Source organism: Halopseudomonas xiamenensis, assembly GCF_014219065.1.
GTDB lineage: Bacteria > Pseudomonadota > Gammaproteobacteria > Pseudomonadales > Pseudomonadaceae > Halopseudomonas > Halopseudomonas xiamenensis.
The window spans coordinates 1-54475 of record NZ_JACLGO010000020.1; the positions used below are offsets into that span (position 1 = coordinate 1).

Genomic DNA, 54475 nt, shown 5'->3' on the forward strand with positions numbered 1-54475 from the left:
TCGCTAACTACCAATTCTGCCCAATGAGGCATCGGGAGGGGAGGAGTCCCTTTCATTGAGCGCAGCGCGGCAATCCAGGACGTGCCGATGACTCGGTGCACATGGATTGCTTCACCGCTTCGCGGCTCGCAATGACGGTCGGGGGGCGGCGATGCCGTGCCGGATGACGCTTCGGGCCGGGGCGGCCCTCCCACGGACTCAACAGGCGCTACGCAATGCTCAGTGCGATGTGCCCTCGACGAAACCGATCTTGTTACCGACGTTGTACTTGCCCGAGGGCTTGTTCATCGGGATGCGCTTGATCTCTTCCAGGGTCTCACTGTCGATCACCAGTAGCGCGCCATCGGTGTCCCAGACGCTCAGCAGCAGGTGCCGGCCGTCCCGGGTGAATTCCACGTGCGCGGCGTTCTTGCCGGGTACCGGACGCAGGGTATGGGCTACCTCCAGGGTCTGTTTGTCGATCAGGTGGATGGCATCGTTGTTCGGGCCGAAGAATACGTCGGTCCAGGCGTAGGGCGAATTCTCGTGGCTGCGCATGAAGAAGCCCGGGCCTTCGGTGGGGATCTCCTTGACCAGTTCCCAGGTGTCCATGTCCAGCACCGAGATCAGCCCCTGGCTGATGTTCGGTGTGGCGAACACCCAGCGGCCATCCTGCTGCCAGTAGATGCCCGAGCCCAGGTGCGGCATGCCCGGCAGCGGGATGTCGGTCAGTGCCTGGCCGCTGTCCAGGTCGATCACCTGGCCGCCCTTGGCCTGGCGCGAGGTGGCCAGCAGGTAGCGATAGTCGGGGGTGAAGGAGAAGTCGTCGAGATAGTCCGCCGCCATGATCCGTCTTGGGGTGAAGTCCGGCGAGCCGGCCCAGGACAGTTCCCAGACCTCTTTCACATCCTTGAGTGCCACCACGAAGCTGTCGCGCTGCGGTGCGGTATACACCGCGCTGACCCGTGACTGGGTGCCGTCGGTGCCGCGTGCCTCGATCGGCTTGACCAGCGACAGGTCCTCGGCGTCCAGCAGCACCAGGTTGCCCGGCAGGTAGTTGCCCACCAGCACCCAGCGGCCATCGCCGCTGACCGCCAGGTTGCGGGTGTTCAGCCCGGCGCGGACCTCGGCGATCATGCTCAGGTTGTGCAGGTCGTACTTGCTGACCCAGCCGTCGCGCGAGGCGAAGTAGACGAAGCGGCCATCGGGCGAGAACTTGGGCCCGCCATGCAGCGCGAAATGCGACTGGAACCGCGCCAGTTCCTCGAAGGTGTCGCCATCGAGAATGCGTACATGGTGGTTGCCGGCCTCGACCACGACGAACAGGTTGAGCGGGTCGGCGCCGTGTTGCGGGCTGTCCGGCAACTGCTGCTGGTCGGTGAGGATGCGGTGGCTGGCGCGGATATCGGCATCATTCCAGGTCGGGGCTACCTCCGCCGGGCGGTACAGATAGCTGACCAGGGCGTCTATCTCATCGCTGCCGAGCAGTTCGCCATAGGCCGCCATCTGGCTGGCGGGGCGACCGTCGTGGATGACGCTGCGTACCTCCTCGGGCTTGATCCGCCCGAGACTCTCCGGCAGCAGCGCCGGGCCGGTGCCGCCCAGACGCTCGGCGCCGTGGCAGCTCTGGCACTGGGTCTGGTACAGCGCGGCGGCATCCGGCGCGCTGGAGGCGTTGGCCTGCACAGAGACCAGCAGCGTGCCCTGCAGGCTCGCGGCCAGCAGCAGCAAGGTGATCAGACGCATGCCAGGGCCTCCTGTTGCAGGGCTGCGGGCTGGACGCTGAGCCGCGCCGGATGGCTCAGCTGGTGCTCGCGGAACAGACCGACCACCTGGCCGATCACCGTCAGCGTCGGTGCGCCCAGGCGATGTTCGCGGGCCAGCTGCTCCAGCTGGCGCAGGCTGCCATGCACCACCTGCTGTTCGGCGCGGGTGCCGTTGCCGATCAGTGCCGCCGGGGTATCGGCCGGCAGGCCGGCGGCGATCAGTTGCCGGGATATCTCGCCGAGGCTGGCCAGGCCCATGTAGAACACCAGGGTCTGGCCGCCGCTGGCCAGGCTCTGCCAGGGCAGACTGAGCGCCCCATCACGCTGCAGGTGGCCGGTGATGAACTGGCAGGACTGGGCATGGTCACGGTGCGTCAGCGGGATGCCGGCATAGGTGGTGCAGCCGGAGGCGGCGGTGATGCCTGGCACCACCTGGCAGTCGATGCCGTGCGCCAGCAGGTGCTCCAGCTCCTCGGCGCCGCGGCCGAAGATGAACGGATCACCGCCCTTGAGCCGCAGCACACGGCGCTGCTGCAGGGCCAGATCGACCAGCAACTGGTTGATCTGCTCCTGTGGCAGGCTGTGGAAGCCGCTGGTCTTGCCGACGAAGCGGCGCTCGCAGCCTTTGGGGATCAGCTCCAGCACCGCTGGGCTGACCAGACGGTCGTAGACCACCACATCGGCCTGTTGCAGCAGGCTCCAGGCGTGCAGGGTGAGCAGCCCGGGATCACCGGGGCCGGCACCGACCAGGGCGACTTCGCCGGGGGCCAGACTGGCGCGCAGGGCAGCGGGAAGTACGAATGTGTGGTGCTCATGCATGATCGTTCACCATGACGCAGGGGATGGATCGGGGTTGGTCCAGGCCGATTTCGCTGTCGCTCAGGTGGCAGCCGGGGTCTTCACCCCACAGGTCACCGCTGGCCCAGGCGCGGGTGCGGGTGTTGCCGTTGCAGATCGGCAGCCACTGGCACTGGCCGCAGCGCCCGCCCACCGCACGGGGATGCTGGCGCAGTTGCAGCAGCAGTGGGTCGGGCCGCTCCAGCCAGATATCCCTGAAGCTGCGCTGGCGGATATTGCCGACACTGTGCTGCCACCAGTAGGTGTCCGGGTGCACGTCGCCGGTATTGTCGATATTGGCGATGCCGCTGCCGGAGGCGTTGCCACCCCAGGCGCGCAGCATCTGTTCCAGGCGCGGCGCGTGCTCGGGAATGCGCCGCCGCGCCCAGTGCAGCAGGGCGATGGCGTCGGCATCGTTGTTGCCGGTGACGAAATCGGTGTCGCGACCCTGCTGTACATCGTTCCAGGCCTGTTCGAACAGCTGCTCGAGTACATCGCGGGTCATCAGGCGATGGGCGTCGGCCTTGCGGCTGCGCTTGCCGCGACCGCTGTAGTTCAGGTGCGACAGGTAGAACTTCTGCACGTCATGTTCGCGCATCAGTGCCAGCAGTGCCGGCATCTGCGGGTAGTTGTGCTGGGTCAGGGTGGTGCGCAGGCCGACGCGGATGCCGTGCTGGCGGCACAGGTCGATGGCGTGCATGGACGCGGCGAAGCTGCCCTTGAGCTGACGCCATTCGTCATGCACCGCCTGCAGCCCGTCGATGCTGATGCCGACGTAGTCGTAGCGCGCCGCCACTATCTGCTCGATGTTGGCCTCGGTGATCAGCGTGCCGTTGGTCGACAGGGCGACGAAGAAGCCCTTGTCCCGGGCGTAGTCCGACAGCTGGAAGATATCCCCACGCAACAGCGGCTCGCCGCCGGAGAGGATCAGTACCCGTACCCCGGCGTCGTGCAGGTCGTCGATGACCCGAAGTGCCTCGGCGGTATCCAGCTCGTCGCGGAACTCGCTGTCGGCGGAGGTGGCGTAACAGTGCTTGCAGGTCAGGTTGCAGCGCCGCAGCAGGTTCCATATCACCACCGGCGGGCGCGTGCCGGGTGTGCCGCGTGCACCGAGCACGCGGACCTTGGGATCGGCGAGGGCACGCAGATAATGGCTTATTCTGAGCATGGGGCTTTCTCCTGAGGTGATGCCGCTCCTGCCTCTGCACCTGCCTTGCCCACCACTCCCGTCATTCTCCGCGCAGGCGGAGAATCCAGGGGGGCTGGCTCGGTGGTGTGCCGGGACAGTGGATTTTCGGCTTTCTGCAGCCGTAATCCGGTCTTCTTCAATATGCGGCTGCTGACCAGCATGTCATCGGCGCGGCAGGCGTTGCCGAGCAACTGGCGGATGCGCTGGCGGTCGGCGTCGATCTCCTCTGCGCTGCGGCCATGCACCATGGCGAACAGGTTGTAGCGCCAGCCGTCGCGGCGCGGTCGGCGGTAGCAGTGGCTGACGAACGGCTGGGCGCCGATCAGCGGGCCGAGTTCGGCCATGCGCTCATCGTCCACATCCCATACGGTCATGCCGTTGTGCCGGTAGCCGAGACGGTAATGATTGGGCACGGCGGCGATGCGGCGAATGGCGCCGTCGGCCTGTAGCCGCTGCAGCAGCGCCAGGGCCTGCGCGCTGCTGATGCCGAGCTGCTCGGCAAGCCAGGCCCAGGGGTCGGCCACCAGCGGCAGGCCGGCCTGGGTCAGTTCGATCAGCCGCCGGGTCAGGGTGGCGTCAGACGGGCAGATGCAGGCCGACATGGTAGGTCTCCTCCTTGGGCAGGTTGAGTACCGGCAGGCCGGTCATGCTTTCGATGTGCCGGATAGTGCTGGCGATACCCCCGGGGGTTTCACAGGCCAGCACGAACCACATGTTCCACGCATGTTCGCGGCGATAGTTGTGGGCCACCTCGGTCAGCGCCTGCAGTTGCGCGGCGACCTGCTCAAAACGCGGCTCCGGCACCGATAGCGCGGCCAGGGTGAAGGCGCCGTCGAGACGTTCGATATCGAACATCGGGCCGAAACGGGTCAGGCTGCCGTCGTCAAGCAAGGCCTGCAGCCGTTGGCGCAGCAGCTCGGGCTGGCTGTCCAGCTCCTCGGCCAATGCTTCCCAGGGCCGCGGCACCAGCGGCAGGCCATGCTGCAGGCGGTTGATCAGGTGCCGGTCCAGTTCATCCATGGGCCACCTCCGTGGTCGCGGTGAAGCGGCCGCCGCGTTGCTTGAAGGCGCGGGTGCTGAACAGCAGGCGGTGGGGCACCTCGCTCAGATCATGTTGCGCCAGCAGCTCGGCAATATGCGCCTGGACCGCGGCGCGCTCACGGCCATGCACCATGCAGAACAGGTTGAACGGCCAGTACGGCAGCCGGCGCGGGCGCTGGTAGCAGAGGTTGATGCCGGGGGCGCGGCTCAGCTGCTCGCCGATGCGGTCGACCCGCTCGTCGGCGATATCCATGACCAGCATGGCGTTGGCGCGGAAACCCAGGGCGCGGTGATGCAGCACCAGGCCGACACGGCGGAACAGGCCGTCCTCACCCCAGTGCCTGACCTGCTCCAGTACCGCCTGCTCGCTGGCGCCGATCTGCTCGGCCAGGTGCTGGTAGGGTCGCGGTGTCAGGGGCAGCCCGCGTTCCAGCAGGCGGCGCAGTTCGATCTGCTGGCTGTTGTCGAGCTGGTTCATGGGGTGCCCTCCAGGGAAAAACCCAGGTCGATGCGATAGGCGCGGCGCATGGGCAGGTCCAGCGGCAGCAGGCCGGTGGCACCTTCGATGTCGCGCAGGCAGCGTTGCAGGGTCTGCCGGTCCGGGCCGGTGAGGACGAACCACAGGTTGTAGTCGTGCTCGCGCAGGTAGTTGTGATTGACCTCGGGGTAGCGGTTGACCAGCTCGGCGACCTGCTCCAGGCGCTCCGGCGGCACCGCCAGCGCCACCAGGGTGCTGGCCCCGGCACGGCTGTGCTCGAATACCGGACCGACGCGCGACAGCACGCCGGCGGCATCCAGGCGCTGCAGGCAGTCGAGCAGTTCGGCCTCGCTGCAGCCCAGCTCGTCGGCCATGGCCTGCCAAGGCTCGGCGCACAGCGGCAGATTGTGCTGGTAGCGCTCGATCAGGCGGCGACTCAGGTTATCCAGTTGCATGTCGGTATTCCTTCTGGTGCTACAGCCCCGTGGTATGCGCGCGGCTGCTGAAGAAGATGCCGCTGGGGCTCTCGGCCGGCAGGCTGGTGAGCTTCTCCAGGGTGTACGGGTCCCACACCTGGATCTCGCCACCGTCGCGTACCGACAACCAGAGCTGGTCTCCACGCGGAGTGAATTCCATGTGCAGCACTGCGGGTCCGGGCTCCAGGGTGGCGATGACCTCATGGGTCTCACTGTCGATCACCTGCACCTGGTGATTGTCCGGGTGGGCGAAGTTGACCCAGATCTGCCGCGCATCCGGCCTGGCCATGACGAAGATCGGCTGCCCGGCGACCTCGATGGCATCGGTCTGTTGCCAGCTGCTGCTGTCCATCACCAGCACCCGATGCTGGCCGACGGCGGGGACGAACGCCTGGTTGCCGGCCAGGGTCCAGCCTTCCAGGTGCGGCATCTTGTAGACCGGCAGCTTCTGCTGGCCGCGGCCGTAGCCGTCGAGGATGCGGGTCACGCCCCGCTCCGGGTGCCACAGGTCGATCAGCGCCATGCCGTCCTCGCCGAACAGCCCGGCGATGTAGTAGCGCCCGTCGGGTGTGAGCAGCGCGTCATAGGGCTGCTTGCCGATGTTCTCGAAGCGGGTGACCTGCGGCTGGTTGCCCTGGCTGAAGTCCAGCAGCCAGGTTTCCCCGGTGTCGAACAGGCTGTAGATGAAGCGCCGGCCGGGTACGTCGGTGACCCCGACCACCCGCGAATTGGTGCTGCCATCGGCCAGCGGCGTGGCCGGAATGTCGGCGATCTGCTGCAGGGTGGTAGCGTCGAACACCTTGACCCCGCCGGGCTCGTAGTTGCCCACGGCGATCAGCGAGCCATCGCTGCTGATGGCACCACCGATGCTGTTGCCGGCCTGGATCACCCGCTGCTCGATGCGCTGGCGCAGCAGGTCGACCTTGGTCAGCCCGCCGTCGCGGCCGAATACATAGGCGTAGCGCTGGTCCCGGGAGAATACCACCGAGGCATGCGACAGGTCGCCCAGCCCGTCAATGCGCGCCAGGCTGGTGCGGGTGCTGGCCTCGACCAGTTGCAGGGTGCCGCTGGCGCGCTCCACCACCACGCCAAGGTCGCCGGTGCCGCGCAGCGGCTGCGGCTGCGGTGAATGCACACAGCCGCCAAGCAGCAGCGCGGCGAGGGCCAGGGACAGTACGGGGGATTTCATGGGCGGGGGTATCCTTGCAGCAGTTGGTCGACCAGCCAGGCGATATCCTGCTCATCGAGCAGGGCATTCCAGCCGGGCATGGCGGTGCCGGGGCGGCCATGGGTGACGGTGGCGATGAGGCTGTCGCGGGGGATGTCGGCCAGGGCCTGGCGGGTCAGCGCCGGCCCCAGCCCGCCGGTCATGCGCAGGCCGTGGCAGGAACCGCAGTCCTGCAGCAGCAGGTTGTCCAGCTGGCGCTGGCGCAGGGCATCCGGCTCGGCCTGCAGGCCGGGGCTGAGCAGCATCAGGCAGCCCAGCAGCGCCAGTATGCTACGCCGGCCGCATGCTATGCCCGCGCCCCGTGTAGCCGGGGTGCCGGGGCGCAGTAAAGCCACTGGCGCAGCCATGATGTTCTCCAACCAGCCGTCGATTGATGGCTTGATTATGGGCAGAACCGGCAGGGCTGAATTTGACCTGGGTCATTTCCGCCTGCGACATAATGTCCAGCCAAAGGGTGTGGGATTGGCGCTCGAGCGCCGTTGGTCGTGATAAGGCGGTGCTTGATATCGGTCAAGGTTGCGCCAAGTGCGCGGGCTTAGGCTGGATCAACCACCCTTGATAGGAGCAGGATCATGAAACGCCTGATTATGCTGGCCCGCTATCTGCTGACCTCCGGTCATACCGTGCAGCCGGGCGACCGGGAATTGTGTGCCGCACGCAGCATGTGCCTGGGTTGCGATGGCAAGCTCAATTGCCATCTGGCCAAGGTGTTGCACCGGGACATGCCGCAGGCCTGAACCCGGTGCCGACCGGCCTGGTGTGAAAGGTCAGGCCGGCGGCGGCTGTGCGCTGGCCGCGCTGGGCAGCAGCACCTCCACGGTCAGCCCCCCACCACTGCGGTTGTACAGGGTCAGGCTGCCCTGGTGCCGCTCGACGATCAGGCGCACGATGGACAGCCCCAAGCCGCTGCCGAAGTCATCGCGCCGAGCCCGCCAGAACCGCTCGGTGACCCTGGCCAACTGGTGCTCGGGGATACCGGGGCCGCGATCGTGCACGCGGATACGCACATGCTGATCCTGCCGCGCCATGTCGATCTCGACCACTGCGGGGGCAGCGGAGTAGCGCAGGGCATTGTCCAGCAGATTGCGCAGGGTGGCGACCAGCAGCGAGGGCGGTACGGCCACCGTCAGCACTGAAGCGGCCGGTTGGGTCAGGTGGATGCGCCTATCGGCATCCAGGTCGAGGGCGGCCAGTTCTGCCTGCGCCTGCCTGGCCGCTGCCGCCACCTCGGCCAGCGGCGGCTCGGTTGGCTGCTGGCTGTCCAGGCGGGCGATCAGCAGCAGTTGGTCGAGGGTTTCCTGAAGATAGCCGGTGCCCTGTTCCGCCGAGGCCAGGGAGCTGTTCAGCAACGCCTGTCTGCCACCCTTGGCGAGTGCCAGCCGGGCCACCTGCAGATGCGTGCGCACCGCGGTCAGCGGGGTGCGCAGCTCATGGGCAGCATCGTCGGTGAACTGCCGTTCGCGCAGGATGGCGTCCGCCACCCGTTGCAACAGGTCGTGGATGGTGTCGATCAGCGGGCGCAGGTCCGGTGGCGCGCTGATCGCCGGCAGCGGTGACAGGTCGTCGGGGTCACGCCTGGCCAGCAGGCTGCGCAGGCGGTCGAAGGGCTGCAGGCCCTTGCCGATGGCCTGCCAGGACAGTATCAGGCTGCCCACCAGAGCGATGGCGAAGGGCAGTGCGAAGGACAGCGCCAGACCTTGCAACAGGCTGTCGCGTACGTTCTTGCGGTCCGCCACGGCGATGCGCAGGTCACCCCGCTCCAGCACATAGACACGCCACAGGTTGCCGTTGCGCCGATAGGTGCCGAAGCCGGGCTGGGTATCGCTCATGTCCGGCCCGCCCTGGGTGCGTACCAGGGGCCTGTGCGTGGATATTTGCCCACGCATGATGCTGACCTCGCAGGCCAGGCCGTCGAGGGTGGCGATGTCGATCTGCGGCTGGTCCGCGTCGATATGCAGCATATCCACCGGCATCTGCTCGATCAGGCCGGCGACCATGCGCGCCGAGGCCTGCAGGCGGTTGTCCAGCACCGACTGCAACTCCCGGCGCATATCCAGGAACAGCCAGCCGGCCACCAGGCTCCACAACAGGCTGAGGGAGATGCCGATGGCCAGCAGCAGTCGCAGTCGCAGCGTCATGCCGGGCGCTCCGCCGGACCCAGTCGGTAGCCCTGGCCGCGTACGGTTTCGATGATGGCCTGGCCCAGCTTGCGGCGCAGGTGATGGATATGCACGCTCAGGGCGTTGCTCTCGACGTTGGTGTCCAGCCCGTAGAGACTGTCCTCGAGCTGGGCATTGCTGAGAATCTGCCGGGGGTATTGGCAGAACACCTGCAGCAGGGCCAGTTCGCGGCGTGACAGCTGCACCGGCTGGCCCGCACACCAGACCTGGCCCTGCTCCGGCAGGATGCGCACGTCGCGCCAGACCATCTCCCGGACCGCGCGTCCACCGGCACGGCGCAACAGCGCCTGCAGCCGCGCGCACAGCTCGTCCAGGTCGAAGGGCTTGGTCAGGTAGTCGTCGGCACCGTCCTGCAGGCCCTGGATGCGGTGGGCCACGGCATCGCGGGCGGTGAGCACCAGGATCGGCAGGTCGCGCCCGGCGGCGCGCCAGCGGCGCAGCAGGGCCAGGCCATCCTCGTCGGGCAGGCCCAGGTCGAGGATCGCCAGGTCCACATGGCTGGAACGCAGCACGCCATCGGCGGAGCCGGCGCTATGCACCGTGGTTACCGAGTAGCCATGCAATTGCAGACCGGCGCAGATGCCGCTGGCCACCAGCGCGTTGTCCTCGATCAGCAGTACATGCATGGTCGTCACCTTGCTCCGTGGCTGGAAAGCGCCTGGCATTCTACCCTTGCCAGCCGCTGTGAGCCCGGATCGCCGTCAGTCGAACGAGCGCGAGCGCAGCGCCTCCGGCTTGAGAAAATCCTTCTCGCCGACATTGTCGTGGTCACCCAGCCGCCGTCCCTGCACCTCGAGACCGTACAGGCTGTGCTTGTGGAAGGTGTCGCCATAGCGTTCACGGGTTTGCTCGACATCGCCGGTGTACCTCGGGTCCTGCGGGCGTTCCTGGGCATCGACATAGTAGGCCACATCCCAGGCCTGCTGGTCGCTGAGGGTATTGGGCTGGCCGAGCGGCATGTTGTGCTTGACGAAGGAGGCCAGGGTGAACACACGGCTGATACCGGCGCCCCAGTTGTACGAGCCGTCGCCCCACAGCGGCGGGAACACCGTCTCGCCGCGGGTGGCCAGGCCCGCGCCATCGTTGCCGTGGCAGACCGCACACTGGTTCTGGTAGACCTGCTCGCCACGCTGATAGTCCGGCTGCTCGGCGGCATAGGCCAGCCGCGGGTAGCCGCGCCCGTACAGCTTGGCATCGGGGTACATGGGCACACCCCGGGCCAGCCACTGGATATAGTTGGACAGGGCCAGCATCTCGTCGCTGCCGTAGGCGGGCGGCTGGCCGTTCATCGAATAGGAGAAGCAGCCGGCGATGCGCTCCTCGAGGTTGTTGACGTGGTCGTTCTTCGGCCGGTAATCCGGCAGGGTGACCGCGGCCGGCCACACCGGCCCGGAGAACGGCACGCGGCCGGCACCCAGGTGGCAGCTGTCGCAGTTCAGCTCGTTGTACACGTACTTGCCGCGGTACTGCTGGGTGTTGGTAAAGATATCGTGACCGCGCCGGATGACCCTTTTCAGTTCCGGGTGCAGTGACGAAGCCTCCAGATCCTCCAGCGTTGGTGGAATGTGTACCAGTTCGCCGGCGATCGGTGCCGGAGCGCCGGGTGCCATGCTGGCGAGGATACGGGCCGATTCCTCGGACAGCTCGGCCTGGGCCAGTGATACCTGGCCGGCCAGCAGCGAGGCCAGTACCGCCAGCAGCGCATGCCGCAGGCGGGGTGCGGGTAGACGGAAATCAAGCATGCGGACCTCCTATTCCGGTTTCTGTTCGGTAGCGCCCGGCTGGGTCGACAGCCAGGCGGCAACGGCCTGGATATCGTCTGCACTCATGCGTGCAGCGACCGTGGCCATCAGCTGTTGCGGATCGTTCTGGCGGCTACCCTTCTGCCAGTTCAGCAACTGGTCGCGGATATAGGCCGGGTGCTGGCCGGCGATCGCCGGAAACACCGCGCCGGCGCCCAGGTTGTCCGGGCCATGGCAGCTGGAGCAGGGCACCAGGTAATTGTCCCAGTCGCCTTCGGTAGCGAGCTGTCGGCCACGCTCCAGCAACGCGGGTGCATGGGCTTCAGCCGATGGCAGGCTGGGTGCCGGGAGACTGGCGAACCAGGCAGCCACATGGGGGATCTGCTCATCGCTGAGCATCTGCGCGAATGCCTGCATGGTCGGGCTGCTGCGCTGGCCCGACTTGAAGTCGCGGATCTGCTTGGCCAGGTAGCTGGCATCCAGGCCGGCAAGGCGTGGCCAGGACTCGGCGCCGGGAATGTTCATGCCGCTGCCGTCGGCCTGGTGGCAGCTGGCGCATATCGCCGCTGCTGCCTGGCCCTGTGCGGGATCGCCGATCGGTTCGGCGGACAGGCCGATACTGCAGGCCAACAGGCAGGCGCCCAGCGCTGCCAGCCCGGTGTGTCGTTTACTCATGCAACAGACTCCTGAAGCGCTGCCGGGACCGCGGGCTTGGTCGGGGCCGCACTGAAGAGAAGAGGGGATGTAGAGCGATATGGCGGGATATCGCAATCCGCCATGATCTGTCCGGCAAGATTAAGGGAGCATTAAGAAAGGATGCGATAGATGATGCAGGTCGCATTACCGGGTTGTCGCGCACCCGCGCGACGACAGCGCTTGCACTGCACCCACACCGCCGGCGTAGCGCCGGCGCGCTACACCCCGAACACGACTGGGCGGCTAGGTACCCTCTGCCAGACCGGTAGCGCCATTGCTCTGCACCCGGCTCAGCCAGGCCAGCAACAGCAGCACCGCGGCCACCACCGGCAGCATCAGCCAGTTGATGGTGTTCCAGCCGGAACTGGTCAGCAGCCCGCCCGAGCCGAAGGAGGCCAGGGCGACGGTGCCGAATACCAGGAAGTCGTTCAGCGACTGGGTCTTGGAGCGTTCCGCCGGCGCATAGGCATCGGTGAGCAGGGCGGTGGCGCCGATGAAGCCGAAGTTCCAGCCGACCCCGAGCAGGATCAGCGAACCCCAGAAGTGCGTCAGTTGCTGGCCGGCCACAGCGACCAGCCCGGAGACCGCGATCAGCACCAGGCCCAGCCCGGTGATGCGGATCTTACCGAAGCGGGCGATCAGCCGACCGGTAACGAAGCTCGGGCCGAACATCGCCAGGATATGCCACTGGATACCCAGTGCGGCTTCGCCGGCATGGAAGCCGTGGCCGACCATGGCCATGGGTGCGGCAGTCATGATGAAGGCCATCAGGCCGTAGGACACCACCCCGGCGGCCGCGGCGACGATGAACTGCGGGGTGCGGGCGATGCTCCACAGGTCGCGTCCGGTATCGTCGGCAACTGCTGCCTGGCGCGGCGGATTGCGCAGCATCAGGAACAGTGGCAATGCCAGCAGGGCCAGGGCCGCCTGGCCGAGGAAACTGCCGGCAAAGGGCGCGCTGGTGAAGGCATCGCGGGTCCAGATCACCACCTGGGGACCGATGATGGCGGCGACCAGCCCGCCGATCATGATCCGCGATATCGCCTGGGCGCGGTGGCTGGGGGCGGCGGTGTCGCTGGCGGTGAAGCGGTAGCTCTGCACGCAGGCGGCATAGAACCCGGCCACCGCAGTACCGGTGCAGAACAGCGCGAAATTGCCCTGGAAGATACCCAATGCCGCCACCAGCCCGGCCAGGCAACCGAGCAGCGCGCCCAGGGTATAGGCGGCGCGGTGGCCGAGGCGGCGGATCAGCATGCCGGCGGGGATGGTCGACAGCGCCAGGCCGAGGTTGAACAGGCTGACCGGCAGGGTGGCCAGCTCCGGAGCCTTGGACAGCTGCTGGCCGACCAGCCCGCCGAGGGAGATGATGATCGGTGGCGAGGCTCCGCCAAGGGCCTGGGCCGCCATCAATACGGGCGTGTTGCGTCTTTCCATCGTGGTCGTGGGTTGCGTGTCAGTCATGCGGATATCCGGAGTCGGCTATGAGTTACATTAGGATATTCTAAATTAGTCCGATATTGAATATGACTGGTCGGATGCCGCCTGGCGGCGAAGCAAGCATGGGCAAGTTGACTTTCAAATGCAAATGGTTCTCAATGTCGGTCTTTCCGGCATTCCAACAGGACCTTCGTCATGAACCTGGCCCCCTGCATTCCACCTCATCAGAACAATCTGTTCAGCGCCTGGCAGCAACTGCTGCAGCAACAGCCCCGGCTGCGTGCCCGCGAGGCGGCCAGGCAACTGGCAGTGAGTGAAGCCGAGCTGATCGCCAGCCGCCTGGGGCTCAATACCCTGCGCCTGCGCCCTGACTGGCGCGAACTGCTGCCGGCGCTGGAGAGCCTGGGCCGGATCATGGCGCTGACCCGCAACGAATCCTGTGTGCATGAACGCAAGGGCATCTACCGCGAAGTGACCCTGGCCGGTAATGGCAGGATGGGCCTGGTGCTGTCGGCGGATATCGATCTGCGGCTGTTCCTGGGCGGCTGGCACAGCCTGTTCGCCGTCGAGCAGGAAACCGCCCACGGCATGCAGCGCAGCCTGCAGGTGTTCGACCAGCATGGCGTGGCGGTACACAAGGTATTTCTCACCGCTGACAGTGACCTGGACGCCTGGGGCCGTCTGCTGGCGCGCTTTGCCGAGCCGACCCAGCTGCCACCGGAGGATCTGCTGCCACTGCCGGCCCGCGCCGCCGAGCGAGCCGATAGCGCAGTGGATGTCGAGGGGCTACGCCAGGGCTGGGCGCAGCTCAAGGACGTGCATCACTTCCACGCGCTGCTCGGCAGGTACCAGGTTGGCCGGCAGCAGGCGTTGCGCCTGGCCGGTCGGCAGTGGGCCGAGCCGCTGGACCCACAGGCCTTGCCGCAGATGATGGGCGAGGCGGCGGCGCAGCAACTGCCGGTGATGCTGTTCGTCGGCAACCGGCACTGCATCCAGATTCATGGTGGCCCGATCCAGACGCTGCGCTGGGCCGGTGACTGGTTCAACGTGCTGGATGCCGACTTCAACCTGCACCTGGACATGCCGGCGGTGGCGCAGCTGTGGCGCGTACGCAAGCCGAGTGTCGATGGCCTGATCACCAGCTGGGAGGCATTCGATGTCGATGGCGAGCTGATCCTGCAGATGTTCGGTCTGCGCAAGCCCGGCCAGCCGGAGCTGGCCGCCTGGCGTGCATTGGCCGAAGGCACCCCGGCACAGGAGTCCGCCGCCGATGCGTCGTGAATATACCCTTGCCGGCCTGTGTGCCGGCCTGCTGCTGAGTCTGGATGCCCTGGCCGAGCCGTTGCCGCAGCGCTGGGTCAGCGCCGGTGGTGCGGCCACCGAGTGGGTGGTCGAGCTGGGTGGCGAGCCGCGGCTGGTGGGGGTGGATACCACCAGCCAGCACCCGGCATCGCTGCAGGCGCTGCCCAGCGTCGGCTATCAACGCCAGCTGTCCGCCGAGGGCGTGCTGACGCTGACTCCGGACCTGCTGCTGGGCACCGAGGAAATGGGCCCGCCGCCGGTGCTGGACCAACTGCGCAGCGCCGGGGTACGCATCGAACAGCTGTCCGCCGCCAGCGACTTGGCGGCGCTGGAAGACAACCTGCAGCGCCTGGGCGCGTTGCTCGGCGAGCCGCAGCGGGCGCAGGCCGCAGTCGATGACTTCCGCCAGCGACTGGATGAGTTGCAACGGCAGATCGCCGCGCTGCCCGCCGAGGCGCCGGGCGTGCTGCTGCTGATCGGCCAGGGCGGCAGCAATCCATTGGTGGCTGGGCGCGGCACCGTGGCCGAATGGCTGCTGCAGCGCGCCGGCGCGCGCAACCTGGCGCAGCATGAGGGTTACAAGACGCTGTCCAGCGAAGCCCTGGCGGCGCTGGATGCCGACTGGCTGGTGGTGACCGATCGCCAGCTGCGCGGCGCCGAGATGCAGCAGGCGCTGCTGGCGCAGAATCCGGCGCTGGCCAGCAGTCGGGTGGTGCGCGAAGGCCATCTGCTGAGCCTCGATCCGACCCTGCTGACCGGTGGTCTGGGGCCGCGCCTGCCGGCGACCCTGGAGCAGCTGGCGCGGACCTTCTACCCGGACCTGCAACCCCTCAGCGCCGACGCGCGCTGATGATGCCATCGCAGGTAGCGCGCTGGCTGTTCGCGGCGCTGGCGGGATTGTTGCTGCTGTCCATCTGGCTGTCGCTGGCACTGGGTCCGGTCAACCTGCCGCTGGCCGACACGCTGCATGCGCTGTTCGGCCTCAGCGGGTTGGGCGCACCGGCATCGCCCCAGGCCGAGCTGATCGTCGGCCAGATCCGCCTACCGCGCACCCTGCTGGGGTTGATGGTCGGCGCGGTGCTGGCGCTCACCGGGGTGGCCATGCAGGGGCTGTTTCGCAACCCGCTGGCCGACCCCGGGCTGATCGGCGTGGCCAGTGGTGCGGCGCTGGGCGCGGCGCTGGTGATCGTCGGTATGTCGCGCTGGATGACCCTGCCGGCGGCCATTGAGCCCTATGTGCTGTCGGCGGCGGCCTTCGCTGGCGGGCTGCTGGTTACCGGGCTGGTCTACCGGCTCGGCCGGCGCGACGGCCAGACCCAGGTGGCGACCATGCTGCTGGCCGGGGTGGCGCTGACCGCGCTGGCTGGCGCGGTGATCGGTCTGATGACCTACCTGGCCGATGACGCCACCCTGCGTGCGCTGACCTTCTGGAACCTCGGCAGCCTGAATGGCGCCAGCTATGCGCGGCTGTGGCCGTTGCTGCTGGTGGCGCTGGGCGTGGCACTGTGGTTGCCGCGCCGCGCAGATGTGCTCAATGCCCTGCTGCTGGGCGAGTCCGAGGCGCGGCACCTGGGCTTCGATATCGAACAGGTCAAGCGCGAGCTGATCCTGTGTACCGCCCTGGGCGTTGGTGCGGCGGTGGCCGCGGCCGGGCTGATCGGCTTCGTCGGGTTGGTGGTACCGCACCTGATGCGCCTGCTGGTCGGCCCCGATCATCGCCTGTTGCTGCCGGCCTCGGCCCTGGCCGGGGGCGCCCTGCTGCTGTTCGCCGACCTGGCGGCCCGGCTGCTGGTGGCACCGGCGGAAATGCCGATCGGCATCGTCACCGCGTTGATCGGCGCGCCGTTCTTTCTCTACCTGCTGATACGGAGCCGCCACTGATGATGCAGGCCGATGGACTGGGCGTGAGCCGCGGTGGGCGCAGCGTGCTGCGCGGAGTGAGTCTGGGGCTGCGGCCGGGCCAGGTACTGGGTGTGCTCGGCCCCAATGGCGCCGGCAAGAGCAGCCTGCTGGGCCTGCTCAGCGGCGAGCTGCGCGCCGATGCCGGCAGCGTGCTGCTGGATGGCCAGCTACTGCAGGATTGGCCGGGCCGCCAGCGTGCGCAGCGGCTGGCGGTGCTGCCGCAGACCTCCAGCCTCGGCTTCGGCTTCCAGGTCAAGCAGGTGGTGCGCATGGGCCGCATGCCCCACGACACCGGCCTGGCGCTGGACCAGCAGATCGTCGAGCAGGTGCTGGAGGCGGTGGATGCCAGCCACCTGGCCGGGCGCAACTACCTGCAGCTGTCCGGTGGCGAACGCCAGCGCGTGCACCTGGCGCGGGTGCTGGCGCAACTCTGGCCGGGTGCTGATGGCCAGGTGCTGCTGCTTGACGAACCGACCTCGATGCTCGACCCGCTGCACCAGCTCAGCGTGCTGGATGCCGTGCGCCGCTTCGCCGACCACGGCGCCAGCGTCCTGGTCATCCTGCACGACCTGAATCTGGCCGCGCGCTACTGCGACCAGCTGTTGCTGCTCGGCGACGGCGGCGTACAGGCCAGCGGCAGCCCCGAACAGGTCCTGCAACCGGCCGCACTGCAGCGAGTGTTCGGCATCGACGTGCTGGTGCAACGCCACCCGGAACGGGGTCATCCGCTGATCATTGCACGCTGAAGGCCTGATACTGCTCACTTAACGCCGTCAATCTTCCCAAACTCCGTCATCTTTCCCAACCCCCGTCATCCTTCGCGAAGGCGAAGGATCCACCGGCCACTCCGAGCCAGCCGCCACCCTGGATCCTTCGCCTTCGCGAAGGATGACGAGGTAGGGTGCAATCCCGCACTGTTTCAGGTCAGCTAAGCAGTGGGGAAAACGCCTTAAGTCAACAGCGTTACGCTGAAGACTGGAACATTTCATCGCTGGCGTGCCGGACGGAATCGCTTTGCGCCGGCCGATCAGGCATGCTGGCAGGCATGACCGGTAGCAGGAGTGGACTTTGTTCAGCGAATTATCCATAGATGATCAGCTCGATGAGCTGGGCATGAATCTCGACGTACCCTTTGTCCCGACCCACGAGAATATCGTCAAGGCGATGCTGGAAATGGCCGATGTGGATGCCGACGACGTGCTCTACGACCTCGGCTCCGGCGACGGCCGCATCCCCGTCGCCGCCGCCCTGGACCACGGCGCCCGTGCGGTAGGTGTGGAAATCGACGCCGGGCGGGTAGCCCTGGCACAGGCCTATGCCACGCAGATGGGCGTCGAGCAGCGGGTGTGTTTCATCCAGGACGACCTGTTCGAGGTCGACTTCGCCCCGGCCAGCGTGGTGACCATGTACCTGCTGCACACCGTCAACCTGGAGCTGCGCCCACGCCTGCTCAGCGAACTGCGCCCCGGCACCCGCATCGTCTCCCACGCCTTCGACATGGGCGACTGGAAGCCCGACCGCAAGCGCTCGTTCAGAAGCGATGCGCTGTTCCTGTGGATAGTACCCGCCCCGGTCGCTGGCCACTGGCACTGGCAGAGCGCCGACGGCACCCGCTACCGGGTCGAGCTGGAGCAACGTTACCAGCAGCTCAAGGGCGAACTCTGGATCAACGACCAACCCGCCGAACTGCACAACGCCCTGCTGTGGGGCGACCTGTTGGAGCTGGTGATCCACGACGAACAGAGCTATGGCCCCGAGTCCATCGTGATGCATTGGCGGGGGGATGAGCTGGTGGTGGTGGGAGAGTATCTAAAGGGTGTGGTGGCGCGTCGGGTGGGAGGATAACAGCTGCCGGCGTTCTCAACAGCTTGATGCGTCATGTATAGAAAACAGCCAGATCCATACATGTCTTATGTGACGTGTATACTTTTTCAGGTTTTATATACATGAGCTTGGCCGCATGTGCTGAAAAGAACAGTTTCTATACACATTGCGGCCCAAGCCACTATGGCGCGTGTTACTGGTGTGCTGACCGCCTCAGCATGAACCGATAATCATGGCGTTGCAGCGGCCCATCCAGTCCCACCTGATAGGTATCCACTACTACTTGACCATCATCCAGCACGGTCACCACCCGGAACATCGGGACATGCCGGCTTTCGTCGGGAATCTTGGTGCGCTCCAGTGCGGGCATGTGTAAATGGTGCACGCCGTCGATCTGCTTCGAGTGCTCGGTCCGGTCCATATCCATGTGCAGGTCGCCGGAGATCATCGCCACCAGATTGGGATGATTGCTGATCTCGGCAAAGCGGGGGTGGTGGATGCCCTTGTCCGGGTTCTCAGGGAAGGTACCGGCAGGGGCACCATGCACTACCAGCAGTACCGGCTTGGGATGCAGCTGTCTGATCTGCTGCCTGACCCAGGCGATGCCCTCATCATGAAAGTCTCGGCCTTCATCCGGTGAAGCCATGACCAATGCGAGTTGCTCGAACTCCAGCACATAGCGGGGGCCGGGGATCTCGGCCTTGCCTTCGTTCCAGCGCTGGGCATATTCCATGTAGCGCTCCACGCTGGAGCCATGTTCCTCGTTGCCCATGATCGGGTAGAAGGGCAGGGTCAGGCGTTGCAGTACCGGGGTGACGGCCTGGTATTGCAGCTCGGTGCCCTTGTGGGCGATATCGCCGACGCCGATCACGAAGTCCAGATCGAGGATGTCGGTCAGGTGATTGACGTGACCGACCGCAGCGGCCAGGCCGGGGAACTCCGCTTTTGGCTTGGGCTCGGCATCACCGAGCACGGCAAAGCGCAGCACCGGCTCGGCGGCGCTGGCCAGCGGCGGGGCAATGATGCTGCCGAGCAGCAGGTAGGTGGACAGCAGGGTTCGCAGTTTCATGATTGATCCTTGTAGTTGAGGTTGATTGTCTGGAAGGTCGAGTTCCACCTCGACCATCGGAGGTGTCTGATACGCCGTTGGCCGGGATGGAACCTGGCAGGGTCGCCATCGGCCCTCCATGGTGTCAGCTGCCTATCACCCTGCCATCCTCATGCGTGATCACCACGGTGGTGGAGCGTGGGCGGCTTTGGCCGTCGCTGGCGGGGTAGCTGATTTTCGGGTGCTGGATGTTGACCCATAGGGTGCGGTAGTCCGGGGTCCAGGTGATGCCGGTGATTTCCGCGCCCCGGGGGCCGACCAGAAAGCGCCGTACCTCGCGGCTCTGCGGATCGGCACACAGCAGTTGGTTGCAGCCAGTGTTCACCGTATGCATGGCCTTTTCGTCCGAGTCGGTCTGTATCCACAGGCGACCATCACCATCAAACGCCAGCCCGTCCGGGGAGGAGAAGATGTCGCCCTGGATATTGCCGATCAGGTTGTCCGGCAGCGGCTGGCCCTCGGCGTCGGTGGCGCCGGACTGGTCGCCGGCGAGCAGGAACAGGTCCCACTCGAAGGCGGTGGCGGTCGGGTCGGCGTGGTCTTCACGCCAGCGCAGGATCTGCCCGTGCTGGTTGTTTGGACGCGGGTTGGCAGCATCCACGGCAAAGCGCTCGCCGCGCTCGTGGTTGTTGGTCAGGGTGACATACACCTCACGGCTGACCGGGTGTACTGCGACCCATTCCGGGCGGTCCATGGGCGTGGCACCAAGGATATCGGCGGCGCCCCTGGCGTTCAGCAATACTGCCTGCTGGTCGGCAAAGCCGTTGGCGGCGGTCAGACCCTGCTCGCCCCAGATCAGCGGCAGCCACTGACCGCGACCGCCTTCGTCAAAGCGCGCGGCGTACAGGGTGCCGCTGTCCAGCAGATCGCGGCTGGCGGCGGGGTTGGCCGGGTCATGGCGGCCAGCGGGGACGAACTTCCAGACGTATTCACCCCGGGCATCGTCGCCGGAGTAGACCGCCATGCGTCCGTCATCGCCCAGCGATACCACGGAACACTCCCGGCTCAGGCGGCCCATGGCGGTGCGCTTGATCGGTGTGCTGTCCGGGTCGAAGGGGTCGATTTCCACCACCCAGCCGAAGCGGTGCGGTTCGTTGACGTGGCCCTGGTGCGGCTGTTGCTCATCCGGGGTGGCGTCAAACCGAGCGTCGACCGACTCCCAGGCGTAGTAGGCGCTGCGTTGGCCCTGGCCGATGCCGTAGCGTTGGTGGGTCGGTCGGCTGGCGTGATCGGCGGCGTTGCGGTTGACGAAGTAGTTGTGAAAGTTCTCTTCGCAGGTCAGGTAGGTGCCCCAGGGGGTGACGCCCATGGAGCAGTTGTTCAGGGTGCCCAATACCGCAGTACCCGTCGGGTCGCTGGCGGTGCGCATGCGCTCATCACCACGCAACGGGCCGCTGATGCTCATGGGCGTCAGCGCGCTGATGCGTCTGTGGTAGCGTGAGCCCGATACCCGCTGCCACTGGCCGTCGGCATGGCGGCGGATCTCCAGCACGCTGACCCCGTGGGCAGCCTGTTCCTTGCGTACCTGATCCAGCAGGCGCTGGCGACGGCCATCGGCCAGGTCGGTGTAGCTGAAGCCGTCCGTATGCAGGGTCGGGTTGATGTATTCGTGGTTGATTACCAGCAGGCCGTGTTCGTTGGGCGCATCTTCAAAGGGGAAGAAGTGCATACCATCGTGGTTGTCGCCGGCCTGCAGCAGTTGTGCCTGCCAGTCCTGGGAGGCGTCATCCAGCCAGACGGGCGCGTTGTCCAGTACCGCATCGCCCCAGCTGAAGAAGGCCTCGGCGCGGTAGCCGGGGGCGACCAGTACACGGTCGAAGTCGGCGCCGGTCTGCGCGGCCACGCCGGTAAAACCCAGCAGCGGGCCGGTGGCCGCTGTCGCGCCGGCGGGGGCGCGCTGGCACGCCACCAGGCTGCCACCGAACAGGCCGAAGGCGGCCAGGGCCAGCCCGCCCTTGAGCACCTGACGGCGGCTGCGGTTGATGATGCGCTCCAGATCGGTGGCCTGACTGGGGTTGAGTATGCGGTCGTCCACCGCCTGCAGGTCGTCGTGGTAATACTGGTGTTCCTGTCTCATGGTCTGCTCGTCATTCAATGCGGTAGCGGAAGGTGTTGCGCACGTCGTGAACGGCGACACGCTGGCCGTTGACCGTCCGTGGCTGGTAGCGGAAGGACTTGGCGGCGGCCAGCGATGGGCGTGCGAACAGCGGGTCGTCACAGGCGCCGTCGACCACCTGCGGGTCGCTGACGCGACCGTCCTGGGTGACCGTGTAGCTCACCGTACAGTCGCCTTCCAGCCCGCGATCCAGTGCCCGCCGGGGATAGGTCGGGGGTTGCTTGCTGATCGGCTGGTACTGGGCAATGGCGGCGGCTTCGGCAGCGCGCCGTGCCGCCTCGGCGTCGGCCAGCGCCCGGGCTTCGGCCTCGGCGGCCAGGCTCTGCTGTTCCAGGGCATGCCGCTCGGCCAGTTCGCGTTGCTGCTGCTCCTGGCGGGCCTGCTCCTGCTGCCGCTGTCTTTCCTGTTCCTGCTGGCGCTGCTGTTCGGCCAGGCGTTGCTGTTCCAGACGCTCGCGTTCGTGCTGCTCTTCCAGTCGCTTGCGGGCGATCTCGGCCTGATCCACCTGCGGCTCCACCGGCGCTGGTGGTTCGGCTTCCACCACCGGTTCGGGCGGCGGTTCGGGTGCAGGCGCCAGGGGTTCTGGTACTGGGCTGGGCAGGCTGACCAGCTGCATGACCATCACCGACGGCGGTGCGCTGGCTGGCGGCTCGGGTGACCAACTGCTGTAGAGCATCCAGAAGGCCCCGCCGTGCAGCAGCAGGGTGGCTGCGGCGGGCAGCAGCCAGCTTTCGCTGCGGTGGTGCCGGCGTGGTGTGATCAACTCGTTCATGCGTCAGGGCGCCTCGGTAATCAGGCTCAGCCGGGTGATGCCGCCCTGTTGCAGGGCGGCCATGCCTTCGATCACCGCGCCGTAATCGGCATGGCGGTCGGCCCGGATGAATACCTGGGTCTCGGGTCGGGCGGCGACCAGGGCACCGATGCGCTGGCGCATATCCTCCAGCGAGTCGGCGCTGTCGGTGTACTCCTCGGTGTTCACCGTGTCGCCTTCATTCCAGTGGTAGTAACCGCCATCATCTATCGACAGGGTGACAATATTGAGCGGGTCGTCATTGGCCAGCGTCTCGCTGGCGACCTTGGGCAGCTCGATCTGCACGCCCTGGGTGAGCATCGGTGCGGTGACCATGAAGATCACCAGCAGCACCAGCATCACGTCGATATAGGGCACCACGTTCATTTCCGAGTTGAGCGAGGCCTTGCGGCGATGCGGGCGCATGACTCAGTGCCCCGCCCGGTTGTGCAGGCGCCGGTGGAGGATGGTCGAGAACTCCTCGGCGAAGCTGTAATAGCGGTTGATCAGCCCTGCACTGCGCGCGGCGAAGCGGTTGTAGGCGATCACTGCAGGAATCGCCGCGAACAGGCCGATGGCGGTGGCGATCAGCGCCTCGGCAATCCCCGGCGCGACCGCTGCCAGGGTCGCCTGCTCAGTCTGCGACAGGCCGATAAAGGAGTTCATGATGCCCCACACGGTACCGAACAGGCCGATATAGGGGCTCACCGAGCCGACCGTGGCGAGGAACGGCAGATTTTTTTCCAGGCGTTCCTCTTCCTCGGCAATGGCCACGCGCATGGCCATCTGTACGCCTTCCATTACCGCGTCCGGTTCACTGTTCTGCTGCTGCAGGTGAGCGAACTCCTGATAGCCGGCGTGGAAGATGCCTTCGATGCCGGAGCCGTCGGCCTGTTGCTGTTGGTAGAGCTGCGCGAGGTCGGTGTCCTTCGAGCGGAAGCGCTGCTGGAAGTCGGTCAGCGAACGCCTGGCCGCACCCATCAGGCTGCTGCGCTGGATGATCAGGAACCAGGAGATCAGCGACGCGAGTACCAGGGTCAACATCACCAGTTGCACCAGCAGGCTGGCTTCGGCAATCAGCGACCAGGGGGACAGGTTGTGAGTGGTTTCCATGGGTTGGCTTCCTCAATCCAGTTGCAGGGCATCGGCAATGGCTTGCCAGGGCACGTATTTGTAGTTCTGGTTGCCTTCGGGCATGCGCTTGCGGCCGTCCTGCACCATCAGCATACCGGCGCTCCAGGGGCCGCCGAGGTTGGCCGAGCTGACTTCCAGCCCGTCGGTTTCCGATACCCCGTCGATGCCCAGCTCGGCATTCAGGCCGATGCGGAAGCTGCCGCGCAGGGTGAAGGGTGGTTCGGCGTCGGTGACCACATAGCTGTCGTTGCCCTGGCTGGAAATCACCAGGTAGGGGCGATCCGGGTGCTGGTAGAGAGCCAGGCCTTCGATATCCGCCTCGACCGGACCGCCGACGCTTATCACCCGGGTCATCTCGGTGCTGGCATCCTCGCCGGCATCCAGTGCCCAGACCGCTTCGCCCTCTTCGCCGATGAACAGCCGCTGGCGCTGGTCATCCACCACGCAGCCCTCGGGCTGGCTGGCGACGGAGAACTCGCGTACCAGTTCGCCGTTTATTTCGCCGCTGTGGCCGTCCAGCCGGTACTGCAGGAAGCGGCCATCCTTGTCGTTGGCGATGGCGTAGAGGCGTCCGTCTGCCGCCCGGGCCATGCACAGTCCGTAGATGTCTGCCAGCGGCGTGGCGATCTGGCCCAGCTCACGCAGCTCGCCCCCGGTCGGGTCGATGGCAAACAGGTGCAGGCTGTTATGGTCGCGGTTGCTGGCCACGGCCAGGTCAAGCTGCTGCTCGCCGAGCTGGAAGCCGCTGCGTACATCGACGTTGTTCAGGCGACCGACACGCAGGTACTGCAACTGTCGGCCCTGCAGGTCGTATACCGCCAGACCGTTGCGCTTGTCTGTGCCCAGCACTCGGGAACGGGCAGGGTCGCTGGGGTGCAGCCAGATGGCCGGATCGTCGGCGGCGTCACCGACACTGGGTACCGGTTCGGTCTGCACCAGTGGCTGGACTACTGGCAGCGGCTCGCTGTTGCGCAGCGCCGGATAGGGCCAATCGAGTCGACTCTGGTACAGCTGGCCGTCGTCCCCATCGAGGATCAGCAGCTCGGCATGGCCGTCGCTGAGCCGTGCGGTCAGCCGCTCCGGCTCGACGCTGCCGTTCAGCTCCACCGGCTCCAGCGCCTGCCAGCCATCCTCGGTCAGCCGGTAGCTGTGCAGTCGGCGTGCCTCGGCATCCAGCGCCAGCAGGCCGCCGGGTACCACAGCCAGACCGGCGACCAACTCCTGCAGGCCGCCGAAGGGAGCCAGCATGTCCACCGGCTGGCGACCCAGTTCCGCCTCGGGGTGGGCGCCGTAGGCCCAGATGCCGACGCTTTCCTCGTTGACGTAGAGCAGGTGCTGCAGCTCATCTACCGCACAATGCTCGGCTTCCGGCGGCAGGCCGAGGCTGCGTATATGGGCTGGCTGATTCAGCAGTTGACTAGCGCTGCCGACCAGCCACTGATCACCCTTGCCTTCCTCACCGATGACAAACAGATGCAGGTTGTGGGCGTCATCGCGGTACAGGCACAGGTTCTCGACACGGTATGCGCTGCTCGGCAGTACCAGTTTGTGGTGTGCGGTCAGGCTGCCGGCATCGGCTTGCAGCAGGGTCGGCTGTTGGCGTGCGGTCTCGGTGGTGGCGATCAGCAGTTGCCCATCCTGGACCCTTGCATCCAGGGTGCTGAAGTTGCCTGAGTGCTGTGCCAGCTGCTCGCCGTGCTGATCCAGCAGCCACAGGCCGTCGGCGTCGGCGGCCAGCCGCTGGCCATTATCCAGCAGCAGCCAGGATTCGGCGCGCTGGGCGTGGGCGGGGGGCCAGCTGTGCAGGGTGCCAGCGCTGGCCGGCTGTGGCTCGCTGGCCGGGGTCGGGGAGGCGACAGCAGTGGTTGCGCTGTCGTCTGCGCTGGAGCAGGCGCTGAGCAGACCGGACAGGGCCAGCGTGGCCAGTGTGGTCAAATGAAAACGGGGTGGCATGGGATAATCCTTGCTGCAGGGAAGCGGAGGCGCGGCAGGCACTGGCCCGCCGCACCGGTCACTCAGAAGTGGGTCAGGGTCAGGCCGATCTTGTAGCTGGGTCCGTATTCCTCGTACTGGGCGTTGTAGCGGCGTTTGCCGGTGTAGACGTAATAGGATTCGTCGGTCAGGTTCTGCGCCTCGAAGAACAGTTGCAGGTTGTCGCGCAGGAAGTAGCTGGCGCTGAAGTCGACGAATAGCTGGTCATCCACCTTGTAGTCGTAACGGGCGTCCAGCACGTCACCCACTTCGTCCAGGTAGTCGGACTTGTAGTTGGCCGACAGGCGCAGGCTGAGCTGGTCGTTCTCCCAGCCCAGGGTCAGGTTGCCGGTGATGTCGGACTGGCCGGGCAGGCGGATGCTGCGGCTGCGCATGGCGCCCAGATCCGGGTCGAACTGTTCGATATCGGCGTCGGATCGGGTGAAGGTGGTGTTGGCGTTGACCAGCAGCCCGTTCCATGGGGCGGGCAGCCAGCCGAACTTCTGCGAGTAGGCCAGCTCCAGACCGTAGACCTTGGCGCTGTCACCGTTGACTGAGGTGATGGCTTCGCTGAAGCCTGTGTATTCACCTGTGCCGGCGATGTCGGCGGTATAGATGAAGTTGTCGATATCCTTGTAGAACACGAAGGCAGATACCGCACCGGCACGACCCATGTAGTGCTCGATGCCGAGATCGAAGTTGGTTGACTCCAGCGGCTTGAGATCGGGGTTGCCGAACTCCGCCTCGTCGTCATCCAGTACGAAGCCGGGGAACAGCTGGCCGAAGGTCGGACGCACTACGCTGTTGGTCCAGGCGGCGCGGACTTGGGTCTTGTCGTTGAGCTGATAGATGGCGTGCAGGCCCGGCAGCCAGTGGTCATATTTCTTGCTGGTGTTGTTGGCGACGAACTCGCCCTGGTCCAGTCCGGTGCCTCGGGCCTTCATGCGTGTGCCTTCGTAACGCAGGCCGGCGATGATGCGCAGGTCGTCGATATCCAGGGTATTCATCACATAGGCGGCATTGATGTCCTCCTCGATGGTGAAGTCGTTGATGCGCGACTCTTCCTCATCGTAGAAGTCGGCCCGATCCAGGCCGCTGACCAGGTCTTTCACTGCGCGGTCGGAAATTCGCGGCCCGAAGCGGCCCAGGCCGTAGTCGGCGGTGCTGCGGCTGAAGCGCGATAGATTCAGTTGAGCGTCGCTGAAACCCAGTTCGTCGAAGTCTTCGTAGACCCAGACATCCAGGTCGTTGTTCTTTTCCCGGCGGCTGAGCTTGCCGCCAAAGGCCAGCTGCGAGGGCAGGCCGCTCAGCTGAAAGTCACGGGTCAGGTCGAGCTTGATGTTCTTCTCGGTATCGGTGGTGCGCTGCTTTTCCCATTCCACCTCGGTCAGGGTGAAGTTGTTCGGGTCGTAATAGTCTTGCCCGGCGCGCAGACGCGGCTTGCGTGTGCTGTCGTAGCCGATATTGCTGAAGTCATCATTGCCTTCGAAGGCGGCATTACCGATGCCGCCAGGGCTGTCCTCGCCGGCCTTGCTGTAGCCGGCCTGGGCGCTGAGTCCCCAGTCGCCGAGCTGGCGCTTGCCGCCAAACACGAAGCTCTTGACCTCCTGGGTCTCCTCGCGGGCCTTGAGCTCGCGACTGACCTCGGCATCGCCCAGCTCACCGGGCAGCTGTGGGTCGGCAAACTCGGTTACCAGACCCTGGCGTACCTCATCGTCCTTGTAGCGGCTGTACAGGCTGCGGAACCAGACCTCGCTGTGCTCGTCCGGGCGGTAGTCCAGGTTCAGGCCCAGGCCGGTACGCTCGCGGGTGATGTCGTAGCGGCGCTGCTCGACTTCTTCCAGCCGGTTGCCGTCATCGAAGTCCCAGGCACCGCCGGTTTCTACGTTGTCCGAGCCGAACTTCCGCTCCTGCCAGCTCAGCGCCGCAGCGATACCGAAGTTGTCCACACCATCGCCGATACTGAAACGGTTACTGAAGGCGCCGGACAGTTTGGGGCTGTTGTTGCCAGTGTTCTCATCATGGCTGCCCTCGGCGCTGAGACTGTAGAACAGGCCGTCATGATCGAAGGCCGACAGGCTTTCCACCTCGATGGTGCCACCGAGGGAATTGGCGTCCATGTCCGGGGTCAGGGTCTTGACTACCGACAGCGACTGCACCAGTTCGCTGGGCAGCACGTCCATGGCCACCGCGCGGCGGTCGCTCTCCGGGGCTGGTACCAGGGTACCGTTGATGGTCACGCTGTTCAGATCCGAGCCCAGCCCACGTACCCGCACGAAGCGGCCTTCACCTTGGTCGCGCTCGACCGACAGGCCGGGAATGCGCTGCAGCGCCTCGGCGGCGTTATCGTCCGGGAGCTGACCGATGGCGTCGGCATGCACCACGCTCTTGATGGTGCTGGCGCGGCGCTGGTCGTCCAGTGCCTGTTCCAGCTGGGCAGCCTGGCCGATCACATCGACGACCTCCGGCTGCTGTTGCTGTGCCGCCAGCGGCGCGCTTATAGCGATGGCCAGCGCCAGAGCGCTGAGGCGGAATCCGCTGTGACGGATGGTGATGTGTGCTGCGAACATGGATTGATCCTCCCCTGGAAAAAGCGGCCTGTGCGGGCTTTCTGGGGAGGCAAGTTAGGTGGGGCAGATGTCAGTTATGTGACCAGGTTGTCATCAATAGTGGTGAAAAGTCAGGATATATGGGGTAACTGGTCGGTTTTGAGCTGATTTGACCCTTTCCCCTGGCCTTTCCTTGGTCATCTTCCGTTGTGAAGGCGCGGAATGAGTGGGGAACAGCAGTGCTGGCGGAGAAAAGGTGGCGTGCCTGAGCCCAGCGCGCTGAGCTGATATGACCCCGGGCGATGCAACAGCATTGTCATATGCAGCTGCTTAGCTGGCGAGCATGAACGGAGAACCATCATGACATCCATGCTCGCCACCCATCGCATAAAGCTGACCGTCCTGCTGATCGCCGCCAATCTCGGGCTGATCCTGCATCTGTTGTCGGGTGAGATCAAACCGGTCTCGGCCTGGGACTGGCTGGATGTGGCCGGGGAGGGCGGCTCGGCGGTATTGATACTGGTGTGGATCGGGCTGCTGCTCAAGAGCCGACCGGCGGGCTATGTGACCGATCTGTTGTTCACGGGGCTGGGCTGTCTGTTTTTCAGCCTGTTCATGGATACCGTAGACGAATTCATCGCCTTGCCTGTCGCGATCAACTGGGACGGCTGGCTGGAATCCGGACCTATGCCGGTTGGCTTTATCCTGCTGACCCTGGGTATTTTTCACTGGCACCGCGAACAACTGGCGATCAATGAGCAGATGCGCAACCGGGAGCGGCTGTTCCGTGAACACCGTCAGTTCGACAAACTGACCCCGCTGGGGGATGCCAACTATCTGCGGGCGCAATTGCAGTTGGCGCTGGGTGAGGCGAGCAATGCGCGGCAGCCATTGTCGGTCATCATGCTGGATCTGGATGCCTTCTCCAGGATAAACAGGGAATATGGCCACGCTGAAGGGGATCGTTTGCTGCAGGTGCTGACTCAATTGCTGCTGCTCAACCTACGCCAGCATGACCTGCTGTGTCGCTTGGCCGGGGATCGATTCGTGGTGACCCTACCGCATACCGGAGAGCGTCAGGCGCAACTGCTGGCCGGGGAGATGGGTCAGGCGGTGCGCAGCCTGGCCTACAAGAGCAGCCGCCAGGGCGAGCGTATCGAGTTGTCTGCTACGGTGGTGGCGTTGATGGCCCGCGACGAGGATACCAGCAGCCTGCTGCAGCGATTGAATATCGCCATGGCTCGGGCCAAGCAGAATCTGACGGTGCAGTATGGATAGGGGCGAGCGGGCAGCGGGGTGGCTGGAGTGCGATACGCGCTTTATTCCGGCGCACTATCAGCCCGCCAGCCTGATCGACCTGGCTCTTGGCCGGGGCGTCAATGTGCACCGGTTGCTGCAGGGGACCGGGCTATTCCATGAGGACATCCTTGCCGGCAATCGGCTGATCAGCCCGCTGCAGTTTCTGCGCCTGATCAGCAATGTGCAGCAGCAGATGCAAGCCGATGACACCAGCTTTCTGCTGGGTCAGCAGTGGCTGCCCGGTCACTACGGTGCGGCCAGCCACGCCCTGCGCCATGCCACCAATCTGCTGGAGGCATTGGAGCGGCTGGTGCGTTTGCAGCCGCTGCTGTGGCCCCTGCTGCGCCTGCGCTTGCGGGTGGACGAGCGGTATGTCTGGCTGGACTGGGGTGACTGCTTCGGTGCTGGCGGGCAGGACGTGTTTCTGGTCGAGGCCAGTATGGCGGCGCTGACGGGTGTCAGTCAGTGGTTGTCCGGCCAGCGACTGCCCTGGTTATTCCACCTGGCGCATACGCAGCCGCGCTACATCGAGCAGTACTGGGTGCATCTGGGCGAACAGCTGCGTTTCGACAGCCCGCTGAACCAGATGTGCCTGCCACGCAAGTACCTGCACCAGCCCTGGGCGGGGGCCTCGGCGACTGCCGGTCAAGTTGCCGAACAGGAAGGTCTGGCCATGCTTGCAGCGCTGCCGGCAGTGCAGAGTCTGCTGGACGGCCTGCATGACCATCTGCTGGCGCAGATTCGCCAGCCCCTGCGGCTGGAGGGAGTGGCGGAGTCCTTCGGCATGAGCCCGGCAACGCTCAAGCGCAAACTGCAGAAGCACGGTACGCATTTTCAGGAACAGCTGGATCAGGCCCGCTCCAGCGTGGCACTGGAGCTCTACCAGAGCCGCGGCTATACCAGCGACGAGGTGGCCGACTACCTCAACTTCAACGACCGCGCCAACTTCCGCCGTTCGCTACGGCGCTGGACCGGCCTGCTGCCCAGCGAACTGCGGGAGTGGCTGGGCGGGCAGCGCTGATCCGGGGTCAGCAGCAGAGGGTTTGCATTAAATAAAAACGTATAGACAATGTATATTGTTTTTTGGCTTGAGATTTATTTTTTTGCGCGAGTGCACCCATGTCAGATAAGCCCAGGAAAGTGAAACTCAACAAGAAGGACAGCCAGTTGCTGATCCGTATCAGCACTGCGGAACGCGAGCAGTTCGTCCAGCTGTGTGAACAGCTGGACACCACCGCAGCCCGCGAAATCAGGCAGTTCATTCGTAAATTCATCAAGAAGCATGAATCTACCGAGCCGCCCCAATAGCTAGACAGGAGACATGTCATGTCCAATAAAGTCAAGGCCGTCGCCGAGAAGAACGCCAAATCCATCAAGCAGAAGATCAAGGCGCGTGAGGCCAAGGTCGAGAAGCATGAGAAGAAGATTAAGGCTCTGAAAAAAGCCGCGAAAAAAGCTGCATAACGGCATGCACGGGGCCGCCGATTCGGGCGGCCTCGCCTGATATACACCCCTTTCCCCTGCCCGTCACCTGTTGGTCTACGCAGATCAATCGATTTTACTACCTACCGGTCGGTAGGTATCTCTGCTAAGCTCTCGCTCCTCGCTTGCACTGACCGGGAGTACCAGCATGACCACCATTCCAACCGCCGAGCGGATTGCCGCTGCGGCCGTCACGCATTTTTCCAGCTATGGCTACGATGCTTCCTCGCTGGCCCGGATTGCCGAGGCCGTGGGCATACGCAAGGCTTCCCTGTACTCACACTTCAGTTGCAAGGACGACCTGTTCATGCGGGTTTTTGCCGAGGCGCTGCAGGCCGAGTGCGGGTTGGCCCGGGATTGCTTCGCTGCCGAGCCGCTGGCGGCGCTGCCGGGGTCGAGCTACTGCGCCAGTCTGATCGAGCGTTTCGAAAAGTCCGAGCAACTGCGCTTTCTGCTGCGTACCGGGTATATGCCGCCGCCTGCGCTGGAGCCGCAGATCAGCGCGGGGCATGAGGCCTATCTGGCGCAGCTGCAGGGCGATTTTGCCGAACGCCTCGGCGCCTGGGGCCGGGGGCGGCTGATGCCGGCTGATATCGAGCTGTATGGGGAGGTCTACCTGGGCCTGGTGGACAGTGTGCAGGTCAAGCTGGTGTATACCGACGCGCGCCAGGCGCAGTCGCGCCTGCAGGCATTGCAGCAGGTGCTGCAGGATGGCCTGTTACAGCGGTCTGGACATGGGAGTGCCGTACATGAATGAGTCCACTGCAGCACCCACGACGGCGGCACTGGGCATGACCTTGATCGTGCTGCTGGCACTGCTGACCGCCCTGGATGCCATGGCCATCGACATGTATCTGCCGGGCATGCCGCAGATCGCCGCTGATCTGGGCGTTTCCGCCGGGCGCATCCAGCAGACGCTGTCGGTATTTCTGGTGGGGTTGGCCATTGGGCAGGCACTGTATGGCCCATTGCTGGATCGTTTTGGCCGGCGCCTGCCGTTGTTGCTGGGGGTGGCCATCTTTGCCCTTGGCTCGGTTGGCGCTGCCCTGGCGCCGACGGTCGAATGGCTGCTGACGGCACGCTTCGTCCAGGCGCTGGGCGCGGCGGCTGGGCTGGTGGCGCCCCGGGCGATTGTCGCCGATCTGTGCGATGTCACGGAATCATCGCGGATCTTTTCCCTGTTGATGCAGATCATGATGATCGCCCCCATTCTGGCGCCGATCGTGGGCGGCTATCTGCTCGGCTGGGGCAGCTGGCGGCTGATCTTCTGGGTGCTGGCCGGGCTGGGTGTCGCCGGTTGGTTGTGGGGGCTGCGGTCGTTGCCCGACTCATTGCCAGTGGCGCAGCGGGTGCCTCTGCAGGTCGATGGCATCCTGCGGGCCTACGGTCGGCAGATGCGTGATCCGGTGTTCTTGCTGTACACCCTGGCCGGGGGCTTCATTCTCGGCTCGCTGTTCGTCTACATCAGTGCCTCGGCGTTCGTGTTCACTGAACACTTCAAGCTGGATGCCATGCAGTTCAGCTACCTGTTTGCCGCCAACTCCGTCGCCCTGGTGCTGGGTGGAAGCATCAGTAACCTGTTGCTCAAGCGCGGTGGGCAAACGCGCCACATCATGTTGCTGGGAATAGTGGCGCATGGCCTGTCCGGCCTGCTGTTATTTGCCGTGGTGCAGCTGGGCTGGGCTTCGTTGGTGGTCTACTGCAGCCTGCTCGCCGTAGCGGTCGGCAGCCTGGGACTGATCTTCGGCAACCTGACGGCGCTGACCATGAGCAGTGCTGGCCGGCAGCTGGGAGTGGCGTCGGCATTGATGGGCAGTCTGCATTACCTGTTATCTGCGGTGGTCGGCTACCTGGTCAGCCTGGCTGCGCCCGGACCCGCCACCTTGCCCCTGGCGATAGCCTTGTGCGGTGTGCTGACGCTGGGTGCGTGTCTGTGGGCGCAGCGTGTGGCTCTGCGATGAAGCCAGGGAATCATTCAGGCACAACTTTGTTGGTATGCAAAGACCGCTAGAGGTGCCGGCTGGTTTACCCTGACGCCTCGTGACAGAACAGGGGATACCGCTGATGAATATATTCATACCCATAGGGCCGTTTGCCATTCCGTTGAACGCACTGCTGGTGCTGATTGCGGCCTGTCTGGCGCTGTGGATCGCCGGGCGAGGCGCCAGGCGTGCCGGAGTGAAGGCTGAAGTGCAGGTCTGGCTGGTGCTGGTGGTGGGTCTGGTGGCTGCCCGGCTGGGCTTTGTTGTCAGTTATGCCGATGCCTATCTGGCCGAGCCAATGAGCCTGCTGGATATCCGGGATGGTGGCTGGAGCCCATGGTGGGGTCTGGCGGCAGTCTGGGGTTGTACGCTACTGATCACATACCGGCGCCCGGCGATAGCCAGGCCCCTCGTCAAGGGCATGTCTGCCCTCAGCCTGGGGGTATTGCTGGTCGCAGCGTTGGCGGCGTTACCGACCAGCGCGAATCGCCCGCTTCCGGCCTTGCCGGTGACCGCGCTCAATGGTGAGGCAGTGTCCCTGCCCGGTTTTGCGGGCAAGCCTGTGGTGATCAATCTCTGGGCCAGTTGGTGCCCGCCCTGCCGCCGGGAAATGCCGATGCTGCAGCAGGCTCAGGAGCGGCATCCGGAGGTGCACTTCGTGTTTCTCAACCAGGGTGAGGATGCCGATACGGTACGCAACTTCCTGCAGCGTGACCGATTGGAGCTGGACAATGTGTTGCTGGACAGGGGTATGGAAATGGGCCACCTGCTTGCTCACCGGGGGCTGCCGGTGACCCTGTTCTTCAATGCCGAAGGACTTATGCAGGACGTGCGTCTTGGTGAGTTGTCCCGTGGCAGTCTGACCCAGCGGCTGGATGCGTTAACGGCGGATGATTGACCAGGCGCCCATCATTCACTCAGGCGCTGTTTCCAGTGCGTCAGGCTCAGCCACTGCGGCCAGGCCTGGCCGGCTTCCATCTGCCGTAGATAATGCGCACCACCGAGCTGCCGGGACTGCTGTTGAATCCAGTGGCTGCGTTGCAGCACATGGGCCGGTGGGTTGGCGGCGCTCCAGCGGCGTGGGCTGGGCAGCACCGCTGCCAATTGGGCGGCCTGCTGGTCGGACAGCATGCTCGGTGCCACCCCAAAGTGGTGCTCGGCTGCGGCGGCTATGCCGAACACGCCATCGTCCCACTCGACGATATTCAGGTATACCTCGAGAATACGCTGCTTGGGCCAGAGGGTTTCGATGGCCAGGGTGAACCAGGCTTCCAGCCCCTTGCGTGGCCAGCTGCGGCCGGACCAGAGCAGCAGGTTCTTGGCTACCTGCTGGCTCAGGGTGCTGGCGCCACGCAGACTGCCACCGCGCTGGTTGTGCTGCAGGGCGGCGCGGATGGCCTTGAGATCGAAGCCGTGGTGCTCGGCGAAACGCTGGTCCTCGGCGGCGATCACCGCCAGCTTGATGTTGTCGGGTATCTCGCGGTAGGGCGTCCAGCGCTGTTGTAGCGTGAACTGCGGGTTGCCGCGTGCCTCCAGCCAGCGCTCGAGCATCAACATCGAGCCGGGCACCGGCACCCAGCGTAGCAGGATTACCGGCAGCAGGCTGAACAGCAGCAGGATCAGCAGCCATTTGAGGGATTTGCGCAGGAGTGTCTTCACGAAGGTCCTGTATGGCGATGGCTCGGGTTAGAATCGGTCACAGTATAAACATCCGGGGGACGAATTTGATGGCAAGAGTCTTTCTGCCGCTGGCAGCGCTCAGCGGCCTCACCGGCGTGGCCCTCGGCGCCTTCGCCGCCCACGGCCTGCGCGCCCGCCTGCCGGAGGGCATGCTGGCGGTATTCCAGACCGGGGTGCAGTACCAGCTGTGGCACACTGCAGCCCTGATCGGCGTGGGGCTGTTGCTGCTGCGCCAGCCGGAAAATGTGCTGTTCAAGGCGTCCGGCGGGTTGTTCGTGCTGGGTACCCTGCTGTTTTCCGGCAGTCTGTACCTGATGACCCTGGCCGGGTTGCGGCTGGGTGTGGTCACGCCGATGGGCGGGGTGTGTTTCATGCTGGGGTGGTTGTGTTTCGGGGTGGGGGCGTTGCGGGTGCGGTGAGTTTGTTCCCCCCTCTCCCCAGCCCTCTCCCGCGAGGAGAGAGGGAGCAAGCTTGTGCAAACCGGCAACATAGGTAACAGATCAGACCAGCAACATGGGTTACAAACTAACAATTTAGGTAACAGCCAACTCGGACTGCCCCCTCTCCCCTCGCGGGAGAGGGCTGGGGAGAGGGGGCACCCGAGCATTAGTCAAAAAACCCTTCTTTACGCTATCATTACCGGCCGATTCACCCCTTATCGAGTTGTTCCATGCAGATCAAATTGAATGGCGAAGCCCATCCTCTCGATTCCTCCATCAGCCTGGCCGATCTGGTCGAGCGGCTGGGATTGACCGGCAAGCGACTGGCCATCGAGCTGAATCTGGAGATAGTGCCGCGTAGTCAGTATGCCGACACACGTCTGAATGACGGCGACCGGGTCGAGATCGTTCACGCCATTGGTGGCGGCTAACGTACACTGCCGGCCACGCAGCCCAGCGGAGTAGACCATGACAGATATGCAGCAAGACGCCTTCGAGATAGCTGGCGTAACTTATCGTTCCCGTCTTCTGGTGGGGACCGGCAAGTACAAGGACATGGAAGAGACCCGGCAGGCGATCGAGGCCTCCGGCGCCGAGATCGTCACCGTGGCCATCCGGCGTACCAATATCGGCCAGAACCCGGGTGAGCCGAATCTGCTCGACGTCGTCCCGCCGGACCGCTACACCATACTGCCGAATACCGCCGGCTGCTTCACCGCCGAAGATGCGGTGCGCACCTGCCGCCTGTCCCGCGAGCTGCTGGACGGGCGCAATCTGGTCAAGCTGGAAGTGCTGGCTGACCAGAAGACGCTGTTCCCCAACGTGGTGGAAACCATCAAGGCCGCCGAAGTGCTGGTCAAGGATGGCTTCGATGTCATGGTGTATACCAGCGACGACCCGATCATCGCCCGCCAGCTGGCCGAGATCGGCTGTGTCGCGGTGATGCCGCTGGCCGGCCTGATCGGTTCCGGTCTGGGCATCTGCAACCCCTACAACCTGCGTATCATCCTGGAAGAAGCCACTGTGCCGATCCTGGTGGATGCCGGCGTCGGTACCGCCTCGGATGCGGCGATCGCCATGGAGCTGGGTTGTGCCGGGGTGTTGATGAATACCGCCATTGCCGGTGCGCAGAAGCCGGTGCTGATGGCCGAGGCCATGAAGCACGCGGTACTGGCAGGCCGTGGCGCCTATCTGGCCGGGCGCATGCCGCGCCGGCTGTATGCGGCGGCCTCGTCGCCCTGGGAAGGAACCTTCGTTGGCAATGAGTGACGTGAACGACAACCCGCAAGAACAGGATCAGTCTGAGAGCCAGCCACGGCGCACCATCCGCAGTTTCGTGATGCGTGCCGGGCGCATGACCGAAGGCCAGCAACGCGGCGTGGAAAAGGGCTGGCCGCTGTTCGGCCTGGACCTGGCCGATGGCCCGTTGGAGCTGGATGCGCTGTTCGGGCGACAGGCAGCGCGCACGCTGGAGATCGGTTTCGGTATGGGCCATTCGCTGCTGGAGATGGCCCAGGCGGCGCCGGAGCAGGATTTCATCGGCATCGAGGTGCATCGCCCCGGCGTCGGTGCCTTGCTCAACGGACTGTTGAATGCCGGCTTGAGCAACGTGCGGGTGTACGACTGCGATGCCATCGAGGTACTGAACCAGGCGATCCCTGACGCCAGCCTCGACCGCCTGCTGCTGTTCTTCCCCGACCCCTGGCACAAGAAGAAGCACAACAAGCGGCGTATCGTGCAGCCGGCCTTTGCCGAGCTGGTGCGGCGCAAGCTGAAGATCGGCGGTGTGCTGCACATGGCCACCGACTGGGAGCATTACGCCGAGCACATGCTGGAAGTGATGAGTGCTGCGCCGGGTTACCGCAACCAGGCTGCCGATGGCACCTACATCCCGCGCCCGGATGAGCGCCCGATCACCAAGTTCGAGAAGCGCGGCGAGCGCCTCGGGCATGGGGTATGGGATCTGAAGTTCGAGCGCATCGACTAGGTTCTCGTACCCTACTGCTCCTCTCAGATCCGCCGCACCTCAAGGCACTCCCCTCGCGGCACGCCAACATTCTCTCGGCATCCGTCATCCCCCTCGTCATCCTTCGCGCAGGCGAAGGATCCACCGGCCACTCCGAGTCAGCCGGCACCCTGGATCCTTCGCCTGCGCGAAGGATGACGAGGTGGGACTTATCTGTCCTGCCTATGACCCCGCATAGCAATTACCAAGAGTAATGGCCGGGGCAGGCTCCACTTCCTACACTGACTCCCATCCAGAACCCCATCTGCTACGGAGCCCGCCATGCAATTCGAAACCCTCGATTATCAGGTAGAGGATGGCATCCTCACCCTGACCCTCAACCGTCCCGAGCGGATGAACGCCTTCAATGGTCCGATGCGTCGCGAGCTGATCGCCGCTTTCGATGCCGCCGATGCCGATGATGCGGTCCGGGTAATCGTCGTCACCGGTGCCGGTCGGGCCTTCTGCGCCGGCGCTGACCTGGAGAAGGGCGGCGATACCTTCAACCGCCACACCCGCGGCGATCAGCCGGAAGGTGCCGATCTGCGCGATGGCGGCGGCACGGTATCGCTGCGTATCTACGAATGCACCAAGCCGGTGATCGGCGCCTTCAACGGCGCGGCGGTGGGTGTCGGGGTGACCATGACACTGCCGATGGATATCCGCCTGGCCTCGACCAATGCCAAGTTCGGCTTCGTCTTCGCCCGCCGCGGGATCACCATGGAGGCCTGCTCCAGCTGGTTCCTGCCGCGTTTGGTGGGTCCCATGCAGGCGCTGGAATGGGCTTATACCGGCCGCGTATTCGGTGCCGAGGAGGCGCTCAAGGGTGGCCTGATCCGCAGTATCCACGAGCCGGACGAGCTGTTGCCGGCGGCCTATGCCCTGGCCCGCGAGATCGCCGACAACACCGCGCCGATGTCGGCGCTGCTCAACCGCCAGATGGTCTGGCGCATGCTCGGTGCCGACCATCCGATGGAAGCGCACAAGATCGACTCGCGGGCGATTGCCTTCATGGGCGAGTCGGAGGATGCCAAGGAGGGTGTGCGCTCCTTCCTGGAGAAACGCGCGCCGGAGTTCAAGTTGCGTCCGAGCCAGGACCGCCCGGACTTCTATCCCTGGTGGGACGAGCGGCCGTTCAAGTGATCAACGGCTGACCAGCAGGCGCTCCAGCGCCGCGCGTGGCCCCGCTGGTATCGGGCAGGCGCGGTTGCTGGCGCGCTCGACGAACACATGCACGAAGCGCCCGGCGGCGCAGGCCTCGGCCACGTCGGATTTGAACAGTGCCAGCTCATAATGCACCGAGCTGCTGCCCAGTCTGGCCACCCGTACACCGATCTCGATCCGCTCGGGAAAGGCCACCGGCTGGAAGTAATCACAGCCGGAACTGACGACAAAGGCCACCTGTTGCCCCTGGTGGATGTCCAGCCCACCCTCGTTGATCAGCCAAGTGTTCACCGCACTGTCGAAGAAGGCGTAGTAGGTGACGTTGTTGATGTGGCCGTAGATATCGTTGTCGTGCCAGCGGGTGGTGATGGGGTGCAGGTAGGGGTAGTCGCTGCGTTGGGGTTTGGTGGTCATCAGTTACTCGTACTCGTTGCTTATATTGTATTGATGGCGGAAAACCCGGACGTCCTGCGGACGCTATCGCGGCGAGGCGCCGCTCCTACAATAGATAGGCAGCAAGCGGCACAACCAGTCAGACCCGCCTCGGTCGGCACTGCGGTGAGGCTTGCCATAACCGCTACCACCGGAGCCCTTGGCCGATTTCCCGTAGGAGCGGCGCCTCGCCGCGATGCTGGCCGACAGGCCAGCCAGAGTTTCAATACGCCTGCCGGTAGATCGCCAGTGCATCGGCTTCGGTGACTTCGCGTGGGTTGTTGACCAGCAGCCGTTGTTGCAGCATCGCCTCGCTGGCCAGCAGCTCCAGACTGTCTTCCGGTACGCCGGCGTCGCGCAGGCGGCTGGGCAGGTTGCAGCGTGGGCTCAATTGCGCTAGCGCGGTGATCAACTGGTCGGTCAGGCTGGCGGCGTCGCCAGGCTTGCAGTCCGCTACCAGCAGCGGTGCCAGTTCAGCATACAGGGCCTCGGCGGCGGGGGCGTTGAAGGCGACCACGCTGGGCAGCACCAGGGCGTTGGACAGGCCATGGGGAATATGGAAATGCCCGCCCAGCGGATAGGCCAGCGCATGCACCGCCGCCACCGGGGCGTTGGCGAAGGCCTGGCCGGCGAGCAGCGAGCCGAGCAGCATGGCCTGGCGCGCCTCGCGGTTGCTGCCGTTGTGTACCGCTTCGTCGAGATTGCCAGCCAGCAGGCGCAGGGCTTCACGGGCGAGCAGGTCGGACAGCGGGTTCTTCTTCAGCTTGCTGGTATAGGCCTCGATGGCGTGCACCATGGCGTCGATACCGGTGGCGGCGGTCACCGCCGGTGGCAGGCCCAGGGTCAGTTCGGCGTCCAGCACTGCCAGATCGGGCAGCAGCAAAGGTGATACCACGCCGGTCTTGGTGGTGGCGCCGGTGGTGATGATGGCGATCTGGGTGACTTCCGAGCCGGTCCCGGCGGTGGTCGGCACCTGGATCAGCGGCAGGCGCTGGCCCCGGGCGTTGTCCACGCCATAGACCTCGTTCAGGCTCTGGGTCGCATGCGGATGGGCCAGCAGCGCGACCAGCTTGGCCACATCCATCGAGCTGCCGCCACCGAAGCCGATGATCAACTGCGCGTTCATCGCCTGCGCCTGGTGCACGGCGGCGAACACCACCTGCTCCGGCGGATCGGCGACCACCTGGTCGAACACCTCCACACTCATGCCGGTGTCGGCGAAGCCCGGCAGGATGTCCCCCAGCAGCCCCAGGCGGGTGATGCCGGGGTCGGTGACGATCAACACCCGCTGCGCATCCCGCTCCCGGCACAGTTGCGCCAGACGGCTGGCGGCGCCGGTTTCACAGAGGATGCGAGCGGTGGTGGCGAAGCTGAACGGGGACATGGGCACCTCGTGGTCGCGGAAGGGGGTGGATGATCAGTCACTGTAGGGGGCTGAGCGTCGAGCGGCAAGTGCAAGAGGGGAGGCCGGATGTTGTGAATGACTGGACATGAGTGATGTGGACCGTCGGATGGTCGTATGTAGAACGGCGATGGCCGCAATGCTATTCACTTAACGCGGTCATCCTTTAACTCCGTCATCCTTCGCTTCTTCTCCGTCATCCTTCGCGAAGGCGAAGGATGACGAGTTTAAGGAAGGATGACGTGGAAGAAGCGAAAGGCTGACGATGCACAGGGCGATGTTCGCCCGATCAGGCAACGGTGTCAGAGAAACATCTCCAGCAGATCATTGAGAAACAGCCGGCCCCGCTCGGTGGGCCGCAGTTGCTGTTGCCAGGGCTCCAGCAGGCCGCGCTGGACGGCCTGGTCGAGCCGTGCCGCCGCGCTGTCGATGGGTTGGCCGGTGCGTTGCTGGTACCAGGCGCTGGGCACGCCATCGACCAGGCGCAGGGTATTCATCAGGAAGTCGAAGGGCAGTTCGTCTGCCGTGAGTATCTTGTTGCCGGCGCGGAACGCCTTGTCCGGATTCAGGTAGTCGCGGGGCTGTCGGGTCTTCCAGTAGCGTTCGACGCGACCGTCGGCGTGGCTCAGCTTGCCATGCGCGCCGGCGCCGATGCCGAGGAAGTCGCCATACTGCCAGTAGTTGAGGTTGTGCCGGGCGCGGCGGCCCTCTCGGGCATAGGCGGAAATCTCGTACTGCGCATAGCCGGCCCCGGCCAGCCGTGCCTGTCCGGCCTCCTGGATGTCCCACAGCACCTCGTCTTCCGGCAGTTGCGGCGGGCGGCTGTAGAACACCGTGTTCGGCTCCAGCGTCAGCTGGTACCAGGACAGATGCTCCGGCCCCAGGGCAAGGGCCTGGTCGATATCGGCCAGTGCCTGCGCCAGCGACTGCCCGGGCAGGCCGTGCATCAGGTCCAGGTTGAGATTGTCGAAGCCGGCGCGGCGCGCCATGTCCACCGCGGCCAGTGCCTCGCGGTCGTCGTGGATGCGCCCCAGGGCCTTGAGGTGCTGGGGGTTGAAGCTCTGGATGCCGATCGACAGGCGATTGATGCCGGCGGCCCGGTAGTCCTTGAACTTGGCCTGCTCGAAGGTGCCGGGGTTGGCTTCCAGGGTGATCTCGATATCCTCGGCGAACCGCAGCCGCTGCTGCATGGCCTGCAGCAGGCGCTCCAGGCTGGCGGCGGAAAACAGGCTGGGTGTGCCGCCACCGAAGAAGATCGATACCAGCGGGCGGCCCTGGACGTATTGCAGATCTCCGTCCAGATCGGCGATCAGGGCATCGATGTACTCGGTTTCCGGCAGGCCGCTGTCGTAGGTATGCGAGTTGAAGTCACAGTACGGGCATTTGCGCACACACCAGGGGATATGCACATAGGCCGCCAGCGGCGGCAGCGGCGTCACGCCAGCCCCAGGCGCGCACGCAGCAGCTCCATGGCCCGGGCCCGGTGGCTGAGCCGGTTCTTCTGCGGCGCGGGCAGTTCGGCGCTGGACAGGCCCAGCTCGGGTACCAGGAACAGCGGATCATAGCCGAAGCCGTGCTCGCCACGGGCGGCATGCAGGATGCGGCCCTCCCAGGCGCCTTCGCAGATGATCGGCACCGGGTCATCGGCATGGCGTACCAGGGCCAGGGCGCAGATGAAGCGGGCGCCGCGCTGGTCGTCCGGCACCTCGCGCAGGGCCTCCAGCAGCTTGGCGTTGTTCGCTGCATCGCCCTGGCCGTCGGCATAGCGTGCCGAGTAGATGCCCGGTGCGCCGCCGAGGGCATCCACCGCCAGCCCGGAGTCGTCGGCCAGCGCCGGCAGGCCCGAGGCGCGTGCGGCGTGGCGGGCCTTGAGGATGGCGTTCTCGATGAAGCTCAGCCCGGTCTCCTCGGCTTCCTGATCGATGAAGCGGCTCTGCGGCAGCACCTCAATATACTCGCCGAGCATGGCCTGCAGCTCCTTGAGCTTGCCGGGGTTGTTGCTGGCCAGTACCAGCTGGCTGAAAGGCAGTGCGCTGTCACTCATCGGGGTGGAACTCCTGCTGGAAGCGTACGGTATGCACCGGCGCGCCTTCCTCGGCCTGGACCCGTACCTCGAACTGCAGCAGGCCGCGCTGGCCCGCCGAATAGTTGGCTACGAAGTAGATGGCGTCCTGCTCCTGCAGGCGGATGAACTTCAGCGGTGTGGTCTGCTGGATCAGATTCTTCACCGTGCCCTCGACGCGGGCGTCGACCACTTCCAGACCATGCTCGGTCTGGCGTTGTACGGCGATATTCACCACGCCCTGGCGTGGGCCACGCTGCAGCCCGGCCGCGGCGGCGATCTCTGGCTGCAGATAGGAGCTGTTGAAGGTGTTGTGATGCACCAGCAGGTCGCCAAAGCGCTGGGGGCTCTGAGCGGGGCCTTGCTGGGCGGTGGCGAGGGTGGCGGCGAGCATCAGCAGACCGGCAAACAGTATGCGTTTCATGAACAGTTCTCCTGGTCAGCGCGTGACACGATAAATGGCGACTTCGCCGAGCAGGTTGGGCCACATCGCACTCAGCCTGCTGCTGCGGTGAGTCTGGTCCACCACCAGACGATCAAGGATGCGCACCGAGCGCTCATGGCAGAGCTTCTCGAAATCCTTGAAGGTGCAGAAGTGGATGTTCGGGGTGTTGTACCAAGTGTAGGGCATGAACTCGGAAACCGGCATGCGACCCTTGGTCCCCAGGTACAGCCGGCAACGCCAGTGGCCGAAGTTGGGGAAGGTGAGGATCGCCTCGCGACCGATGCGCAGCATGTCTTCGAGGATGCGGTCGGGATAGTGCACCGCCTGCAGTGCCTGGGTCATGACCACGGTGTCGAAACTGCGATCCTCGAAGTTGTCCAGGCCGTGGTCGAGGTTCTTGTCGATCACGTTCACGCCCCGGGCGATGCAGGCGTTGATATTGTCCGGGTCGATCTCCAGGCCATAGCCACGCACCTGGCGGTTGTGCTGCAGATAGTGCAGCAGCTCGCCCTCGCCACAGCCGAGGTCGAGTACCCGGCTGCCGGGCTGGATCCACTTCTGGATGATCTGCAGGTCAGCGCGCAGGCTCATGCGTCCACCTCGATACGGTTCATGTAACTGCGCAGCGCCTGGACATAGCGCGGGATCGGCAGCAGGAAGGCGTCATGGCCCTGATCGGCCTCGACCTCCACGTAGCTGACATCCTTGCGCGCGGCCATCAGCGCGTTGGCCAGCTCGCGCGAACGGGCCGGGGCGAAGCGCCAGTCGGTGCTGAAGGAGATCACCAGGCAGCCGGCGCTGACCGGCTCCAGCGCCCTGGCCAGGTCATCGCCATGGGTGCGCGCCGGGTCATAGTAATCCAGTGCCTTGGTCATCAGCAGGTAGGTGTTGGCATCGAAGCGCTCGGAGAATTCCTGGCCCTGGTAGCGCAGGTAGCTCTCGACCTGGAACTCGACGCTGCCGATGTCGTAGTTGAGGCGCTCGCTGCGCAGCTCGCGGCCGAATTTCTGGCCCATGGCGTCGTCGGACAGATAGGTGATATGCCCGACCATGCGCGCCAGGCCCAGCCCGCGCTTGGGAATCACGCCGAAGGCAGCGTAGTCGCCCTCGTGGAAGTCCGGGTCGCTGACGATCGCCTGGCGTGCCACCTCGTTGAAGGCGATGTTCTGCGCCGACAGCTTGGAGGCGGTGGCAATCGCCACGCAGTGGCGCAGGCGCTCGGGGTAGGCGATGGCCCACTGCAGCGCCTGCATGCCGCCGAGACTGCCGCCGACCACCGCGGCCCAGCAATCGATACCCAGGTGGTCGGCCAGGCAGGCCTGGCTGTTGACCCAGTCCTCGACCACGATCATCGGGAAGCGCCCGCCGTAGCTCTTGCCGGTTTCGGGGTCGATGCTCGACGGCCCGGTCGAGCCATGGCAACCGCCGAGGTTGTTCAGGCTGACGACGAAGAAGCGCTCGGTGTCGATCGGCTTGCCGGGGCCGATGCAGGCGTCCCACCAGCCGGGCTTGCGGTCGTCCTCGCTGTGATAGCCGGCGGCATGGTGATGGCCGGACAACGCATGGCATACCAGCACCGCATTGCTGCGGCTGGCGTTCAACTGCCCATAGGTCTCGTAGACCAGCTCATACTGCGGCAGGCTCCGCCCACAGGCCAGTTGCAGTGGCTCGGTGAAAACATGGCGTTGTGGCGATACCAGGCCGACGGAATCAGCAGGGAATCTGGACATGGGGTTTTCTGTTCCTGTGTGGGTTGGCCGCTGCGTGCCGGCCAACGATCGAGGCGTCAGTCTAAAGAGCGCAACGGCGCGGTGCAATATCGCGGACTGTTCCACACATACCAGCTGCCTGGTGGTATGTCCGCCGGGCTGCCGGGCCGGGGGTGTAGCGCGCCTGCGCTACGCCATGCAGTCGCCGGCTTTGGCATCCTGCGTCGCCCTGACTCCTGCGTCCATGCAGTCGTCGCGCAGGCGCGCGACAACCCGGCAGTGGGTTCGCCGGGCTGCCGCCTTATAGCGCCAACGTCAGCCCGCGCGGCATGCCGGTGGCGATCGCCAGGTTGGTGATCAGCAGCATGTCCAGCAGGTTCAGTGCGATGAAGGCGAAGATCGGCGACAGGTCCAGGCCACCCAGCGACGGCAGGAAGCGGCGGATCGGCGCCAGCACCGGCTCGCATAGCTGGAACACCAGGATCACAGCGGGATTGTGGCTCTGCGGCGCGACCCAGGACAGGATCACGCTGATGATCAGGGCGAAGAAGAAGATCTTCAGGAACAGCGCGGTGATACCGACCAGTGACCAGGCCAGCAGTTGCAGCACGGCGGGCAGGGCATAGCCCATCAGCTTGATGATGATCGCCATCACCACCAGTTGCACGACCAGCGCCAGCACCAGCGAGGCCACGTCGATGCCGGCAAAGCCTGGAACCACCCGGCGCAGCGGCTGCAGCAGCGGCTGGGTGGCGCGCACGATGAACTGCGAGATCGGGTTGTAGAAATCGGCGCGTACCAGTTGCAGGATGAAGCGCAGCAGCACGATCAGCAGGTACAGACTGCCCAGTGTCTGCACCACGTAGACCGCAGCCATATTCACTCCGTTCATGACATCTCCTCAGGCGAGTTCTTTGGACAGTTCGGCGGAACGGGCGGCGGCCGCCTGCATCGCCCGGGCTACCATGCCGGGCAGATCGTCCCGGGTAAAGCTGTTGATGGCCTGCTCGGTGGTGCCGTTGGGCGAGGTCACCCGGCGGCGCAGCTCGGCGCTGTCGACGTCGCTGTGGACCGCCATGTCCGCCGCACCGAGGGCGGTGAACAGGGTCAGGCGCTCGGCGATTTCCCGTGGCAGCCCCAGCTGCTCGCCGGCGTCGATCATGGCTTCCATCAGGTAGAAGAAATACGCCGGGCCGCTGCCGGACACCGCGGTGACCGCGTCGATCTGCGCTTCGCGCTCCAGCCACAGGCTGATGCCGACCGCATTCAGGATGGTCTCGGTGAGCTTCTTCTGCTGGTCGCTGACCCGCTCGACGGCATACAGGCCACTGACGCCCTGGCCGCGCAGCGCCGGGGTGTTGGGCATGCAACGTACCAGCGGAGTGTCGGCGCCGAGCCACTCGGCCAGGCTGGAGCAGGTAACGCCGGCGGCAATCGAGATCACCAGTTGCCCGGCCCGGCGCTCATTCGGCAGCGCGCGGCACACCGCCTGTAGCACCTGGGGCTTGACCGCCAGCACCAGCACATCGCAGTCGCGGGCCAGTTGCGCGTTGTCGGTGCTGGTGTGGATGCCGAACTGGCGGCCGAGCCGCTCCAGCTGTTCGTCGCTGCGGTCGCTGGCCATCAGCTGGTTCGGTTTGAAGCTGCCCTGCAGCATGCCGCCGATCAGGCTGGTGGCCATGTTGCCGGCGCCGATGAATCCGATGCGCGGAGCTGTCATGTGAGTCATCCTTCGAGAGGTGAAGTGGAATAGTCGCGGGCGCCGAACAGCGCGCTGCCGATGCGCACTATGCTGGCGCCCTCGGCGATCGCCTCGTCCAGGTCATCGCTCATGCCCATGGACAGGGTGTCGAGTGGCGGCGGCAGCGCCGCCATGGCCTGGCGCAGCGCCCGCAGCGGCTGGCGGCGTGCCTCGCTGTTGCTGGCCGGCGCCGGAATCGCCATCAGCCCGCGCAGGCGCAGGCCGGGCAGGCTCGCCACTTCGCGGGCCAGGACCTCCAGCTCGGCCAGCGGCACGCCGGCCTTGCTGGGTTCATTGCTGATATTGACCTGCAGGCAGATGTTCAGCGGCGCCAGCTCGGCCGGGCGCTGCTCGGACAGGCGCCGGGCGATCTTCAGCCGGTCGACGCTGTGCACCCAGTCGAAGTGCTCGGCGATGGCGCGGGTCTTGTTCGACTGAATCGGCCCGATGAAGTGCCAGGTCAGCGGCAGATCGCCCAGCTCGGCGATCTTTTCCAGCGCCTCCTGCAGGTAGTTCTCGCCGATATCCCGCACCCCGGCGGCATGTGCCTGGCGGATCGCGCTGGCGGGCCGGGTCTTGCTCACCGCCATCAGGGTAATGCCCTGCGGATCGCGTCCGGCAGCGTGCGCAGCGCACAGAATGCGCTCACGAACGTTTGCAATATTCTCTGCTATCGTGGACATTACGGACGTTATCTACCTTGCCAATGGAACCGACCTGCGGTGCATTCTACATGCTCGCAGGTTGCAATGGGGAACCCTATGGATATAACCGAGTTGTTAGCCTTCAGCGCCAAGCAGGGCGCGTCGGACTTGCACCTGTCGGCCGGACTGCCGCCCATGATTCGAGTGGATGGCGACGTGCGCCGGATCAACGTGCCGGCGATGGAGCACAAGCAGGTGCACGCGCTGATCTACGACATCATGAACGACAAGCAGCGCAAGGATTTCGAAGAGTTCCTCGAGACCGACTTCTCCTTCGAGGTGCCCGGCGTGGCCCGCTTCCGGGTCAACGCCTTCAACCAGAATCGCGGTGCCGGTGCGGTGTTCCGGACCATTCCTTCCAAGGTGCTGACCATGGAAGAGCTGGGCATGGGCGATGTGTTCAAGAAAATTTCCGATGTGCCGCGCGGGCTGGTGCTGGTCACCGGGCCGACCGGCTCGGGCAAGTCGACCACCCTGGCGGCGATGCTCGACTACCTGAACTGCACCAAGTACCAGCACATCCTGACCATCGAGGACCCGATCGAATTCGTCCATGAATCGAAGAAGTGCCTGGTCAACCAACGCGAGGTGCACCGTGACACCCTGGGCTTCTCCGAGGCGCTGCGCTCGGCGCTGCGTGAAGACCCGGATATCATCCTGGTCGGTGAGATGCGTGACCTGGAGACCATTCGCCTGGCGCTGACCGCCGCGGAAACTGGTCACCTGGTGTTCGGCACCCTGCACACCACCTCGGCGGCCAAGACCATCGACCGGGTGGTGGACGTGTTCCCCGGCGAGGAGAAGGCCATGGTCCGCTCCATGCTCTCCGAATCGCTGCAGGCGGTGATTTCGCAGACATTGCTGAAGAAGATCGGCGGTGGCCGGGTCGCGGCCCACGAGATCATGATCGGCACCCCGGCGATCCGCAACCTGATCCGCGAGGACAAGGTCGCGCAGATGTACTCGGCGATCCAGACCGGCGGCAATATCGGCATGCAGACGCTGGATATGTGCCTGAAGAACCTGGTATCGCGCGGGATGGTGACCCGCGAAGCGGCACGTGAAAAGGCCAAGGCTGGCGAAAGCCTCTGACAGACACTGTGGGGCACCGGAACGCGCCCTGAGACGAGGAAACTATGGAGTTCGAGAAGCTGCTGCGCCTGATGGTCGAGAAGGGCGCGTCCGACCTGTTCATTACCGCCGGGGTGGCGCCGAGCATGAAGGTGCACGGCAAGATACTGCCGGTGACCAAGACCCCGCTGTCCCCGGAGCAGACCCGGGAAACCGTGCTCGGCGTGATGTCCGAGGCCCAGCGTCGGGAGTTCGCCGAGAAGAAGGAGTGCAACTTCGCCATCAGCGCCCGCGGCATCGGTCGTTTCCGCGTCAGCGCCTTCTACCAGCGCAACCTGGTGGGCATGGTGCTGCGCCGGATCGAGGTGAATATCCCGACCATGGAAGAACTGCGGCTGCCGGACATCCTCAAGCAGCTGGCCATGACCAAGCGCGGCCTGGTGATCTTCGTCGGCGCCACCGGCACCGGCAAGTCGACCTCGCTGGCATCGATGATCGGCTATCGCAACAAGAACTCCAGCGGTCACATCATCTCCATCGAGGACCCGATCGAGTTTATCCACCAACACCAGAACTGCATCGTTACCCAGCGCGAGGTGGGTATCGATACCGACTCCTTCGAGGTGGCGCTGAAGAATACCCTGCGTCAGGCCCCCGACGTGATCCTGATCGGCGAGGTACGTACCCGCGAGACCATGGAGCATGCGCTGGCCTTCGCCGAGACCGGCCATCTGTGCCTGGCCACGCTGCATGCCAACAACGCCAACCAGGCGCTGGACCGGATCATCCACTTCTTCCCGGCGGACATGCACCAGCAGGTATGGATGGACCTGTCACTCAACCTCAAGGCGCTGGTCGCCCAGCAACTGATCCCGACCCCAGATGGCAAGGGCCGCCGCGCCGCCATCGAGGTGATGCTGAATACGCCGCTGGCCGCAGACATGATCCGCAAGGGCGAGGTGCATGAACTCAAGCCGCTGATGGCCCGCTCCAACGAGCTGGGCATGCAGACCTTCGACCAGGCGCTGTACCGGCTGTACAGCCAGGGCGAGATCACCTACGAGGATGCCTTGTTGCATGCCGACTCGGCCAACGACCTGCGCCTGCTGATCAAGCTGGGCTCGGAGACCGATGGCAAGTACCTGATGCGCGAGGAGCACTCGCTGTCCATCCAGGGCGACGAGGAAGAGCACTACCGGCGTTGACCGGCCGACCGGCGCCTGCGGTCAGGAAGGTATCGGTCGGGCGGCGGTGTAGGCCATGCACTGGTTGCGCCCGGCACGCTTGGCCTGCAGCAGTGCGTTGTCGGCATGATTGATGGTTTCCGAATAGCTGCTGACGTCGGCGTGACCGGCGATGCCGATGCTCGCGGTGACCCGGATGGGTTCATCCTTGTGGCGTATGGTCAGCTGCTCGATGGCATGCCGCAGGCGCTCACCGAGCAGCGCCGCGGCCTGTGCGTCGGTCTCCGGCAACAGCAGCAGGAACTCCTCGCCGCCCCAGCGCCCGCAGGTATCCTGCTCGCGCACTTCGGCATCCAGCACCCGGGCCACTTCGATGATCACGCTGTCGCCGGTTTCATGGCCGAAGCGGTCATTGATGCTCTTGAAATGGTCGATATCTATCATCGCCAGGCTGAACGGGCGGTTGTAGCGCCGGTGCAGCTCACTGGCTTCGCGCAGCCGCTCGGTCAGCAGGCGGCGGTTGGGCAGGCCGGTGAGCACGTCGTGGCTGGCCGCTTCCTGCAGGGCGATATTCAGATCGCGCATCATGTGCTGATAGCGGTCGGAAATGCGTACTATCTTCTCCAGCTGGCGCAACTGCTTGTCGACGCGGCTGACCAGTGATACCTCGCGCTCCTTGGCCAGGCTCTGGTAGGCATCGGAAATCCGCGTGATGCGCTCCAGCCGATAGACCAGGTCCTGGTGCGCCTGCCACAGCTCTGCCAGCGGCTGGTGCAGCGGATTATCCGTCGCGCTGTCCTGCAGCAGGCTGATCAGGCGCTGTTCCAGGTCATGGCCGGCGGCGGTCACGGTGTGCTCCGTTCCATGACCAGGATATCGAAGGGAAAGCTGCAGTCCTCCTTGAACTCCTCGGCCAGCTCGGCGACCCGCTCATTGCGGGCATCGTAGAACCAGCTGACGCTGATCGGATGCTGGCGGTCATGGGCGGCCTGCAGCAGATCGAAGATCTCCATCATCGCCTTGATGCTGCTGGTGTTCAGGTACAGCAGGTGCAGTTCCAGGTTCAGTGCACGGCGCGGCTGTCCGGCCAGGAAGCCCTCGATCCATTCGAAGACCTGGTTGAACAGCTCATAGGAGTTTTCCGGGTAGGAGTCGCCGCGCAGTACCAGCCTGCCCTGGGCATGCTCGCTGTGGATTTCCGGGGACGACTGGGTGGCCGGGATGTGCAGATCGATCATGATGGGGTCACTCGGTTCAGATGACAGCGCGCAGGCTGAAGAAGGCGCGTCCCGCCTCGGCGGGGCGCAGCGAAGCCTGCAGTGGTTCCGACGACTTGCGCGCGATGTCGATCAGGCCGAGGCCGGCGCCGCTGGCCGATGCCTGCCCGCGTGGCCGGCGCAACTGCTCCTTGTACAGGCTCTTGAGTTCGCTCTTGTCCAGCCCGGTCAGGGCGTCGATGCTGCTGACCAACCGCTCGCCGTCGGCCAGCTCGACCAGATTTCCCGCCGAGACCACGTAGCGCCCGTCGCTGTCACGGGATACCACCACGGTAGCGCTGGCATCCTGCTCGCTCCAGTCACGCTGGGTCATGTAGTGGCGAATGTTCTGGGTCATCTCGATATACACCGCGAACACATCCATGGACGCCGAGGGATGGGCATGATCCGCCGCCAGGTAGTTGCGCAGGGCGTTGCCGATTTCCTCCAGCAGGCTGCGGGAGATCGGGCCATTGAAACACAGCATGATCTGCTGCTGGCTGAACTGTTCGCGCATGGCGTAAAGATCGAGCATGGGCTTGGCGGCTCCTGATGGCGGCGGCTTCAGTCGAAGCGGAAAAGTAGCATGGTAATATCATCGCGTTGCAGGTAATCGCCCTGGTAACGGGCCAGGGTGTTGCTGAAGATATGCTTCTGTTCGGCCAGTGGCAACTGCGCATGTTGCCGCAACATCTCGGCGAAGCGACTGTTGCCGAAACCGAAACCGTGATCACCCCCCGCCTGATCGAGAAAACCGTCGGTGCACAAGTAGAAAGTCTGGCTGGCGTGTAGCGGCATCTGGGCGTTGCGATATTCGCCGACCCGCTTGTCGGCCAGTGCCCGCCGACCGCCGGCGATGCATTCGACCAGCTCACCATCGCTGCAGTACAGGCTGATCTTGGCGCCGGAGAAGTACAACTGGCGCGCCCGCATATCGACGCACACCAGACCGGCATCCATGCTGGTGGCCAGCGAGCGGAATTGCGGGGCGTCGCTGAGCATGCCGCGCAGGATCTCATCGGTGCGTTGCAGCATGGCCGCCGGATCGGTGGCCGGGCAGTCGCTGATCGCCTGGTCCAGCGCGGCATGTGCCAGCATGGTCATCAGCGCGCCGGGTACGCCATGCCCGGCGCAGTCGACCACACCCAGCAGGTATTGCTGCTCGGCCAGCTCGCGGAAGATATAGAAGTCGCCGCCGACCACGTCGCGCGGGCGCCAGAGGACTGCGTGGTCGTCACCAAAGATGTCCAGCAGTGACCGGTCCGGCAGGATCGAGCGCTGGATCAGGCTGGCGTAGTCGATGGAGTCGCGGATCTTCTGGTGGGCGTTGGCCATCTCGCGGTTGGCCTGCTCCAGCTTGTAGGTACGTTCCTGGACGCGGCTTTCCAGGTCCCGGGTGTGGCTGCGCACCTTGTCCACCATCACTGCGAAGGCATCGCTCAGCTCACCGATCTCGTCGTCCCGGGTGCTCGGCAGGCGTACGTCGTAGTTACCCGCCGCCAGCGCCTGTGCGCTCTGCCGCAGCTGTTTGAGTGGGCGCAGCAGCAGTCGCTCGATGCCCACGGCGAAGACCAGGGTCAAGGCCAGCAGCATCAGCACCAGGACCAGCAACAACGGCCACAGCCACTGGCCACCGATGATGTTGGCGGTGCTCAGGTCGATGGCATTGGCGATATGCCAGTTCAGCTCGGGCACATAGGTCAGGGTCAGCAACTGCTCGCGACCCTGCAGCGGCAGGTTCAGCAGCTGCAGGCTGCCAGGGTTGGCTTCGGCCTGCGCCAGTGCCTGCTGCAGGGCAGTCACCGCAGCCGCGTCGCCGACCAGGGTAGGCAGCATGGTGGCCGGCTGCGCCTGCTGGTCGGCGCCGGAGTTGAGGGCGATCAGCGAACGGTCCTGATGCGCCTGGATGGCGCCGTTGCGATCGAGGATCATCGGTGTGACCCCGGGCTGCTCGCTGGCGATGAACTCACCGATGAAGCTCGACAGGTCCAGCCCCGAGCCGGCCAGTGCCAGGGGTGAGCCATCGCTATCGCGCACCAGGATGTTCAACCACAGCCGGGTGGTGTTGAGCTGCGGGTTGTGATCGACGTTCAGGTTGTAGTTGTCGGTGGTGGCCAGCGAGCCGGTGAACCAGGCGTTGGCCGGATCACGGGTATCGATCCGGTAGCGCGGCTGGGTGCTGAACGCCTGCTCATCGCTGTTGAAGTAGTAGTTGAGCGAATCCAGCGGCGCGATGAAGTAGGCGTGGTCGCGGAAGTCGCGGCGATAGCCCTCGGCCTCGCGGAAGAACAGCTCGCGCTTGTCCGGATTCTGCTCGTCGAGCAGCCACTGGCGGGTAACCTCCGAGCGTGCGAAGCGCAGCGCCAGGGCCAGCTCGCGGGAGATCGGCGCATAGATCTTCTCGCGATTGAGCTGGGTGATATTGCCGGCGAAGGCCTCGGCGAAGTGGCCGTGCACCTTCTGCACTACCTGCCAGCCGATCAGCCCGGCCGGCAACAGCGCCAGCAGGCAGGCCAGCAGGAGCGCCAGGAGAGACTTGCCGCGCAGACCGAACGCTGCCATGGATGCTTACCCTCAGGCCTGGAATACCAGTTGACCATCGCACAGGGTGTGGCTGACGCAGCCCGGGGCCGCCTGGCCGAGGAATGGACAGTTGTCGCCCTTGGACAGCCAATGCTTGCCGATCTCGGTGGTGCCGGCCGGGTCGAACAGTACCAGGTCGGCGCGATCGCCGACGGCGATGCGTCCCGCCGGCAGACCCAGTGCGGCGGCCGGGCCGGAGGTCAGGCGGGCCAGCACCGCCGGCAATTCCAGCAGGCCATCGGCGACCAGGGTCATGGCCAGCGGCAGCATGATCTCGACGCTGCTGATACCGGGCGCCGAGGCGGCGAAGGGTACCCGCTTGGCTTCCGGTTCGTGCGGCTGGTGGTGCGAGGCGATGGCCTGGATCACCCCGGCCTGCACCGCCTGGCGCAGGGCGCGGCGGTCACTGCTGCTGCGCAGTGGCGGCATCACGTGCAGCAGGCTGGAATAGCCGTCCAGGTCCTCGTCGCACAGCAGCAACTGGTACATGGCCACGTCGGCGGTCACGGGCAGGCCGCGGGCCTGGGCATCGGCCAGCATGTCGATGGCGCGGGCGCTGCTCAGGCCGCTGAAGTGGGCGCGTACCCCGGTCTGCTCGATCAGCAGCAGGTCGCGGGCCAGGGTCACGGTTTCCGCGGTCTCGGGAATGCCGGGCAGGCCGAGGCGGGCGGCGGTCGGGCCTTCGTGGGCGACGCCGCCTTCGGCCAGCGCCGGGTCCTGCGGGGTGAAGATCAGTGGCAGGTCGAAACCGGCGGCGTATTCCAGCGCGCGGCGCAGGATGCGATTGTCCCTGATCGGCGCCAGGCCCTGGGTGAAGGCCACGCAGCCGGCATCGCGCAGGGCCACCAGCTCGCTGAGCTGTTCCCCTTCCAGGCCCTTGGTCAGGGCGCCGATGGGGAACACCCGGGTCTGGCCGGCACGCTCGCAGCGGTCGAGAATGAGTTCGGCGACCGCCGGGGTATCCAGCACCGGACGGCTGTCCGGTGGGCAGCACAGGCTGGTGACGCCACCGACCGCGGCGGCGCGGGTTTCACTGGCGATGTTGCCCTTGCGACCGAAACCCGGCTCACGCAGGCTGACGTTCAGGTCCACCAGCCCGGGGCTGGCGATCAGACCGCGGGCATCGATGGTCTGGGCGGCGACGAAGCCCTCCGGGGCCTGGCCCAGGGCGTGGATCTGCCCGGCATCGATGTGCAGGTCGGTGATCTGGTCGAACTGACTGGCAGGGTCGATAACCCGGGCGCCGGCAATGGTTATCCGCATGCTTACTGTGCTCCCTGTCTGGACTGGCGCTGGGTGGTCTGGCCGGCCATGGCCATGGACATCACGGCCATGCGCACGGCGATGCCGTAGGTCACCTGCTTGAGGATCACCGACTGTGGCCCGTCGGCTACCGCCGATTCGATCTCCACGCCGCGGTTGATCGGCCCAGGGTGCATGACCAGGGCATTGGGCCGGGCCAGCGCCAGGCTGTCGCTGGTCAGGCCGTACTGGCGGTAGAACTCGCCTTCGCTGGGCAGCAGGCCGCTCTGCATGCGTTCCTTCTGCAGGCGCAGCATGATCACCACGTCGACATCGCGCAGCCCGACTCGCAGGTCGTTGAATACACGCACGCCGTATTGTTCGATGCCGGCCGGCAGCAGGGTGCGCGGGGCGATCACGCGGATGTCCGGACAGCCGAGGATGCGCAGCGCCTCCATGTTCGAGCGGGCTACCCGCGAGTGCATGATATCGCCGACGATGGCCACCGACAGCTGCTCGAACGGCGCCTGGTGCCGGCGGATGGTCAGCATGTCGAGCATTGCCTGGGTCGGGTGGGCGTGGTTGCCGTCACCGGCGTTGATGATGGCGACCTCGGGGCAGACGTTACCGGCGATGAAATGCGCGGCGCCGGAGTTGCCGTGGCGTACCACGAACATGTCGGCGGCCATGGCTTCCAGGTTGCGCAGGGTGTCGTACAGGGTTTCACCCTTGCTGGTCGAGGAGGTCTGGATATCCAGGTTGAGCACGTCGGCAGACAGCCGCTTGGCTGCCAGTTCGAAGGTGCTGCGGGTGCGCGTGGAGTTCTCGAAGAACACGTTGCACACGG

General features: G+C 65.3%; 58 protein-coding genes (1 of these 58 cut by a window edge). 20 read left to right on the forward strand and 38 right to left on the reverse strand.

The annotated features are described in order from the left end of the window. Positions 1–219 precede the first annotated feature (219 nt). From H6X51_RS13350 to H6X51_RS13390, 9 genes are read right to left on the reverse strand one after another with little or no spacing between them, the layout of a single operon-like run. Complete coding sequence (locus tag H6X51_RS13350) at positions 220–1725, reverse strand: nitrite reductase (protein WP_185267988.1); 1506 nt, start codon at positions 1723–1725, stop codon at positions 220–222. Further along, complete coding sequence (gene cobA / locus H6X51_RS13355) at positions 1716–2564, reverse strand: uroporphyrinogen-III C-methyltransferase (protein WP_185267989.1); 849 nt, start codon at positions 2562–2564, stop codon at positions 1716–1718. The genes H6X51_RS13350 and cobA overlap by 10 nt, the downstream gene beginning before the upstream one ends. Continuing rightward, a complete protein-coding gene (gene nirJ, locus H6X51_RS13360; RefSeq protein ID WP_185267990.1) occupies positions 2557–3750 on the reverse strand; it encodes a heme d1 biosynthesis radical SAM protein NirJ in 1194 nt (397 codons plus the stop codon). The genes cobA and nirJ overlap by 8 nt, the downstream gene beginning before the upstream one ends. Next, positions 3738–4373, reverse strand: a complete 636-nt coding sequence (gene ahbB / locus H6X51_RS13365; protein WP_185267991.1) for a siroheme decarboxylase subunit beta — start codon at positions 4371–4373, stop codon at positions 3738–3740. The genes nirJ and ahbB (H6X51_RS13365) overlap by 13 nt, the downstream gene beginning before the upstream one ends. Beyond that, the gene (locus H6X51_RS13370) at positions 4348–4791 is read right to left on the reverse strand and encodes an Lrp/AsnC family transcriptional regulator (RefSeq protein ID WP_185267992.1); all 444 of its coding nucleotides are present in this window, start codon (positions 4789–4791) and stop codon (positions 4348–4350) included. Before H6X51_RS13370 ends, ahbB (H6X51_RS13365) begins: the two co-directional genes overlap by 26 nt. Next, a complete protein-coding gene (gene ahbB, locus H6X51_RS13375) occupies positions 4784–5290 on the reverse strand; it encodes a siroheme decarboxylase subunit beta (RefSeq protein ID WP_185267993.1) in 507 nt (168 codons plus the stop codon). Before ahbB (H6X51_RS13375) ends, H6X51_RS13370 begins: the two co-directional genes overlap by 8 nt. Further along, complete coding sequence (locus H6X51_RS13380; protein ID WP_185267994.1) at positions 5287–5745, reverse strand: Lrp/AsnC family transcriptional regulator; 459 nt, start codon at positions 5743–5745, stop codon at positions 5287–5289. Before H6X51_RS13380 ends, ahbB (H6X51_RS13375) begins: the two co-directional genes overlap by 4 nt. 19 nt (positions 5746–5764) lie before the next feature. After that, positions 5765–6955 carry a cytochrome D1 domain-containing protein gene (locus tag H6X51_RS13385; RefSeq protein WP_185267995.1) on the reverse strand — a complete coding sequence of 397 codons (1191 nt, stop codon included), beginning with the start codon at positions 6953–6955 and terminating at the stop codon, positions 5765–5767. Next, the gene (locus H6X51_RS13390; protein WP_185268063.1) at positions 6952–7239 is read right to left on the reverse strand and encodes a c-type cytochrome; all 288 of its coding nucleotides are present in this window, start codon (positions 7237–7239) and stop codon (positions 6952–6954) included. Before H6X51_RS13390 ends, H6X51_RS13385 begins: the two co-directional genes overlap by 4 nt. 327 nt (positions 7240–7566) lie before the next feature. Between H6X51_RS13390 and H6X51_RS13395 the strand changes: the two genes are divergently transcribed. After that, positions 7567–7731 (forward strand): hypothetical protein, encoded by a 165-nt coding sequence (locus H6X51_RS13395; protein ID WP_185267996.1) that lies wholly within the window; start codon positions 7567–7569, stop codon positions 7729–7731. A gap of 30 nt (positions 7732–7761) precedes the next feature. Here H6X51_RS13395 and H6X51_RS13400 read toward each other — a convergent pair whose 3' ends face one another. From H6X51_RS13400 to H6X51_RS13420, 5 genes are all read right to left on the reverse strand, one after another. Then, positions 7762–9132: an ATP-binding protein gene (locus H6X51_RS13400; protein ID WP_185267997.1), complete on the reverse strand. Its 1371-nt coding sequence runs from the start codon at positions 9130–9132 to the stop codon at positions 7762–7764. After that, entirely contained in the window at positions 9129–9800 is a 672-nt protein-coding gene (locus tag H6X51_RS13405) for a response regulator (RefSeq protein ID WP_185267998.1), read from the reverse strand. Before H6X51_RS13405 ends, H6X51_RS13400 begins: the two co-directional genes overlap by 4 nt. 75 nt (positions 9801–9875) lie before the next feature. Beyond that, positions 9876–10916 carry a c-type cytochrome gene (locus H6X51_RS13410; RefSeq protein ID WP_235991346.1) on the reverse strand — a complete coding sequence of 347 codons (1041 nt, stop codon included), beginning with the start codon at positions 10914–10916 and terminating at the stop codon, positions 9876–9878. A gap of 9 nt (positions 10917–10925) precedes the next feature. Beyond that, positions 10926–11591, reverse strand: coding sequence for a c-type cytochrome (locus H6X51_RS13415; protein ID WP_185267999.1), 666 nt, complete (start codon positions 11589–11591; stop codon positions 10926–10928). 264 nt (positions 11592–11855) lie between these two features. Beyond that, on the reverse strand, positions 11856–13073 hold the full coding sequence (locus tag H6X51_RS13420; protein WP_185268000.1) for an MFS transporter: 1218 nt from the start codon (positions 13071–13073) through the stop codon (positions 11856–11858). A 171-nt stretch (positions 13074–13244) separates the two neighbouring features. Between H6X51_RS13420 and H6X51_RS13425 the strand changes: the two genes are divergently transcribed. From H6X51_RS13425 to H6X51_RS13445, 5 genes are all read left to right on the forward strand, one after another. Next, complete coding sequence (locus tag H6X51_RS13425; RefSeq protein ID WP_185268001.1) at positions 13245–14330, forward strand: hemin-degrading factor; 1086 nt, start codon at positions 13245–13247, stop codon at positions 14328–14330. After that, positions 14320–15201 (forward strand): heme/hemin ABC transporter substrate-binding protein, encoded by an 882-nt coding sequence (locus H6X51_RS13430; RefSeq protein WP_185268002.1) that lies wholly within the window; start codon positions 14320–14322, stop codon positions 15199–15201. The genes H6X51_RS13425 and H6X51_RS13430 overlap by 11 nt, the downstream gene beginning before the upstream one ends. Before the next feature lie 2 nt (positions 15202–15203). Continuing rightward, the gene (locus H6X51_RS13435; protein WP_235991348.1) at positions 15204–16232 is read left to right on the forward strand and encodes a FecCD family ABC transporter permease; all 1029 of its coding nucleotides are present in this window, start codon (positions 15204–15206) and stop codon (positions 16230–16232) included. After that, positions 16232–16999, forward strand: a complete 768-nt coding sequence (locus tag H6X51_RS13440) for a heme ABC transporter ATP-binding protein (RefSeq protein WP_185268003.1) — start codon at positions 16232–16234, stop codon at positions 16997–16999. Before H6X51_RS13435 ends, H6X51_RS13440 begins: the two co-directional genes overlap by 1 nt. Before the next feature lie 322 nt (positions 17000–17321). Next, positions 17322–18098: a class I SAM-dependent methyltransferase gene (locus H6X51_RS13445; protein WP_185268004.1), complete on the forward strand. Its 777-nt coding sequence runs from the start codon at positions 17322–17324 to the stop codon at positions 18096–18098. Positions 18099–18270: 172 nt separating this feature from the next. Here H6X51_RS13445 and H6X51_RS13450 read toward each other — a convergent pair whose 3' ends face one another. From H6X51_RS13450 to H6X51_RS13480, 7 genes are all read right to left on the reverse strand, one after another. Then, a complete protein-coding gene (locus H6X51_RS13450) occupies positions 18271–19146 on the reverse strand; it encodes a metallophosphoesterase family protein (protein WP_185268005.1) in 876 nt (291 codons plus the stop codon). Positions 19147–19270: 124 nt separating this feature from the next. Beyond that, the gene (locus H6X51_RS13455; RefSeq protein WP_185268006.1) at positions 19271–21262 is read right to left on the reverse strand and encodes a PhoX family protein; all 1992 of its coding nucleotides are present in this window, start codon (positions 21260–21262) and stop codon (positions 19271–19273) included. A 10-nt stretch (positions 21263–21272) separates the two neighbouring features. Beyond that, on the reverse strand, positions 21273–22073 hold the full coding sequence (locus tag H6X51_RS13460) for an energy transducer TonB (RefSeq protein WP_185268007.1): 801 nt from the start codon (positions 22071–22073) through the stop codon (positions 21273–21275). Between the two features lie 3 nt (positions 22074–22076). Then, on the reverse strand, positions 22077–22517 hold the full coding sequence (gene tolR / locus H6X51_RS13465; RefSeq protein ID WP_185268008.1) for a protein TolR: 441 nt from the start codon (positions 22515–22517) through the stop codon (positions 22077–22079). A gap of 3 nt (positions 22518–22520) precedes the next feature. Beyond that, positions 22521–23204: a protein TolQ gene (gene tolQ / locus H6X51_RS13470; RefSeq protein ID WP_185268009.1), complete on the reverse strand. Its 684-nt coding sequence runs from the start codon at positions 23202–23204 to the stop codon at positions 22521–22523. A gap of 12 nt (positions 23205–23216) precedes the next feature. Beyond that, on the reverse strand, positions 23217–25178 hold the full coding sequence (locus H6X51_RS13475; protein ID WP_185268010.1) for a phytase: 1962 nt from the start codon (positions 25176–25178) through the stop codon (positions 23217–23219). A 62-nt stretch (positions 25179–25240) separates the two neighbouring features. After that, complete coding sequence (locus H6X51_RS13480; RefSeq protein ID WP_185268011.1) at positions 25241–27766, reverse strand: TonB-dependent receptor; 2526 nt, start codon at positions 27764–27766, stop codon at positions 25241–25243. Positions 27767–28105: 339 nt separating this feature from the next. On the opposite strand from H6X51_RS13480, the gene H6X51_RS13485 reads away from it, so the two are divergent. The 7 genes from H6X51_RS13485 (at position 28106) to H6X51_RS13515 (ending at position 33406) form a co-directional block, all read left to right on the forward strand. After that, complete coding sequence (locus tag H6X51_RS13485; protein ID WP_185268012.1) at positions 28106–29023, forward strand: GGDEF domain-containing protein; 918 nt, start codon at positions 28106–28108, stop codon at positions 29021–29023. Beyond that, positions 29016–30065: an AraC family transcriptional regulator gene (locus H6X51_RS13490; protein ID WP_185268013.1), complete on the forward strand. Its 1050-nt coding sequence runs from the start codon at positions 29016–29018 to the stop codon at positions 30063–30065. Before H6X51_RS13485 ends, H6X51_RS13490 begins: the two co-directional genes overlap by 8 nt. 98 nt (positions 30066–30163) lie before the next feature. Next, on the forward strand, positions 30164–30352 hold the full coding sequence (locus H6X51_RS13495; protein ID WP_185268014.1) for a hypothetical protein: 189 nt from the start codon (positions 30164–30166) through the stop codon (positions 30350–30352). Positions 30353–30370: 18 nt separating this feature from the next. Then, entirely contained in the window at positions 30371–30508 is a 138-nt protein-coding gene (locus tag H6X51_RS13500) for a hypothetical protein (RefSeq protein WP_185268015.1), read from the forward strand. 166 nt (positions 30509–30674) lie between these two features. After that, complete coding sequence (locus H6X51_RS13505) at positions 30675–31283, forward strand: TetR/AcrR family transcriptional regulator (RefSeq protein WP_185268016.1); 609 nt, start codon at positions 30675–30677, stop codon at positions 31281–31283. Next, a complete protein-coding gene (locus tag H6X51_RS13510) occupies positions 31276–32487 on the forward strand; it encodes a multidrug effflux MFS transporter (RefSeq protein WP_185268017.1) in 1212 nt (403 codons plus the stop codon). Before H6X51_RS13505 ends, H6X51_RS13510 begins: the two co-directional genes overlap by 8 nt. Positions 32488–32590: 103 nt before the next feature. Further along, a complete protein-coding gene (locus H6X51_RS13515) occupies positions 32591–33406 on the forward strand; it encodes a TlpA disulfide reductase family protein (RefSeq protein ID WP_185268018.1) in 816 nt (271 codons plus the stop codon). A gap of 11 nt (positions 33407–33417) precedes the next feature. Here H6X51_RS13515 and mtgA read toward each other — a convergent pair whose 3' ends face one another. Continuing rightward, positions 33418–34167, reverse strand: coding sequence for a monofunctional biosynthetic peptidoglycan transglycosylase (gene mtgA / locus H6X51_RS13520; protein ID WP_185268019.1), 750 nt, complete (start codon positions 34165–34167; stop codon positions 33418–33420). A 68-nt stretch (positions 34168–34235) separates the two neighbouring features. On the opposite strand from mtgA, the gene H6X51_RS13525 reads away from it, so the two are divergent. The 5 genes from H6X51_RS13525 (at position 34236) to H6X51_RS13545 (ending at position 37776) form a co-directional block, all read left to right on the forward strand. Continuing rightward, entirely contained in the window at positions 34236–34607 is a 372-nt protein-coding gene (locus H6X51_RS13525) for a DUF423 domain-containing protein (protein WP_185268020.1), read from the forward strand. Between the two features lie 251 nt (positions 34608–34858). Beyond that, positions 34859–35059 carry a sulfur carrier protein ThiS gene (gene thiS, locus H6X51_RS13530; RefSeq protein ID WP_185268021.1) on the forward strand — a complete coding sequence of 67 codons (201 nt, stop codon included), beginning with the start codon at positions 34859–34861 and terminating at the stop codon, positions 35057–35059. Positions 35060–35096: 37 nt separating this feature from the next. Continuing rightward, positions 35097–35897, forward strand: a complete 801-nt coding sequence (locus tag H6X51_RS13535) for a thiazole synthase (protein WP_185268022.1) — start codon at positions 35097–35099, stop codon at positions 35895–35897. Next, positions 35890–36615 carry a tRNA (guanosine(46)-N7)-methyltransferase TrmB gene (gene trmB / locus H6X51_RS13540; RefSeq protein ID WP_185268023.1) on the forward strand — a complete coding sequence of 242 codons (726 nt, stop codon included), beginning with the start codon at positions 35890–35892 and terminating at the stop codon, positions 36613–36615. Before H6X51_RS13535 ends, trmB begins: the two co-directional genes overlap by 8 nt. A gap of 300 nt (positions 36616–36915) precedes the next feature. Next, positions 36916–37776: a crotonase/enoyl-CoA hydratase family protein gene (locus tag H6X51_RS13545; RefSeq protein WP_185268024.1), complete on the forward strand. Its 861-nt coding sequence runs from the start codon at positions 36916–36918 to the stop codon at positions 37774–37776. Here H6X51_RS13545 and H6X51_RS13550 read toward each other — a convergent pair whose 3' ends face one another. The 10 genes from H6X51_RS13550 to H6X51_RS13595 form a co-directional block, all read right to left on the reverse strand. Continuing rightward, on the reverse strand, positions 37777–38211 hold the full coding sequence (locus H6X51_RS13550; RefSeq protein ID WP_185268025.1) for an acyl-CoA thioesterase: 435 nt from the start codon (positions 38209–38211) through the stop codon (positions 37777–37779). It abuts the gene before it with no gap. A 241-nt stretch (positions 38212–38452) separates the two neighbouring features. Next, on the reverse strand, positions 38453–39613 hold the full coding sequence (locus tag H6X51_RS13555) for an iron-containing alcohol dehydrogenase (RefSeq protein WP_185268026.1): 1161 nt from the start codon (positions 39611–39613) through the stop codon (positions 38453–38455). Between the two features lie 320 nt (positions 39614–39933). Beyond that, on the reverse strand, positions 39934–41070 hold the full coding sequence (gene hemW / locus H6X51_RS13560; protein ID WP_185268027.1) for a radical SAM family heme chaperone HemW: 1137 nt from the start codon (positions 41068–41070) through the stop codon (positions 39934–39936). Continuing rightward, positions 41067–41675 (reverse strand): RdgB/HAM1 family non-canonical purine NTP pyrophosphatase, encoded by a 609-nt coding sequence (gene rdgB, locus H6X51_RS13565; RefSeq protein ID WP_185268028.1) that lies wholly within the window; start codon positions 41673–41675, stop codon positions 41067–41069. Before rdgB ends, hemW begins: the two co-directional genes overlap by 4 nt. Then, positions 41668–42117: a DUF4426 domain-containing protein gene (locus H6X51_RS13570; protein WP_235991347.1), complete on the reverse strand. Its 450-nt coding sequence runs from the start codon at positions 42115–42117 to the stop codon at positions 41668–41670. The genes rdgB and H6X51_RS13570 overlap by 8 nt, the downstream gene beginning before the upstream one ends. A 15-nt stretch (positions 42118–42132) precedes the next feature. Continuing rightward, entirely contained in the window at positions 42133–42723 is a 591-nt protein-coding gene (metW, locus tag H6X51_RS13575; protein ID WP_185268067.1) for a methionine biosynthesis protein MetW, read from the reverse strand. A 2-nt stretch (positions 42724–42725) separates the two neighbouring features. Then, a complete protein-coding gene (metX, locus tag H6X51_RS13580; RefSeq protein WP_185268029.1) occupies positions 42726–43868 on the reverse strand; it encodes a homoserine O-succinyltransferase MetX in 1143 nt (380 codons plus the stop codon). A gap of 280 nt (positions 43869–44148) precedes the next feature. Beyond that, on the reverse strand, positions 44149–44739 hold the full coding sequence (locus tag H6X51_RS13585) for a YggT family protein (protein WP_185268030.1): 591 nt from the start codon (positions 44737–44739) through the stop codon (positions 44149–44151). Positions 44740–44748: 9 nt separating this feature from the next. Beyond that, positions 44749–45567: a pyrroline-5-carboxylate reductase gene (gene proC / locus H6X51_RS13590; protein ID WP_185268031.1), complete on the reverse strand. Its 819-nt coding sequence runs from the start codon at positions 45565–45567 to the stop codon at positions 44749–44751. A 5-nt stretch (positions 45568–45572) separates the two neighbouring features. Then, entirely contained in the window at positions 45573–46271 is a 699-nt protein-coding gene (locus tag H6X51_RS13595) for a YggS family pyridoxal phosphate-dependent enzyme (protein WP_185268032.1), read from the reverse strand. 78 nt (positions 46272–46349) lie between these two features. On the opposite strand from H6X51_RS13595, the gene H6X51_RS13600 reads away from it, so the two are divergent. Together H6X51_RS13600 and H6X51_RS13605 are read left to right on the forward strand one after the other, a co-directional pair. Next, on the forward strand, positions 46350–47384 hold the full coding sequence (locus H6X51_RS13600; protein WP_185268033.1) for a type IV pilus twitching motility protein PilT: 1035 nt from the start codon (positions 46350–46352) through the stop codon (positions 47382–47384). Positions 47385–47428: 44 nt separating this feature from the next. Continuing rightward, positions 47429–48568: a PilT/PilU family type 4a pilus ATPase gene (locus H6X51_RS13605; RefSeq protein WP_185268034.1), complete on the forward strand. Its 1140-nt coding sequence runs from the start codon at positions 47429–47431 to the stop codon at positions 48566–48568. Positions 48569–48589: 21 nt separating this feature from the next. Here the strand turns inward: H6X51_RS13605 and siaD are convergent, their stop codons facing one another. The 6 genes in view from siaD to H6X51_RS13635 are tightly spaced (at most 29 nt apart) and all read right to left on the reverse strand, a layout consistent with a single transcriptional unit that may run on beyond the window. Next, positions 48590–49396 (reverse strand): biofilm regulation diguanylate cyclase SiaD, encoded by an 807-nt coding sequence (gene siaD / locus H6X51_RS13610; protein ID WP_185268035.1) that lies wholly within the window; start codon positions 49394–49396, stop codon positions 48590–48592. Continuing rightward, positions 49393–49785: a biofilm regulation phosphoprotein SiaC gene (siaC, locus tag H6X51_RS13615; RefSeq protein WP_185268036.1), complete on the reverse strand. Its 393-nt coding sequence runs from the start codon at positions 49783–49785 to the stop codon at positions 49393–49395. The genes siaD and siaC overlap by 4 nt, the downstream gene beginning before the upstream one ends. Before the next feature lie 16 nt (positions 49786–49801). Further along, positions 49802–50338: a biofilm regulation protein kinase SiaB gene (siaB, locus tag H6X51_RS13620; RefSeq protein WP_185268037.1), complete on the reverse strand. Its 537-nt coding sequence runs from the start codon at positions 50336–50338 to the stop codon at positions 49802–49804. A 29-nt stretch (positions 50339–50367) separates the two neighbouring features. Continuing rightward, on the reverse strand, positions 50368–52365 hold the full coding sequence (siaA, locus tag H6X51_RS13625) for a biofilm regulation protein phosphatase SiaA (RefSeq protein WP_185268038.1): 1998 nt from the start codon (positions 52363–52365) through the stop codon (positions 50368–50370). 12 nt (positions 52366–52377) lie between these two features. After that, positions 52378–53649 carry a dihydroorotase gene (locus H6X51_RS13630; protein ID WP_185268039.1) on the reverse strand — a complete coding sequence of 424 codons (1272 nt, stop codon included), beginning with the start codon at positions 53647–53649 and terminating at the stop codon, positions 52378–52380. A 2-nt stretch (positions 53650–53651) separates the two neighbouring features. After that, positions 53652–54475: the 3' portion of an aspartate carbamoyltransferase catalytic subunit gene (locus H6X51_RS13635; RefSeq protein WP_185268040.1), read on the reverse strand. 172 nt of this gene lie beyond the right edge of the window; 824 of the gene's 996 nt are visible here — the last part of the coding sequence; its start codon lies beyond the right edge, outside the window; it ends in the stop codon at positions 53652–53654.

Excerpts from the sequence above, each read along its gene's own strand:
- ahbB (WP_185267991.1), bottom strand. The coding sequence starts at position 4,373 with ATGTCGGCCTGCATCTGCCCGTCTGACGCCACCCTGACCCGGCGGCTG.
- H6X51_RS13505 (WP_185268016.1), top strand. The coding sequence starts at position 30,675 with ATGACCACCATTCCAACCGCCGAGCGGATTGCCGCTGCGGCCGTCACG.
- H6X51_RS13430 (WP_185268002.1), top strand. The coding sequence starts at position 14,320 with ATGCGTCGTGAATATACCCTTGCCGGCCTGTGTGCCGGCCTGCTGCTG.
- rdgB (WP_185268028.1), bottom strand. The coding sequence starts at position 41,675 with ATGAGTGACAGCGCACTGCCTTTCAGCCAGCTGGTACTGGCCAGCAAC.
- H6X51_RS13395 (WP_185267996.1), top strand. The coding sequence starts at position 7,567 with ATGAAACGCCTGATTATGCTGGCCCGCTATCTGCTGACCTCCGGTCAT.
- H6X51_RS13455 (WP_185268006.1), bottom strand. The coding sequence starts at position 21,262 with ATGAGACAGGAACACCAGTATTACCACGACGACCTGCAGGCGGTGGAC.
- H6X51_RS13350 (WP_185267988.1), bottom strand. The coding sequence starts at position 1,725 with ATGCGTCTGATCACCTTGCTGCTGCTGGCCGCGAGCCTGCAGGGCACG.
- trmB (WP_185268023.1), top strand. The coding sequence starts at position 35,890 with ATGAGTGACGTGAACGACAACCCGCAAGAACAGGATCAGTCTGAGAGC.
- H6X51_RS13555 (WP_185268026.1), bottom strand. The coding sequence starts at position 39,613 with ATGTCCCCGTTCAGCTTCGCCACCACCGCTCGCATCCTCTGTGAAACC.
- H6X51_RS13440 (WP_185268003.1), top strand. The coding sequence starts at position 16,232 with ATGATGCAGGCCGATGGACTGGGCGTGAGCCGCGGTGGGCGCAGCGTG.
- siaC (WP_185268036.1), bottom strand. The coding sequence starts at position 49,785 with ATGATCGATCTGCACATCCCGGCCACCCAGTCGTCCCCGGAAATCCAC.
- H6X51_RS13490 (WP_185268013.1), top strand. The coding sequence starts at position 29,016 with ATGGATAGGGGCGAGCGGGCAGCGGGGTGGCTGGAGTGCGATACGCGC.
- H6X51_RS13420 (WP_185268000.1), bottom strand. The coding sequence starts at position 13,073 with ATGACTGACACGCAACCCACGACCACGATGGAAAGACGCAACACGCCC.
- H6X51_RS13600 (WP_185268033.1), top strand. The coding sequence starts at position 46,350 with ATGGATATAACCGAGTTGTTAGCCTTCAGCGCCAAGCAGGGCGCGTCG.
- H6X51_RS13630 (WP_185268039.1), bottom strand. The coding sequence starts at position 53,649 with ATGCGGATAACCATTGCCGGCGCCCGGGTTATCGACCCTGCCAGTCAG.
- H6X51_RS13415 (WP_185267999.1), bottom strand. The coding sequence starts at position 11,591 with ATGAGTAAACGACACACCGGGCTGGCAGCGCTGGGCGCCTGCCTGTTG.
- H6X51_RS13385 (WP_185267995.1), bottom strand. The coding sequence starts at position 6,955 with ATGAAATCCCCCGTACTGTCCCTGGCCCTCGCCGCGCTGCTGCTTGGC.
- siaA (WP_185268038.1), bottom strand. The coding sequence starts at position 52,365 with ATGGCAGCGTTCGGTCTGCGCGGCAAGTCTCTCCTGGCGCTCCTGCTG.
- H6X51_RS13480 (WP_185268011.1), bottom strand. The coding sequence starts at position 27,766 with ATGTTCGCAGCACACATCACCATCCGTCACAGCGGATTCCGCCTCAGC.
- H6X51_RS13370 (WP_185267992.1), bottom strand. The coding sequence starts at position 4,791 with ATGGATGAACTGGACCGGCACCTGATCAACCGCCTGCAGCATGGCCTG.
- H6X51_RS13495 (WP_185268014.1), top strand. The coding sequence starts at position 30,164 with ATGTCAGATAAGCCCAGGAAAGTGAAACTCAACAAGAAGGACAGCCAG.
- H6X51_RS13500 (WP_185268015.1), top strand. The coding sequence starts at position 30,371 with ATGTCCAATAAAGTCAAGGCCGTCGCCGAGAAGAACGCCAAATCCATC.
- ahbB (WP_185267993.1), bottom strand. The coding sequence starts at position 5,290 with ATGAACCAGCTCGACAACAGCCAGCAGATCGAACTGCGCCGCCTGCTG.
- nirJ (WP_185267990.1), bottom strand. The coding sequence starts at position 3,750 with ATGCTCAGAATAAGCCATTATCTGCGTGCCCTCGCCGATCCCAAGGTC.
- H6X51_RS13545 (WP_185268024.1), top strand. The coding sequence starts at position 36,916 with ATGCAATTCGAAACCCTCGATTATCAGGTAGAGGATGGCATCCTCACC.
- H6X51_RS13570 (WP_235991347.1), bottom strand. The coding sequence starts at position 42,117 with ATGAAACGCATACTGTTTGCCGGTCTGCTGATGCTCGCCGCCACCCTC.
- H6X51_RS13405 (WP_185267998.1), bottom strand. The coding sequence starts at position 9,800 with ATGCATGTACTGCTGATCGAGGACAACGCGCTGGTGGCCAGCGGCATC.
- proC (WP_185268031.1), bottom strand. The coding sequence starts at position 45,567 with ATGACAGCTCCGCGCATCGGATTCATCGGCGCCGGCAACATGGCCACC.
- H6X51_RS13475 (WP_185268010.1), bottom strand. The coding sequence starts at position 25,178 with ATGCCACCCCGTTTTCATTTGACCACACTGGCCACGCTGGCCCTGTCC.
- H6X51_RS13595 (WP_185268032.1), bottom strand. The coding sequence starts at position 46,271 with ATGTCCACGATAGCAGAGAATATTGCAAACGTTCGTGAGCGCATTCTG.
- cobA (WP_185267989.1), bottom strand. The coding sequence starts at position 2,564 with ATGCATGAGCACCACACATTCGTACTTCCCGCTGCCCTGCGCGCCAGT.
- H6X51_RS13605 (WP_185268034.1), top strand. The coding sequence starts at position 47,429 with ATGGAGTTCGAGAAGCTGCTGCGCCTGATGGTCGAGAAGGGCGCGTCC.
- tolR (WP_185268008.1), bottom strand. The coding sequence starts at position 22,517 with ATGCGCCCGCATCGCCGCAAGGCCTCGCTCAACTCGGAAATGAACGTG.
- H6X51_RS13425 (WP_185268001.1), top strand. The coding sequence starts at position 13,245 with ATGAACCTGGCCCCCTGCATTCCACCTCATCAGAACAATCTGTTCAGC.
- H6X51_RS13550 (WP_185268025.1), bottom strand. The coding sequence starts at position 38,211 with ATGACCACCAAACCCCAACGCAGCGACTACCCCTACCTGCACCCCATC.
- metX (WP_185268029.1), bottom strand. The coding sequence starts at position 43,868 with ATGTCCAGATTCCCTGCTGATTCCGTCGGCCTGGTATCGCCACAACGC.
- H6X51_RS13585 (WP_185268030.1), bottom strand. The coding sequence starts at position 44,739 with ATGAACGGAGTGAATATGGCTGCGGTCTACGTGGTGCAGACACTGGGC.
- H6X51_RS13515 (WP_185268018.1), top strand. The coding sequence starts at position 32,591 with ATGAATATATTCATACCCATAGGGCCGTTTGCCATTCCGTTGAACGCA.
- H6X51_RS13450 (WP_185268005.1), bottom strand. The coding sequence starts at position 19,146 with ATGAAACTGCGAACCCTGCTGTCCACCTACCTGCTGCTCGGCAGCATC.
- H6X51_RS13535 (WP_185268022.1), top strand. The coding sequence starts at position 35,097 with ATGACAGATATGCAGCAAGACGCCTTCGAGATAGCTGGCGTAACTTAT.
- siaB (WP_185268037.1), bottom strand. The coding sequence starts at position 50,338 with ATGCTCGATCTTTACGCCATGCGCGAACAGTTCAGCCAGCAGCAGATC.
- tolQ (WP_185268009.1), bottom strand. The coding sequence starts at position 23,204 with ATGGAAACCACTCACAACCTGTCCCCCTGGTCGCTGATTGCCGAAGCC.
- H6X51_RS13400 (WP_185267997.1), bottom strand. The coding sequence starts at position 9,132 with ATGACGCTGCGACTGCGACTGCTGCTGGCCATCGGCATCTCCCTCAGC.
- H6X51_RS13380 (WP_185267994.1), bottom strand. The coding sequence starts at position 5,745 with ATGCAACTGGATAACCTGAGTCGCCGCCTGATCGAGCGCTACCAGCAC.
- thiS (WP_185268021.1), top strand. The coding sequence starts at position 34,859 with ATGCAGATCAAATTGAATGGCGAAGCCCATCCTCTCGATTCCTCCATC.
- H6X51_RS13485 (WP_185268012.1), top strand. The coding sequence starts at position 28,106 with ATGACATCCATGCTCGCCACCCATCGCATAAAGCTGACCGTCCTGCTG.
- H6X51_RS13390 (WP_185268063.1), bottom strand. The coding sequence starts at position 7,239 with ATGCTGCTCAGCCCCGGCCTGCAGGCCGAGCCGGATGCCCTGCGCCAG.
- H6X51_RS13510 (WP_185268017.1), top strand. The coding sequence starts at position 31,276 with ATGAATGAGTCCACTGCAGCACCCACGACGGCGGCACTGGGCATGACC.
- H6X51_RS13525 (WP_185268020.1), top strand. The coding sequence starts at position 34,236 with ATGGCAAGAGTCTTTCTGCCGCTGGCAGCGCTCAGCGGCCTCACCGGC.
- H6X51_RS13435 (WP_235991348.1), top strand. The coding sequence starts at position 15,204 with ATGCCATCGCAGGTAGCGCGCTGGCTGTTCGCGGCGCTGGCGGGATTG.
- H6X51_RS13460 (WP_185268007.1), bottom strand. The coding sequence starts at position 22,073 with ATGAACGAGTTGATCACACCACGCCGGCACCACCGCAGCGAAAGCTGG.
- H6X51_RS13410 (WP_235991346.1), bottom strand. The coding sequence starts at position 10,916 with ATGCTTGATTTCCGTCTACCCGCACCCCGCCTGCGGCATGCGCTGCTG.